The organism is Microbacterium aerolatum (genome assembly GCF_007988825.1).
In the GTDB taxonomy this organism is placed as follows: domain Bacteria; phylum Actinomycetota; class Actinomycetes; order Actinomycetales; family Microbacteriaceae; genus Microbacterium; species Microbacterium aerolatum.
In genome coordinates this window covers 1-56,781 of record NZ_BJUW01000017.1, presented here as the reverse complement: position 1 = coordinate 56,781, position 56,781 = coordinate 1, and the positions used below count along the sequence as shown (strand labels likewise).

51 protein-coding genes, 2 tRNA genes and 1 other RNA gene are annotated in these 56,781 nt (G+C 68.3%); 17 read left to right on the top strand and 37 right to left on the bottom strand.

Annotation, left to right across the window (positions count from 1 at the left end; genetic code table 11):
• Positions 1 to 1,447: hypothetical protein (locus MAE01_RS16050; RefSeq protein WP_186806259.1), on the top strand; the 1,447-nt coding region annotated here is incomplete at its 5' end.
• Between the two features lie 67 nt (positions 1,448 to 1,514).
• On the opposite strand, the gene MAE01_RS14445 is transcribed toward MAE01_RS16050, so the two are convergent.
• Together MAE01_RS14445 and sp36 are read right to left on the bottom strand one after the other, a co-directional pair.
• Positions 1,515 to 1,973: a RidA family protein gene (locus tag MAE01_RS14445; protein ID WP_147040556.1), complete on the bottom strand. Its 459-nt coding sequence runs from the start codon at positions 1,971 to 1,973 to the stop codon at positions 1,515 to 1,517.
• Positions 1,970 to 2,203 carry a Sp36 family protein gene (sp36, locus tag MAE01_RS14440; protein ID WP_147040554.1) on the bottom strand — a complete coding sequence of 78 codons (234 nt, stop codon included), beginning with the start codon at positions 2,201 to 2,203 and terminating at the stop codon, positions 1,970 to 1,972. The genes MAE01_RS14445 and sp36 overlap by 4 nt, the downstream gene beginning before the upstream one ends.
• A 94-nt stretch (positions 2,204 to 2,297) precedes the next feature.
• On the opposite strand from sp36, the gene MAE01_RS14435 reads away from it, so the two are divergent.
• The 4 genes from MAE01_RS14435 (at position 2,298) to MAE01_RS14420 (ending at position 6,790) form a co-directional block, all read left to right on the top strand.
• Positions 2,298 to 4,883, top strand: a complete 2,586-nt coding sequence (locus MAE01_RS14435) for a transglycosylase domain-containing protein (RefSeq protein ID WP_147040553.1) — start codon at positions 2,298 to 2,300, stop codon at positions 4,881 to 4,883.
• Positions 4,880 to 5,821 (top strand): metallophosphoesterase, encoded by a 942-nt coding sequence (locus MAE01_RS14430; protein ID WP_147040551.1) that lies wholly within the window; start codon positions 4,880 to 4,882, stop codon positions 5,819 to 5,821. Before MAE01_RS14435 ends, MAE01_RS14430 begins: the two co-directional genes overlap by 4 nt.
• A 60-nt stretch (positions 5,822 to 5,881) precedes the next feature.
• Positions 5,882 to 5,955, top strand: a tRNA-Pro gene (locus MAE01_RS14425).
• A 55-nt stretch (positions 5,956 to 6,010) separates the two neighbouring features.
• The gene (locus MAE01_RS14420) at positions 6,011 to 6,790 is read left to right on the top strand and encodes an HAD-IIB family hydrolase (RefSeq protein ID WP_147040549.1); all 780 of its coding nucleotides are present in this window, start codon (positions 6,011 to 6,013) and stop codon (positions 6,788 to 6,790) included.
• Between the two features lie 123 nt (positions 6,791 to 6,913).
• Here the strand turns inward: MAE01_RS14420 and MAE01_RS14415 are convergent, their stop codons facing one another.
• From MAE01_RS14415 to MAE01_RS14380, 8 genes are all read right to left on the bottom strand, one after another.
• The gene (locus MAE01_RS14415; RefSeq protein ID WP_147040547.1) at positions 6,914 to 8,173 is read right to left on the bottom strand and encodes an alpha-hydroxy acid oxidase; all 1,260 of its coding nucleotides are present in this window, start codon (positions 8,171 to 8,173) and stop codon (positions 6,914 to 6,916) included.
• Between the two features lie 10 nt (positions 8,174 to 8,183).
• A complete protein-coding gene (locus MAE01_RS14410; protein WP_147040545.1) occupies positions 8,184 to 8,891 on the bottom strand; it encodes a FadR/GntR family transcriptional regulator in 708 nt (235 codons plus the stop codon).
• Positions 8,892 to 9,059: 168 nt separating this feature from the next.
• Positions 9,060 to 9,716: a thymidine kinase gene (locus tag MAE01_RS14405; RefSeq protein ID WP_147040543.1), complete on the bottom strand. Its 657-nt coding sequence runs from the start codon at positions 9,714 to 9,716 to the stop codon at positions 9,060 to 9,062.
• Positions 9,717 to 9,725: 9 nt separating this feature from the next.
• Entirely contained in the window at positions 9,726 to 11,195 is a 1,470-nt protein-coding gene (locus MAE01_RS14400) for a malate:quinone oxidoreductase (protein ID WP_147040541.1), read from the bottom strand.
• 151 nt (positions 11,196 to 11,346) lie between these two features.
• The gene (locus tag MAE01_RS14395; protein WP_147040539.1) at positions 11,347 to 12,417 is read right to left on the bottom strand and encodes an aspartate-semialdehyde dehydrogenase; all 1,071 of its coding nucleotides are present in this window, start codon (positions 12,415 to 12,417) and stop codon (positions 11,347 to 11,349) included.
• A 134-nt stretch (positions 12,418 to 12,551) separates the two neighbouring features.
• The gene (locus MAE01_RS14390) at positions 12,552 to 13,838 is read right to left on the bottom strand and encodes an aspartate kinase (RefSeq protein ID WP_147040537.1); all 1,287 of its coding nucleotides are present in this window, start codon (positions 13,836 to 13,838) and stop codon (positions 12,552 to 12,554) included.
• A gap of 90 nt (positions 13,839 to 13,928) precedes the next feature.
• Complete coding sequence (locus MAE01_RS14385; RefSeq protein WP_147040535.1) at positions 13,929 to 14,546, bottom strand: response regulator; 618 nt, start codon at positions 14,544 to 14,546, stop codon at positions 13,929 to 13,931.
• Entirely contained in the window at positions 14,546 to 15,757 is a 1,212-nt protein-coding gene (locus tag MAE01_RS14380; protein WP_186806257.1) for a sensor histidine kinase, read from the bottom strand. Before MAE01_RS14380 ends, MAE01_RS14385 begins: the two co-directional genes overlap by 1 nt.
• A gap of 96 nt (positions 15,758 to 15,853) precedes the next feature.
• On the opposite strand from MAE01_RS14380, the gene MAE01_RS14375 reads away from it, so the two are divergent.
• The gene (locus MAE01_RS14375) at positions 15,854 to 16,315 is read left to right on the top strand and encodes a DUF2871 domain-containing protein (RefSeq protein WP_147040531.1); all 462 of its coding nucleotides are present in this window, start codon (positions 15,854 to 15,856) and stop codon (positions 16,313 to 16,315) included.
• Positions 16,316 to 16,325: 10 nt separating this feature from the next.
• On the opposite strand, the gene MAE01_RS14370 is transcribed toward MAE01_RS14375, so the two are convergent.
• The 10 genes from MAE01_RS14370 to ffs all read right to left on the bottom strand — a co-directional run bounded on the left by MAE01_RS14370 (position 16,326) and on the right by ffs (position 28,226).
• Positions 16,326 to 17,249: a DMT family transporter gene (locus MAE01_RS14370; protein WP_147040529.1), complete on the bottom strand. Its 924-nt coding sequence runs from the start codon at positions 17,247 to 17,249 to the stop codon at positions 16,326 to 16,328.
• A gap of 34 nt (positions 17,250 to 17,283) precedes the next feature.
• Entirely contained in the window at positions 17,284 to 17,877 is a 594-nt protein-coding gene (gene recR, locus MAE01_RS14365; RefSeq protein WP_144797588.1) for a recombination mediator RecR, read from the bottom strand.
• Complete coding sequence (locus tag MAE01_RS14360) at positions 17,877 to 20,141, bottom strand: DNA polymerase III subunit gamma and tau (protein WP_147040527.1); 2,265 nt, start codon at positions 20,139 to 20,141, stop codon at positions 17,877 to 17,879. The genes recR and MAE01_RS14360 overlap by 1 nt, the downstream gene beginning before the upstream one ends.
• Positions 20,142 to 20,170: 29 nt before the next feature.
• Positions 20,171 to 22,654 (bottom strand): glycoside hydrolase family 65 protein, encoded by a 2,484-nt coding sequence (locus MAE01_RS14355; protein WP_147040525.1) that lies wholly within the window; start codon positions 22,652 to 22,654, stop codon positions 20,171 to 20,173.
• Positions 22,651 to 23,412 carry an HAD family hydrolase gene (locus MAE01_RS14350; protein ID WP_147040524.1) on the bottom strand — a complete coding sequence of 254 codons (762 nt, stop codon included), beginning with the start codon at positions 23,410 to 23,412 and terminating at the stop codon, positions 22,651 to 22,653. Before MAE01_RS14350 ends, MAE01_RS14355 begins: the two co-directional genes overlap by 4 nt.
• Positions 23,413 to 23,507: 95 nt before the next feature.
• On the bottom strand, positions 23,508 to 24,731 hold the full coding sequence (locus MAE01_RS14345) for an acetate/propionate family kinase (RefSeq protein ID WP_147040522.1): 1,224 nt from the start codon (positions 24,729 to 24,731) through the stop codon (positions 23,508 to 23,510).
• A complete protein-coding gene (gene pta, locus MAE01_RS14340; RefSeq protein WP_147040521.1) occupies positions 24,728 to 26,842 on the bottom strand; it encodes a phosphate acetyltransferase in 2,115 nt (704 codons plus the stop codon). The genes MAE01_RS14345 and pta overlap by 4 nt, the downstream gene beginning before the upstream one ends.
• A 23-nt stretch (positions 26,843 to 26,865) precedes the next feature.
• Positions 26,866 to 27,465, bottom strand: a complete 600-nt coding sequence (locus MAE01_RS14335) for a hypothetical protein (RefSeq protein ID WP_147040519.1) — start codon at positions 27,463 to 27,465, stop codon at positions 26,866 to 26,868.
• Entirely contained in the window at positions 27,462 to 28,067 is a 606-nt protein-coding gene (locus MAE01_RS14330) for a rhomboid family intramembrane serine protease (RefSeq protein WP_147040517.1), read from the bottom strand. The genes MAE01_RS14335 and MAE01_RS14330 overlap by 4 nt, the downstream gene beginning before the upstream one ends.
• Positions 28,068 to 28,129: 62 nt before the next feature.
• Positions 28,130 to 28,226: signal recognition particle sRNA small type (ffs, locus tag MAE01_RS14325), an RNA gene on the bottom strand.
• 110 nt (positions 28,227 to 28,336) lie between these two features.
• On the opposite strand from ffs, the gene MAE01_RS14320 reads away from it, so the two are divergent.
• Genes MAE01_RS14320 through MAE01_RS14305 form a run of 4 tightly spaced genes read left to right on the top strand, consistent with a single transcriptional unit; the run spans position 28,337 to position 33,233 of the window.
• Positions 28,337 to 29,314, top strand: coding sequence for an AAA family ATPase (locus MAE01_RS14320; RefSeq protein ID WP_147040516.1), 978 nt, complete (start codon positions 28,337 to 28,339; stop codon positions 29,312 to 29,314).
• A gap of 4 nt (positions 29,315 to 29,318) precedes the next feature.
• The gene (locus tag MAE01_RS14315) at positions 29,319 to 30,518 is read left to right on the top strand and encodes a DUF58 domain-containing protein (RefSeq protein WP_147040514.1); all 1,200 of its coding nucleotides are present in this window, start codon (positions 29,319 to 29,321) and stop codon (positions 30,516 to 30,518) included.
• A complete protein-coding gene (locus tag MAE01_RS14310; protein ID WP_147040512.1) occupies positions 30,505 to 32,727 on the top strand; it encodes a transglutaminase TgpA family protein in 2,223 nt (740 codons plus the stop codon). Before MAE01_RS14315 ends, MAE01_RS14310 begins: the two co-directional genes overlap by 14 nt.
• Positions 32,724 to 33,233, top strand: coding sequence for a hypothetical protein (locus MAE01_RS14305; RefSeq protein WP_147040510.1), 510 nt, complete (start codon positions 32,724 to 32,726; stop codon positions 33,231 to 33,233). Before MAE01_RS14310 ends, MAE01_RS14305 begins: the two co-directional genes overlap by 4 nt.
• Positions 33,234 to 33,254: 21 nt before the next feature.
• On the opposite strand, the gene MAE01_RS14300 is transcribed toward MAE01_RS14305, so the two are convergent.
• From MAE01_RS14300 to MAE01_RS14290, 3 genes are read right to left on the bottom strand one after another with little or no spacing between them, the layout of a single operon-like run.
• Positions 33,255 to 34,112, bottom strand: coding sequence for a hypothetical protein (locus MAE01_RS14300; protein ID WP_147040508.1), 858 nt, complete (start codon positions 34,110 to 34,112; stop codon positions 33,255 to 33,257).
• Between the two features lie 15 nt (positions 34,113 to 34,127).
• On the bottom strand, positions 34,128 to 35,024 hold the full coding sequence (trhO, locus tag MAE01_RS14295; protein WP_147040506.1) for an oxygen-dependent tRNA uridine(34) hydroxylase TrhO: 897 nt from the start codon (positions 35,022 to 35,024) through the stop codon (positions 34,128 to 34,130).
• Positions 35,025 to 35,047: 23 nt separating this feature from the next.
• Positions 35,048 to 36,289: an LCP family protein gene (locus MAE01_RS14290; protein WP_147040504.1), complete on the bottom strand. Its 1,242-nt coding sequence runs from the start codon at positions 36,287 to 36,289 to the stop codon at positions 35,048 to 35,050.
• 88 nt (positions 36,290 to 36,377) lie between these two features.
• Between MAE01_RS14290 and MAE01_RS14285 the strand changes: the two genes are divergently transcribed.
• Positions 36,378 to 36,465, top strand: a tRNA-Ser gene (locus MAE01_RS14285).
• A gap of 49 nt (positions 36,466 to 36,514) precedes the next feature.
• Here the strand turns inward: MAE01_RS14285 and MAE01_RS14280 are convergent.
• From MAE01_RS14280 to MAE01_RS14250, 7 genes are all read right to left on the bottom strand, one after another.
• The gene (locus MAE01_RS14280; protein WP_186806255.1) at positions 36,515 to 37,111 is read right to left on the bottom strand and encodes a GNAT family N-acetyltransferase; all 597 of its coding nucleotides are present in this window, start codon (positions 37,109 to 37,111) and stop codon (positions 36,515 to 36,517) included.
• 38 nt (positions 37,112 to 37,149) lie between these two features.
• Complete coding sequence (locus MAE01_RS14275) at positions 37,150 to 37,794, bottom strand: phosphatase PAP2 family protein (RefSeq protein WP_147040500.1); 645 nt, start codon at positions 37,792 to 37,794, stop codon at positions 37,150 to 37,152.
• A gap of 43 nt (positions 37,795 to 37,837) precedes the next feature.
• Positions 37,838 to 38,992 (bottom strand): cystathionine gamma-synthase, encoded by a 1,155-nt coding sequence (locus tag MAE01_RS14270; RefSeq protein ID WP_147040499.1) that lies wholly within the window; start codon positions 38,990 to 38,992, stop codon positions 37,838 to 37,840.
• Between the two features lie 73 nt (positions 38,993 to 39,065).
• Positions 39,066 to 40,448 (bottom strand): cystathionine beta-synthase, encoded by a 1,383-nt coding sequence (locus MAE01_RS14265; RefSeq protein WP_147040497.1) that lies wholly within the window; start codon positions 40,446 to 40,448, stop codon positions 39,066 to 39,068.
• Between the two features lie 53 nt (positions 40,449 to 40,501).
• On the bottom strand, positions 40,502 to 41,482 hold the full coding sequence (locus MAE01_RS14260) for a carbohydrate ABC transporter permease (RefSeq protein ID WP_147040495.1): 981 nt from the start codon (positions 41,480 to 41,482) through the stop codon (positions 40,502 to 40,504).
• Positions 41,479 to 42,618: a carbohydrate ABC transporter permease gene (locus MAE01_RS14255; RefSeq protein ID WP_147040493.1), complete on the bottom strand. Its 1,140-nt coding sequence runs from the start codon at positions 42,616 to 42,618 to the stop codon at positions 41,479 to 41,481. Before MAE01_RS14255 ends, MAE01_RS14260 begins: the two co-directional genes overlap by 4 nt.
• A 108-nt stretch (positions 42,619 to 42,726) precedes the next feature.
• A complete protein-coding gene (locus MAE01_RS14250; RefSeq protein ID WP_147040491.1) occupies positions 42,727 to 44,052 on the bottom strand; it encodes an ABC transporter substrate-binding protein in 1,326 nt (441 codons plus the stop codon).
• A 265-nt stretch (positions 44,053 to 44,317) separates the two neighbouring features.
• Here MAE01_RS14250 and MAE01_RS14245 point away from each other — a divergent pair, with 265 nt between their 5' ends.
• Entirely contained in the window at positions 44,318 to 45,322 is a 1,005-nt protein-coding gene (locus MAE01_RS14245) for a LacI family DNA-binding transcriptional regulator (protein ID WP_147040490.1), read from the top strand.
• Between the two features lie 67 nt (positions 45,323 to 45,389).
• On the opposite strand, the gene rplL is transcribed toward MAE01_RS14245, so the two are convergent.
• From rplL to MAE01_RS14230, 3 genes are all read right to left on the bottom strand, one after another.
• Complete coding sequence (gene rplL / locus MAE01_RS14240; RefSeq protein ID WP_147040488.1) at positions 45,390 to 45,770, bottom strand: 50S ribosomal protein L7/L12; 381 nt, start codon at positions 45,768 to 45,770, stop codon at positions 45,390 to 45,392.
• 49 nt (positions 45,771 to 45,819) lie between these two features.
• A complete protein-coding gene (rplJ, locus tag MAE01_RS14235) occupies positions 45,820 to 46,305 on the bottom strand; it encodes a 50S ribosomal protein L10 (RefSeq protein WP_147040486.1) in 486 nt (161 codons plus the stop codon).
• Between the two features lie 253 nt (positions 46,306 to 46,558).
• Positions 46,559 to 48,367 (bottom strand): glycoside hydrolase family 15 protein, encoded by a 1,809-nt coding sequence (locus MAE01_RS14230; RefSeq protein ID WP_147040484.1) that lies wholly within the window; start codon positions 48,365 to 48,367, stop codon positions 46,559 to 46,561.
• 56 nt (positions 48,368 to 48,423) lie between these two features.
• Between MAE01_RS14230 and MAE01_RS14225 the strand changes: the two genes are divergently transcribed.
• From MAE01_RS14225 to MAE01_RS14210, 4 genes are all read left to right on the top strand, one after another.
• Entirely contained in the window at positions 48,424 to 49,788 is a 1,365-nt protein-coding gene (locus MAE01_RS14225; RefSeq protein ID WP_147040482.1) for a glucose-6-phosphate dehydrogenase, read from the top strand.
• Between the two features lie 65 nt (positions 49,789 to 49,853).
• Positions 49,854 to 50,531 carry a YqaJ viral recombinase family protein gene (locus tag MAE01_RS14220; RefSeq protein WP_147040480.1) on the top strand — a complete coding sequence of 226 codons (678 nt, stop codon included), beginning with the start codon at positions 49,854 to 49,856 and terminating at the stop codon, positions 50,529 to 50,531.
• 141 nt (positions 50,532 to 50,672) lie between these two features.
• Entirely contained in the window at positions 50,673 to 52,349 is a 1,677-nt protein-coding gene (locus tag MAE01_RS14215; RefSeq protein WP_147040478.1) for an MDR family MFS transporter, read from the top strand.
• Positions 52,330 to 52,833, top strand: a complete 504-nt coding sequence (locus MAE01_RS14210) for a MarR family winged helix-turn-helix transcriptional regulator (RefSeq protein WP_147040477.1) — start codon at positions 52,330 to 52,332, stop codon at positions 52,831 to 52,833. Before MAE01_RS14215 ends, MAE01_RS14210 begins: the two co-directional genes overlap by 20 nt.
• 7 nt (positions 52,834 to 52,840) lie before the next feature.
• Here the strand turns inward: MAE01_RS14210 and MAE01_RS14205 are convergent, their stop codons facing one another.
• Positions 52,841 to 53,728 carry a LysR family transcriptional regulator ArgP gene (locus MAE01_RS14205; RefSeq protein ID WP_147040475.1) on the bottom strand — a complete coding sequence of 296 codons (888 nt, stop codon included), beginning with the start codon at positions 53,726 to 53,728 and terminating at the stop codon, positions 52,841 to 52,843.
• Positions 53,729 to 53,797: 69 nt separating this feature from the next.
• Here MAE01_RS14205 and MAE01_RS14200 point away from each other — a divergent pair, with 69 nt between their 5' ends.
• Positions 53,798 to 54,424, top strand: coding sequence for a LysE/ArgO family amino acid transporter (locus MAE01_RS14200; protein WP_147040473.1), 627 nt, complete (start codon positions 53,798 to 53,800; stop codon positions 54,422 to 54,424).
• A gap of 34 nt (positions 54,425 to 54,458) precedes the next feature.
• Here the strand turns inward: MAE01_RS14200 and MAE01_RS14195 are convergent, their stop codons facing one another.
• Genes MAE01_RS14195 through MAE01_RS14185 form a run of 3 tightly spaced genes read right to left on the bottom strand, consistent with a single transcriptional unit; the run spans position 54,459 to position 56,735 of the window.
• A complete protein-coding gene (locus MAE01_RS14195; protein ID WP_147040471.1) occupies positions 54,459 to 55,274 on the bottom strand; it encodes an amino acid ABC transporter ATP-binding protein in 816 nt (271 codons plus the stop codon).
• Positions 55,261 to 55,923 (bottom strand): amino acid ABC transporter permease, encoded by a 663-nt coding sequence (locus MAE01_RS14190; protein ID WP_147040469.1) that lies wholly within the window; start codon positions 55,921 to 55,923, stop codon positions 55,261 to 55,263. The genes MAE01_RS14195 and MAE01_RS14190 overlap by 14 nt, the downstream gene beginning before the upstream one ends.
• Positions 55,924 to 55,925: 2 nt before the next feature.
• Entirely contained in the window at positions 55,926 to 56,735 is an 810-nt protein-coding gene (locus MAE01_RS14185) for an amino acid ABC transporter substrate-binding protein (protein WP_147040468.1), read from the bottom strand.
• Positions 56,736 to 56,781 lie beyond the last annotated feature (46 nt).

Below are 56,781 nucleotides of genomic sequence, written 5' to 3'. Positions count from 1 at the left end.
GTTTGGCGCCATCAGCGGATCGGTGACGGCGACGACGGATGCGGCACCCGTCTCAGACCTCTCCGGCTCGAGCATCACCATTCTCAGCGGCGGCACGGCTGTGCAGCGCATCGCCGTCGCCGCCGACGGCACTTTCACCTCCGGCGCCCTACCGACGACATCCACCGACGATTACAGCATCTCCCTCGAGCCCGCCACGGGCTTCACGCTCGCGGATGCGCAGCCGTCGACCAACCCCGCCTTCGCCCTTCCCCGCGGCGTCGAAAGCCCCAGCATCGTCGATGTGACCCGGTCGTTCGCGCTCACCTCGGACAGCGCGACGCCGACACCGACACCCTCACCGACGCCGACACCGATTCCGTCCCCGGCTCCCTCGCCGTCGACGCCGTCCCCGACCCCGACTCCGACTCCGACTCCGACTCCGACTCCGACTCCGACTGCACCCTCCCTCGACCCGGTTCAGCAGCCCTACATCGCGTTCCACCAGCGCCCCGATGACACTGGCCTCACTGACGTGTTCAGCGGCATATCGGAATCCGAGCTCGCAACTCTGCTCGCGACCGCGGCAGGCACGCCGAACAGCGCAGTCCCCCTTCTCAACGCCTCGGGCCAGGCGCTCGGCCTCGCACAGCAGCCGACGCCGGACCAGGCGGCCGCCGCATCCCGGTTGCTGTCGCCGGTCGTCGCCGGCATACCGGGGCTGACCGTGAACCAGATCTCGCTCACCGCGTTCGATCTCGAAGGAGCTCTGCTCGCCGTCCAGGATGGGCGCGCTCAGCTGCTCGACCAGCAGCTGTCTTCGCAGCTCACGGATGTGCAGAAGCGCAACGCCCGCGTCGCCACACTCAACACGGCCATCTCGGCCCTCCGCGCATACGTCGCTGCTCCGGCCGATGGATCGCTGGCCGTTGCGGTCACGGCCGCAGGCGCGGCGGTGGAGTCGCACGATCTCCTTTCGGCGACTTCGGATTCCCCCGAGGCGAGAACGGCCGCCGCTTCGCTCGTCGCATCGTTACGCATCGAACTCGACTCCGTCACGAACACTCAGCAGATGGACATGCTGCGGCTGGCCAGCCTGTCGAACAAGCGCAATGAAGCCTTCGACATGATGACCGACTTCGTCAAGAAGATGCAGGACTCGCGGTCGTCGATCATCGGCAACATGCGATCGACGCCGGTCTCGATCGGCACCGTCCAGTGGGACAGCGGAGCCATCACCGGTCGCTTCGACCTCGCCGGCGTCGCGGACGGCGAGCACCACCTCATCATCAGCTTCGACGACATCGGCCTCACCGTGGTCGCCGCGGTGAGCGTGCAGCGCGGTGAACTGGCCGCGACCGGCGCCGAGTCGACTGCGGCTCCCTGGGTGGGCGCGGCACTGCTCGCGCTCGGAGCCGGGGCGCTGATCGTCCCGTCTCTCCGGGCGCGGCGCCACGTGCACGTCTGACCTCGAACAGCAACGGAGGCCGCCGGCGCCATGGGCGCGGGCGGCCTCCGTTGCTGCGCGGACCGGGCTAGACGAGGACGAAGGTCACCTCGACCTCGACGGGGCTGTCCAGCGGCAGCACCGTGACGCCGACGGCCGCGCGGGCATGCTGCCCGGCATCCCCGAAGATCTCGCCCAGCACTTCGCTGGCGCCGTTGATGACGCCGGGCTGGCCGGTGAACGAAGGATCGGATGCCACGAAGCCGCCGACGCGCATCACGCCGCCGATCTTCTCGACACCGCCCGCGGCGGACGCCGCGGCCGCGAGCGCGTTCAGTGCGCACGTGCGGGCGTAGCCCTTGGCATCCTCGGCCGTGACCTCGGCGCCGACCTTGCCGGTCGCCGGGAGGGAACCGGATGCGAAGGGAAGCTGACCCGACGTGTAGACAAGCTCGCCGTGCACGACCGCAGGGACGTATGCGGCGACGGGAGCTGCGACCTCGGGAAGCTCGATACCAAGCTCGGCGAGACGGGTGGTGATGCTCATGCGGCGCCCCCGTCGAACTGGCGCGAAGCCTCAGCCGCGGCGGCGAGTCCGGCGCTGTTGGACGCCGCGGATGCGTCGTCCGAGACAGGACGCTTGAAGTAGGCGACCAGGCCGCCCTCGGGGCCCTGGACGACCTGGACGAGCTCCCACCCCTGCTTTCCCCAGTTGTTGAGGATCGCGGCGGTGTTGTGGATCAGCAGCGGGGTTGTCAGATACTCCCACGTGGTCATGGCACTCCTGCAGGTTGTGTGGTGGACGATGACGTGGTCGGCCGGGCCGAGCGTCAGAGGCGATTATTCAGGGAAGTCCCCTACGATCTAGCGTATGCCTCAGAAGAATCGCACGGCTAAAGGTGTGCTCGGCGGCCTCCTCGGCCTGGTCGGGCTCAGCGCTGTCGCCGGCATCCTCGTGACCGCGACGGTCACCCCCGCACTCGCCGTCGCGGGCGCCGCCGGTTCCCAGGCTCTGGACCTGTTCGAAAAGCTGCCGTCGTACCTCGAGATCGACGCACCCATGGAGCCGAGCACGTTCTACGGCACAGGCAAGGACGGCAAACCGTTCGCCATGGCGACGTTCTTCGACCAGAACCGCACGCAGGTGACATTCGACCAGATCAACCCGGTCATGTACGACGCCGTCCTCTCGAGTGAGGACAAGAGCTTCTACGAGCACGGTGGTGTCAACATCGGCGCAACCGCGAAGGCACTGATCGACAACCTCCGCGGTACCTCATCGCGCGGTGCATCGACGATCAGCCAGCAGTACGTCAAGAACGTGCTCGTGCAACAGTGCGAGCAGGGTGTGCTGCCCGGCTCTGAGGGGTACTCCGACACGATCGCCCAGTGCTGGCTGGATGCCACGAACGCCAGCGGCAGCGACGGCATCGAGCGCAAACTGCAGGAGATGCGCTACGCGATCCAGATCGAGAAGGACTACTCGAAGAACGAGATCCTGCTCGGCTACCTGAACATCGCGAGCTTCGGCGGCACCGTCTACGGCATCGAGGCCGCGGCGAACTACTACTTCAATACGTCGGCGGCGAACCTCACCGTGGCGCAGGCCGCGACCCTCGCGGGCATCGTGCAGAACCCGAACACGTACCGCATCGACATGAAGGGCGGCACGACCACCGACAGCGACGGTAACGCCGTCAACTCGGAGGCCGACGGCTACAAGCTCACGCTTGACCGCCGCCACTACGTGCTCGGCCGCATGCTGGCTGATGGAAAGATCACGCAGGCGCAGTACGACGAGGCGGATGCCTCACCGATCGTGCCGGACATCAAGCCGCCGTCGCAGGGTTGTGCGGCAGCGGGCAACAACGCCTATTTCTGCCAGTACGTGAAGACGATCGTGTTGAGCGATCCCGCCTTCGGCGACTCCGGTCCAGAGCGCACCAAGGCGCTGTACCGCGATGGTCTGGACATCTACACGACACTCGACATGCGTGTGCAGGAGCCGTCGATCATCGCGCTGCGCGAGCGCGTGCCGGCCAACTACGACAACCAGAATTTCGGGGCTGCGGGTGTCACCGTCGAACCGAGCACCGGCCGCGTGCTCGCGATGACGCAGAACACGAACTTCCGGGAGACGACGACGGACGACCAGGCGTTCACGTCGCTCGTCTACGCCTCGGATCAGGCCCACGGCGGATCCGGCGGATTCCCGGTCGGATCTGCCTACAAGCTCTTCACACTCATCGACTGGCTCGAGAAGGGGCACTCGGTCAACGAATCGATCAACGGCCGCAACCAGACCCTGAAGATGCCCGCGAAGTGCGTGGGAGAGACGTACACCTTCGACACGAAGACGGTCGGCAACTTCGCGAACAATCCCGGCTACACCGGGACTCCGATGGTCTTCACCAGGAACTCCCTGAACTCCGGTTACTTCGCGATGGCTTCGAAGCTGGACATCTGCGACATCAACAAGGTCGCCGATCGCATGGGCGTCAACCCGGCCAAGGGTGGCAGCACCACCGACGAGAACTACGCCTTCAACGTGCTCGGCGACAAGTACATCTCCCCGCTCGACATGGCCGGAGCATACGCGACGGTTGCCAACAAGGGGACCTACTGCGAGCCGAAGGCGATCGACAAGGTCGTGAACCAGGAGGGCGAAGAGCTTCCGGTCCCCGAATCGAAGTGTTCACAGGTCATCACCCCTGAGGTAGCCGCGACAGCGGCATACGCGCTGCAGGGTGTCATGCAACGCGGTGGCACGGGCCAGGACGCCAACCCGTGGGACGGCACGCCGCTCATCGGCAAGACCGGGTCGCACAATGACTACTCGACCATGATGATCGAGTCCAGCACCAAGGCCACCACCGCGGTGTTCGTCGGACGCACCAAGGGCGACGAGAGCATCTGGGGACAGTGGACCAACGGAAACCTCCTGCAGAACATCCGATACGGAATCGCGCGCGACATGCAGGCTGCCGCGAATCAGCTGCTCGGCGGAGGTGACCAGTTCCCGAAGCCCGACCAGAACCTCACCCGCCGCGTGCTCGCCGACCTTCCGAGCGTCGTCGGCCAGTCGGTGGAGGACGCCACGAGGACGCTCGAAGAAGCCGGGTTCTCGGTCAGCGTCGCCACCCCGATCGACAGTGATGTGGCCGCAGGCCTCATCGCCGAACAGGATCCCGGCGCCGGACGAGTCGCCACCGGCACGACGGTGACGATCACGCCGAGCACAGGCAAGCCTGCGGCAGCGGCTGTTCCGAACGTCGTCGGGCAGAAGTACGCACAGGCGAAGAAGACGATCGAGGATGCCGGCTTCAAGGTCGCCGCGCCGAACTGCAAGGGCGGCGACGAGGTCGTCGCACAGGTTCCCACCAGCGGCAAGGCCACTCCCGGCAGCACGGTGACGCTCGCGTGCGCCGGCGGTAACGGCGACGGCGACGGCGATTGAGTAGGGGCTCCGCTCACCCGGCCCTCATCGCGCTCGGCGCGGTGGGTGCCGTCGGCGCCGCGTGTGCGGTGTGGGGCATCGGGATCGAGCGCTACCTGTTCACGGTCCGTGAGGCGACAGCCGCGGCGCTCCCCGCAGGCTCCGCTCCGCTCCGCGTGCTGCACATCTCGGATGCGCATATGGCTCCGTGGCAGCGCCGCAAGCAGGATTGGCTGGCATCCCTCGCCGATCTCGAACCCGACCTGATCGTCAACACCGGCGACAATCTCGGTCACCGAGACGGACTCGACGGCATCCGCCGCGCGTTCGAGCCGTTCGCCGGCATTCCCGGTGTGTTCGTCCACGGCTCGAATGACGTGCACGGCCCGACTCCGCGCAATCCGCTGCGATATTTCGCGGGCCCCTCGAAACGGCATGTGAAGCCCGATCACCTCGACACCGCCGGTCTGGACGCCTTCCTCGGCGAGGAGCTCGGCTGGGCCGACCTCAACAACTCCGCCGCGCGCGTCCGGGTCGGCGAGCGCGACGTCGACTTCTTCGGAGTCGACGACGCACACCGTGACTGGGACGACCTGGATGCGCTGCCGGGAGCTGTCGCCGGTCTCGGTGCGCGGAATGCCGCCACTCCCCTGCTCGGCGTCACACACGCGCCGTACCAGCGTGTGCTGAACGCGTTCACCGACCTCGGCGCGCAGGCGATCTTCGGGGGCCACACGCACGGCGGGCAGGTGTGCCTGCCGTTCTACGGCACGATCGTCGCGAACTGCGACATCCCGCTGAAGCAGGCCAAGGGGCTGAGCACGTGGACGCACGGGGAACGCGGCATCCCGCTGAACGTCAGCGCCGGCTGCGGTCATTCGATCTACGCACCGGTGCGGTTCGCGTGCCGTCCGGAGGCCACGTTGCTGACGCTGACGGCGCGGGACACGCCCGCGTGACCGTCGCGGGCGCTCGATTCGGTGCGGCACCCGATTCGATGTAGACTCGAACGGTTGCAACGGGGTGTGGCGCAGCTTGGTAGCGCGCTTCGTTCGGGACGAAGAGGCCGCAGGTTCAAATCCTGTCACCCCGACCGTTGCAAGAAGGCCGCCCTCCGGGGCGGCCTTCTTCCATATCCTGGAGACATCATGACTTCACCTCGCCTGGTCGCCTTCGACCTGGATGACACGCTCGCCGCCTCCAAGAGCGCGATCGATCCTCGCATCGCGGCGCAGCTGCGCGCGCTGCTGCGGGTCGTCGAGGTCGCCATCATCTCCGGCGGTAACGAGACGCAGTTCCGTTCACAGGTCGTGGCCCGGCTGGGCGATGCGGATGCCACGGAGCTCGCGCACCTGCACCTGCTGCCGACATGCGGCACCCGGTACCTGCGCCACGACGGCGAGGACTTCGCAGCCGTCTACGCGCACGATCTGTCGGACGCCGAGAAGGCCTCCGCCCTCCAGGCGCTGCGCGAAGAGGCCGAGCGCCTCGGCCTCTGGGAGCAGAATCCTTGGGGCGACATCCTCGAGGATCGTGGCTCGCAGATCACGTTCTCCGCGCTCGGGCAGAAGGCGCCGGGTGAGGCGAAGCACGCCTGGGATCCGACCGGGCACAAGCGCCTGCGTCTGCGCGACGCTGTCGCGGCCCGGCTGCCCGACCTGGAGGTGCGCGCCGGCGGATCGACGTCGATCGACATCACCCGTGCCGGCATCGACAAGGCCTACGGCATGAAAGCCCTCGCCGAGCACACCGGCATCCCCCTCGAGGACATGCTCTTCTACGGCGACCGACTCGATGAGGGCGGCAACGACTACCCCGTGCTGGCGCTCGGCGTCCGCTCGATCGCGGTCACCGGGTGGGTGGGCACCGCCGACGAGCTCGACGCGCTGCTGCCGACGTTGCAGCCGCAGGGCGCGACCCGGGCCTGACCCGCGTCCCGCCCCGCGCACGCGTCCAACTCACTCGTCGAGATTGCATTCCGCGGACGAGATGCGCCGCATTGCACGCAAAGTCGTCCGCGGAATGCAGTCTCGCAGGCGGGGACGCGCCGCTCAGCGCGCGGCGACCTCCGCGGCGTCGCGAGTCACGGGCACCAGGCGCGCGAGCTGCGTGACATGCGCCGGGGTGAGCTCCTCGAGCGATGCGACGCCGAGCAGGCGCATGGTGCGCTCGATCTCGGTGCGCAGGATCGCAATGGTGCGATCGACGCCCTGCCGACCTCCCGCCATCAGGCCGTACAGGTAGGCGCGACCGATGAGGGTGAAGTCGGCGCCGAGCGCCACGGATGCCACGATGTCGGCGCCGTTCATGATGCCGGTGTCGATCATCACGGTGAAGTCGTCACCGACCGCCTTGCGCACGCTCGGCAGCAGGTGGAACGGGATCGGCGCGCGATCCAGCTGACGCCCGCCGTGGTTCGACAGCACGATGCCGTCGACGCCGGCGTCACGCAGCCGCACCGAGTCCTCGACGTTCTGGACGCCCTTGATGACGATCTTGCCGGGCCACAGGTCGCGGATGACGGCGAGGTCCTCGTAGCTGATCGTGGGGTCCATCGCGGCATCCAGCAGCTCGCCGACGGTGCCGCCGGTGGTGCTGAGCGAGGCGAACTCGAGCTTCGGGGTCGTGAGGAAGTCGAACCACCACCACGGACGCGGGATCGCATTGATGATCGTGCCCAGAGTCAGCTGCGGCGGGATGCTGAATCCATTGCGCTTGTCCCGCAGGCGGGCCCCGGCGACGGGGGTGTCGACGGTGAAGTGCAGGGTGTCGAAACCGGCTGCGGCGGCACGGCGGGTGAGCTCGTAGGAGATCTCGCGGTCACGCATGACATACAGCTGGAACCAGTTGCGCCCGTGCGGGTTGGCGGCCTTCACGCCCTCGATCGACGTCGTCCCGAGAGTGGAGAGCGTGAAAGGGATTCCGGCGGCCGCCGCGGCACCCGCTCCGGCGATCTCGCCCTCGGTCTGCATGAGGCGCGTGAATCCGGTCGGTGCGATGGCGAACGGCAGGGCGCTGGGACCCCCGAGGATGTCGACCGACGTGTCGACGTCGGGCGCGGGCTTGAGGATGCCGGGATGGAACTCGACGTCCTCGAACGCCTGACGAGCGCGGGTGAGCGAGATCTCCCCCTCGGCCGAGCCATCGGTGTAGTCGAAGGCGGCCTTGGGCGTCCGGCGCTTCGCGATCAGTCGCAGGTCGGCGATCGTGAGCGCGCTCTCGAGGCGGCGCTTGCGACCGTCGAGCTCGGGCTTCTTGAACTTCATCAGCTCGAGAAGCTCGACGGGGTTGGGCAGTTGGCGCTGGACCATGGCGTTTCCTTCAGTCTTCAGTGCCGGGCGTCAGCCCGGCGGCGGTGTAGTAGCCGGTGATGTGTGCGCGGACGCGGGTGCGCGCAGCATCCGCATCGCCGGCGTCGATGGCGGTGACGATCGCGCGGTGCTCCGCGCGCAGTCGCGAGGTCATGGCATCCCAGTCGCGGATCTGCTCGGATCCGGTGAGCACATAGGACTCGATGGAGGTGCGCAGCCCCGCCATCATCGCGGCGATCACAGTGTTGCCGCTCGACTCGGCCAGCGCGAGATGCAGCTGGGCGTCGAGGGCGAGGAACTCCGCGGCGGTGAGGTCGCCGGCATCCATGGCGTCGAGGATGCGGTGCGCGTCGGCGGTGTCGCGTGTCGGATCGGAGGCGAGGGATGCCGCGACGGTGTCCTCCAGCACGAGGCGGGTCTGCACGACATCCGTCAGCGGGAAGCCCTGTGCGGCCACCTGCAGCCGCATGAGAGCAGAGAGGCCACCCGTGGGCGTGGCGATCACGATCGCCCCTGACGTGGGCCCTGAGCCGGTCGCGGTGCGGATCAGCCCCATCACCTCGAGGACGCGGAACGCCTCGCGTACGCTGGAGCGACCGACGCCGAGGTCGGCGGAGAGCTCACGCTCGGAGGGTAGCCGGTCACCGGGGCCGAGGCGGCCGTCGAGGAGGTCGCGCTCGACCTGCTCGAGCACCAGTTGCCAGGCGCGCTCCGCCATTACTCCTCCTGTGGTCTGACCACAGGGTAGCGCGCGTGGTCAGACCACGCAAAACCGTAACGTCAGCGCGGGACGTCGGGCGAACGTATCCACCCCGCGGGTCGTTGAGCGAGCCGCAGTCGCGACGAAGCGGGTTGAGCGAGCCGCAGGCGAGTCGACGCCGCCGCCTCAGCCCAGTCGCCCGGCGGACTCCTCGAGGTAGCAGTGCCCGCACAGCGATTCATAGGTGACGACGTCGGTCGCGGCCGCCGCCCCTGTGGCAGCCTCGTCGATCGCGACCTGATCGCCGTCGAAGACGAAGCGTCCTCCGACGACGCGGCCGTTGAAGACCGCCTTGCGCCCGCAGCGGCAGATCGTCTTCATCTCCTCCAGCGAGTGCGCGATCGCCAGCAGGCGCGCAGAGCCGGGGAACGCGTGCGTGAGGAAGTCGTTGCGGATTCCGTAGGCCATCACCGGGATGCCGTCCTCCACCGCGATCCGGAACAGGTCATCGACCTGCTCCGCGGTGAGGAACTGCGCCTCATCGACCAGCAGGCAGGCGACGTCTGCCGGCTCGGCGGGGATCAGGCCCTCGGTGCTGCGCTGCCGCAGGCGTTCGCGTTCCTGCCGGAACAGGGCGCGCGCGTCACCGCCTGCCGGGATCAGGAAGTCGACCTGACGGGTCACGCCCAGGCGGCTCTCGATCTGCGCGGCGCCCTTGGTGTCGATCTCGGGCTTGGCCAGCAGCACCTGCTGGCCGCGCTCCTCATAGTTGTACGCGACCTGCAGCAGCGCCGTGGACTTGCCGGAGTTCATCGCCCCGTAGCGGAAGTACAGCTTCGCCACGGCGCCGGGTCACTTCGCGATGTTCAGGGCGTCGGCGGTCGCCGACATCGACTCGTCGGCTGCGGCCGGGTCCTCATTCAGCTTCTGGCCGTACGTCGGGATGAGATCGCGCAGCGTCGGCTCCCATGCACCGTACTGCTCGGGGAAGCAGCTCTTCAGCAGCTGGAGCATGATCGGCACGGCGGTGGAGGCTCCGGGAGAGGCTCCGAGGAGCCCAGCGATCGATCCGTCGGCCGCCGAGACGACCTCGGTGCCGAACTGCAGCACGCCGCCCTTCTTCGGGTCCTTCTTCATGACCTGGGCGCGCTGGCCGGCCTGGATCAGCGTCCAGTCCTCGTCCTTCGCGGTCGGCATGAACGCACGCAGGCTGTCGACCTTCTTGCCGTGCGTCTTGGTCAGCTCGCCGAGCAGATAGGTGATGAGGTCCGGGTTGGCGAACGCGACCCTCAGCATCGGCCACAGGTTGTGCGTGCGCACCTGCGAGACGATGTCGAGGATCGAGCCGTTCTTGAGGAACTTCGGACTGAAGGTCGCGAACGGCCCGAACAGCAGCGATGCCTCGCCGTCGACGACGCGGGTGTCCAGGTGCGGCACCGACATCGGCGGGGCACCGACGGATGCCTGCGAGTACACCTTCGCCTTGTGCTGCGAGACGACCGCAGGGTTGGTGGTCTTCAGGAACTGACCGCCGATCGGGAAGACGCCGTAGCCCTTGATCTCAGGGATGCCGGAGCGCTGCAGCAGCTTGAGCGCCCATCCGCCAGCACCGACGAACACGAACTTCGCGTTCAGTCGTCCCGGGGTGTGGCCGAGCGCGTTGCGGTACTTGATGTTCCAGCTGCCGTCCTTCTGCTTCTTCAGCGAACGGACCTCGTGGTTGGTGAGCACCTGGGTGCCGGCATCCTGCAGGTGGTCGAAGAGCTGATGGGTGAGCGCGCCGAAGTCGACGTCCGTGCCGGCCGGAACGCGCGTGGCGGCGAAGGGCTCGCCCTTGCGGCGCTTCTGCATGAGCAGGGGCGCCCACTGGTTGATGACGCGGGAGTCCTCGCTGAACTGGATGCCCTCGAACAGCGGCTCCTTCTTGAGCACCTCGTAGCGGTCCTTGAGGTAGGCGACGTCCTTCTCGCCGCGCACGAAGGTCATGTGCGGAGTGGCGTTGATGAAGGTCGAGGGCGCGTCGAGTACGCCCTTCTCGACAAGCGAGGACCAGAACTGACGGCTCTGCTGGAACTGCTCGTTGATCGAGATCGCCTTGGCAGGATCCAGCGGCCCGTCGGTCTGCGGCATGTAGTTCAGCTCGCAGAGGGCCGCGTGGCCGGTGCCCGCGTTGTTCCACGGGTTCGAGCTTTCCTGGGCCACATCGGACAGCCGCTCGAAGGCGACGATCTTCCAGTCCGGCTGCAATTCGTGCAGCAGAGTGCCCAGGGTGGCGCTCATGATGCCACCACCGATGAGGACGACGTCGACGGATTCAGTCACTCGTCCATCCTAGTTCGCCTGCCCGAGGCGTCGAACCACGCCGAGATTGCATCCCGCGGACGAGATGCCCGGAAATTGCCGCGACCTCATCCGCGGAATGCAATCTCGCGGGCGTCGCGTGGGAGCGAGGCGTGCGGGAGGGCGGGCTGGGTCAGGACGCGACGGGGAGGCGGGCGGCGACGAGCTCGGCGATCTGAACGGCGTTCAGCGCCGCGCCCTTGCGCAGGTTGTCGTTGCTGACGAACAGCACGAGGCCCTTGTTCTCGGGGGCGGACTGGTCGGCGCGGACGCGTCCGACGAAGCTCGGGTCCTTGCCCGCCGCGTACAGGGGTGTGGGAACCTCTTCCAGCACGACGCCGGGAGCGGATGCCAGGATCTCTCGAGCCCTGTCCGGAGTGATGTCGTCGGCGAACTCGGCGTGGATCGACATGGAATGGCCGGTGAAGACCGGCACGCGCACACAGGTGCCGGCGACGCGGAGGTCGGGCAGCTCGAGGATCTTGCGGCTCTCGTTGCGGAGCTTCTTCTCCTCGTCGGTCTCGTTCAGGCCGTCGTCTACGACCGAGCCCGCCAGCGGGATGACGTCGAACGCGATGGGAGCTGCGTACTTCTCCGGCTGCGGGAAGTCGACCGCGGAGCCGTCGTGCACGAGACGCAGGGTGTCGCCCTGGGCGAGCACGCCCTCGACCTGTCCGAGCAGCTCCTGCGCACCGGCAAGGCCGGAACCGGAGACGGCCTGATAGGTCGAGACGACCAGGCGCTCGAGGCCCGCGGCCTCGGCGAGAGGCTTGAGGACAGGCATGATCGCCATGGTCGTGCAGTTCGGGTTCGCGATGATGCCCCGCGGGCGTTCGTCGATCGCGTGCGGGTTGACCTCGCTGACCACGAGCGGGACCTCGGGGTCGTTGCGCCAGGCGCTGGAGTTGTCGATCACGACGGCGCCCGCCGCAGCGAAGCGGTCGGCGTATGCACGGCTGGCCGTGGCGCCGGCGGAGAACAGCGCGATCTCGACACCGGCGGGGTCGGCGGTCTCGACGTCCTCGACGATGACGTCCACGCCGCCGAACGCGATGGCCTTACCGGCGGACCGGGACGACGAGAACAGCCGCAGCTCGCGAATCGGGAAGGAGCGCTCGGCGAGGATCTCGCGCATGACGGTGCCCACCTGACCGGTGGCGCCCACGATGGCGACGGAGTGTCCTGAGTCGGAGATACGGGTCATGAGAGTTTTCCTTGGCGTCGAACGATTCTGCGAACGAAGCGCTAGGCACGGCGTCGGGATGCGGATGCCGCGCCTGGCGCCGATGTCAGGGTTCCGGCGAGTCTACCCTTCGACAGGCTCAGGGGCCGAAAAGATCAGCGGCCGGTGCCGGCGTGCACGACGGCTTCGTCCTCGCCGTCGAGCCCGTAGGCCGTGTGCACGATGCGGGCGGCGTCGGCGAGATCGGTGTCGCGCAGCACGACCGAGATGCGGATCTCGGAGGTCGAGATCATCTCGATGTTGATACCGGCGGTCGACAGCGCCTCGAACAGGGTCGCCGAGACGCCGGAGTGCACGCGCATGCCCGCGCCGACCACCGACAGCTTCCCGATCTGGTCGTCGTGGATCAGGCTGTCGAAGCCGACCTCGTCCTGTTCCGCCGCGAGCGCCTTGAGTGCGACAGAAGCATCGGCCTTGGGCAGGGTGAAGGAGATGTCCGCGCGACCGGTCGCGGCGGCCGACACGTTCTGCACGATCATGTCGACGTTCGCGCCCGACTTCGCGATGATCTTGAAGATCTCGGCGGCCTTGCCGGGCACGTCGGGCACGCCCACCACGGTGATCTTGGCCTGGCCCTTGTCGGTGGCGACTCCGGCGACGATCGGTTCTTCCATGACTTCTCCCTCAGCTTCGCGCGGGTTCTTCATGCCCTCGCCCAGAACGTAGGTGCCCTCGCTCGACGAGAACGTCGAGCGAGCGTGGATGAGCACGCCGTGCCGGCGCGCGAACTCGACGGCGCGGATGTACAGCACCTTCGCGCCGTTGGCTGCGAGCTCGAGCATCTCCTCGCTCGAGACGTGGTCGAGCTTCTGTGCCTGCGGGATCACACGCGGGTCGGCGGTGAAGATGCCGTCGACGTCGCTGTAGATCTCGCACACGTCGGCCTTGAGTGCGGCGGCGAGCGCGACGGCGGTCGTGTCGGAGCCGCCGCGGCCGAGCGTGGTGATGTCGCGGGTGTCGCGATTGAAGCCCTGGAAACCGGCGACGATCACGATCGCACCCTCGTCCAGCGCCTCGCGCAGTCGCACCGGAGTCACATCGACGATGCGCGCCGACCCGTGGTGGTCGTCGGTGATCATGCCGGCCTGGCTGCCGGTGAATGAGCGTGCGTCGAAGCCCATGGAGTGGATCGCCATGGCCAGCAGCGCCATCGAGATGCGCTCTCCGCTGGAGAGCAGCATGTCCATCTCGCGCGGAGCGGGGATGGGCGCGACCTCGTTCGCGAGGTCGAGCAGCTCGTCGGTGGTGTCACCCATCGCGCTCACGGCGACGACGACGTCGTGCCCTGCGCGCCGGGTGTCGACGATGCGCTTGGCGACGCGCTTGATGCTCTCGGCGTCGGCTACGGACGAGCCGCCGTACTTCTGCACAATGAGGGCCACGTTCACTCCCAGGGATCTCGGGCGGATCCGCCCACGCGTCATTCTACTTTCGAGGCGCATGCCCCCGTGGGCATGTGACGGCACCAGAGGTCAGATGAGCCCGAGCCGTCGAGCCTCACTGGCCGCGGCGGCTCGACTGACGACTCCGAGCTTCTCCAGCAGATGGACCACATGGGTCTTCACGGTCGACTCCGAGATGAACAGCCGTGCCGCGATCTCCTTGTTGGCAGCCCCTTCGTCGACCAGCAGCAGCACCTCGCGCTCACGACCCGTGAGCTGCACCCTCGGTGCGCGCAGCGCCGCGATCACCCTGGCGTCCCCGCCGGGCGTGAGCACCATCGCACCGGCCGCGGCATCGCCGATCGCGGCGACGATCGCGTCGTTGTCGACGTCCTTGAGCAGGTAACCCGCCGCACCGGCCTCGATCGCACGGATGATCTGGGCGTCGTGATCGAAGGTCGTGAGGATCACGACGGCGGGAGCGTTAGCTGTTCGCCGCAGCGCTGCCGTCGTATCGACGCCGTCCATGCCCTCGCCGAGGCGAAGATCGCACAGCACGACGTCGGGGCGCAGCTCGGATGCCATCACGAGCGCGTCCTCTCCCGTCGAGGCCTCGCCCACCACCCTGAACCCGCGCGCCTCGATCACTGCGCGCAGCCCTGCGCGCACGATCGGGTGGTCGTCGACCAGCAGCACACTCGTCACCATCAGCGCGTTTCCTCTCCACGCCCGGACGGCAGCGCCGCGATCAGCGTGGTGCCCTCCCCCGGCGCCGAATGCACCTCGAGCGCTCCGCCGAACTCGCGCAGTCGCGAACGCATCGCCGACAGCCCGTACGAAGTCGAGGGAAGCGCGGCATCCTCCGCGAGGAATCCGACGCCGTCATCGCGCACCGTCATCGTCACGGTGCCGGCATCCGCAGTGAAGGTGACCGAAGCCCGAGATGCAGCAGCGTGCTGCCGTACGTTGGCGAGAGCGGATTGCGCGACGCGGAGGAAGACTACCTCCTGCGATGTCGTCATCGGCGGCGTGCCGGGGTCGACGCTCAGGGCGGTCGCGATCCCGGTGTCCTGCCGCAGCGCCTCCAGCATCCGGGCGATCGCCGCCGACAGCGCTGCGCCCTCGAGCTCCGCGGGTGCCAAGGCGGCGACGATGCGCCGCAGATCGGCGAGCGCATGCTGTGCGAGGGCTTCGATCTGGGGAAGGCGCTCCGCATCGCCGCTGCGCGCCATCAGCACCATCGAGCTGAGTTCCTGGGCGATGGTGTCGTGCAGATCTCGGGCGAGCCGCGTGCGCTCCTGTGCGGCGCCGGCGTCCCGTTGGGTGCGGACGAGCTCCTCCTGCAACGAGGCCATCTCCTCCTGCGTATGCACGAGTGAGGCGATCAGGCGCTCGCGTTCGACGGCATCGCGCAGCAGCGCGTCGTAACCGAGCGAGATCGCGAGCGCGAACCCGCCGCCGAGCAGTGGCCCCACGATGTGGGCGAACGTGATGGGAGCCTGGTGCAGGACCGGCGCGAGGATGGCCGCCGCGAGCACGGGGAGCGCGAACGCGACAGACCACAAGCGGCGCAGCGCATGCCCGGCGAGAAGCAGCAACGGGAACGACAGCCAGACGAACTCTGCCGAGAGCAGCAGCATGCCGAGCCACAGGATGCCGAGGCCACCCAGCCACCATCCGCTGAACCGGCCGCGCGCGAACGCGGCACCGGTGGCATACCAGGCGAGGAAGACCCCAGCGGCGAGCATGGCGGGCAGCAGCGGCACCCCCGTCGTGATCGCGCGGAATGCCGTCACCGCAGACAGCAGTGCCGTGATCAGATGCAGCGCGAATCGGGCGGCCGTCAGCATCCGTCGACGCGCCGGATCCGTGCGCGACAGATCTGTGCGCGACAGATCGATGACGGAGGGCGACGACATGCACCGATTCTCCCTGCTTCTGGCCTCCAATGCCTCGCGACGATATCGACCTTTCGATGGATCCGCGCTCCGCAGGCTCATCGCAGGCTGGATTTCATGACCCGTGAAATCACTCCCACATCGCGCACAGTGTCGCGCTCCGCTCAGCTTCAACTCCTCGGCGCGGTCGCCGTCTACACCGTGCTCGGACTCGCCGCAGGCCTCTTCTACCGTGAGTTCACCAAGCTCAACGGCTACCCGGAGGGGATGATGGGCCAGCTCGGCGTGGCGCACACGCACATCCTCACGCTCGGGATGATCGTTCTGCTGATCGTCCTCGTTCTCGAGAGGTCATTCTCCCTGTCGTCGAGCCGGCTGTTCCGCTGGTTCTTCTGGATCTACAACACCGGTGTCGTGCTCACGTCTGCGATGCTCGTCTGGCACGGGATGCTGCAGGTACAGGGACTGGCGTCGTCGAAGATGATCGCCGGGATCGCCGGTCTCGGTCACATGCTCGTCGGCGCCGGGTTCGTTCTGCTGCTGCTCGCGCTGCTCTCCGCCATCCGCCGGGAGGAATGAGCCACGTCCGTCAGGGCATCTGCGGCGGTGGCAGCGCCTCCTTGCGAGTGCGCAGCCGTCCGCCGGTGGCGGCGAACCAGCATCCGGCGATGATCACCGGGAAGCCGAACAGGAGTCCCGACGTGATCGGTTCGGACAGGAAGACTGTGCCGAGGACGATCGCGACCACCGGGTTCACGTAGGTGAACAGCGGCGCGCGCACAGGGCCGACCTCGCGGATCAGTGCGAAGAACGCGACGAAGGCGACGGCCGTGCAGATGATCCCGAGCAGCAGCAGGGACACGGCCGATCGAACCGTCGGGAGCTCGTTCTGAGTGAGCAGGGCGGCCGGGAGGTAGCCGATGCCGATCGCGAACAGGGCGAGCGTGATGGTTCCGATGGACGGCACGTCCGAGAGCTTGTGCGCGATGATGAACGGCGCGATCGCGTACAGCAGCGCCGTGAGCAGGATCTCGCCGATCGCGAAGACGCTCGCCGGCTCATGCGGGAAGAGCCCCGGCCCGGCGACGACGATCGCGACGCCGGCGAACCCGAGCAGCAGCCCGCCCAGTCGTACCGGGGACAGTGCCGTGCGATCACCCCGCAGCAGCGCGATGATCACAGCGAACAGCGGCACGGTGGCCACGAGAAGCCCGGTCAGACCCGACGGCAGTTGCGTCTCGGCGTGACTGAGCAGCAGGAACGGCCCCGCCATCTCGACCACGCCGAACGCGAGCACCCACGGCCAGTGCTTCCACGCGGCCTTCAGCGCACCGCTGCGCAGAGCGAACGGAAGGAGCACGAGCCCGCCGAGCAGAGTGCGCCCCGCCACGACGGCCGGCGGTGTGATCGAATGCACGGCCTCTTTGATGAAGAGGTAGGTGATGCCCCAGACGAAAGCCATGACGGCGAAGAGGATCCAGCCCTTGCGCGTGAATCCGGCCTGGGCGTTCACGCTGCGGCGACCACGACCGACACGCTCCGCGTGTTCACAGCGTGCGCCGGCCCTCGAAGGCCCGGCCGAGCGTGACCTCGTCGGCGTACTCGAGGTCGCCGCCGACCGGCAGTCCGGATGCCAGACGCGACACCGTGATCTGCATGGTGGTGAGCAGGCGGCTCAGGTAGCTGGCAGTCGCCTCGCCCTCGAGGTTCGGGTTGGTCGCGATGATCACCTCTTGCACGGTGCCGTCGGCCAGGCGCGACATGAGCTGCGTGATGCGGAGATCGTCGGGGCCCACACCGGCGATCGGACTGATGGCGCCGCCGAGCACATGGTAGAGACCGCGGAACTCGCGAGTGCGCTCGATGGCCGAGACGTCCTTGGCGTCTTCGACCACACAGATCAGGGCGGGGTTGCGACGCGGGTCGCGGCAGATCGCACAGCGGTCCTGCTCGGACACGTTGCCGCAGATCTCGCAGAACCGCACGCGAGCGCGTACCTCGGTGAGCAGCTCGGCGAGGCGGGCGACGTCGAAGGACGGCGTCTGCAGGATGTGGAACGTGATGCGCTGCGCGGACTTCGGCCCGATCCCGGGAAGACGGCCGAATTCGTCGATGAGCTCCTGGACGATGCCGTCGTACATCAGGCGAACCTCGTCGGCGGCTCGTAGGGCTCTTCGCGCACGAACGTCGCACCGAGGACCTGTCGGATCACGGCCTCGCCGTAGCGCTGCACGCCGCCGGGTGATCGTTCTTTGACCGCCGGCGCGATGCGCGGCTTCGAGGGCTGCGCGGCAGTCGCCGGCGCGGCACCGGCGGACGGCGGCGGCGTCTGCGGCGCGGGGGTGGACGGCGCGCCTGGCGTGTAGCCCGGGTCGTACGGTGGCTCGTCATCCGGGTACGGAGCGTCATCGTCGCTGGGCAGCGGCGGTTCGTCGCGGTCGACGTCTCCGTCGCGCGGTGCGGCGGGGGCGGATGCCGCGGCCTCGACCTCGGCGGGTTCGTCGTCGACCGGGAACTGCTGCTGCACGGGTTCCGGCGTTGCCGGCGCATTCTGGTCGGATGCCGGGATCGCCGCGACCGCCCACTCCGTGACAGGAGCAGAGGGCGCCGCCTGCCTGGTGGGTGCAGGGGCGGTGCGAACGGGAGCGGGCGCCGCGGCCTCGGAGAGCGCCGCCGGAGGCAGCTGTGCCGGCCGGTACTTGACCTTCACGCCGAGCTCCTGCTCGATGGCGGCGCGCAGGTGGTCGGACGGACCGTTCCCTGGAGTCGTCCCCTTGAACTTCGCCAGATCGTTCGGGCTGGAGAACCCGACGGTGAGCACATCCGTGTCGGCGTCGAACTCGAGCGGCTGCACCGCCGTGACGAGCAACCAGGACGTACGGCTGACGCTCTCCAGCCGCTTGAGGACCGCCGGCCACGATCCGCGGATGCGGTCGATGGTGACCGGCCCGGACGGTGCGGGGGAAGGTGCTGGAGCGGATGCCTGCTCAGGGGCGGGCGAAGAGGATGCTTCGGGCGCCGGAGACGAGGATGCTTCGGGCGCTGGAGACGTTTCGACTCGCTCCGCTCGCTCAACGCGTTTCGTCTCGCCTTCGGCTCGCTCAACGACCCGTGATGAAGTCTTCGTTGTATCCGCCGCCACTGCAGTCTGCGGAGCATTCGGCGCAGCCACTGCAGTCTGCGGAGCATTCGGCGCAGCCGCTGCAGCCTGCGGGGCGTTGAGCGGAGGTGTCGCAGGCGCCGAAGACGAAACGGGCTGAGCGAGCCTCGGCGAGTCGAAGCCGGCAGCGGCACCAGCCCCCTCCCCCGCCGCGCTCAGCACCCGGGCGATCATCAGTTCCAGGTGCAGGCGCGGCGATGTGGCGCCGGTCATGTCATCCAGGGCCGCGCTCACGACGTCGGCCGTCCGCGAGAGGCGTGACGCGCCGAACGCGTCAGCCTGCGCGCGCATGCGAGCGAGTTCGTCCTCGGCGAGCCCGCGCAGCACTGCGGACGCGCCATCGCCGACGGCGGCGATCACGATGAGGTCGCGCAGCCGCTCCAGCAGGTCGTCGACGAAGCGACGCGGATCCTGACCCGTCTGCACGACCCGGTCGATCGCGGGGAACGCGGCCGCGGCATCCCCCGCGGCGAGCGCGTCGACGATCTCGTCGAGAAGCGCGCCGTGCGTGTAGCCGAGCAGCGAGACCGCACGCTCGTACGTGACCGAGTCGCCGTCGGAGCCCGCGATGAGCTGATCGAGCAGCGACAGCGTGTCTCGCGGCGAACCGCCGCCGGCGCGCACGACGAGCGGCAGCACGCCCTGATCGACCTTGACGCCCTCCTCGTCGCTGAGCTTCTCGACGTACTCGAGCATGGCCGCGGGCGGCACGAGCCGGAACGGGTAGTGGTGTGTGCGCGAGCGGATCGTGCCGAGCACCTTGTCGGGCTCGGTCGTCGCGAAGATGAACTTGACGTGCGCAGGAGGCTCTTCGACGAGTTTGAGCAGGGCGTTGAATCCCTGCGGTGTGACCATGTGCGCCTCATCGAGGATGAAGATCTTGAACCGGTCCCGGCTCGGCGCGAACGTCGCGCGCTCGCGCAGATCGCGGGCGTCGTCGACGCCGTTATGGCTCGCGGCGTCGATCTCGACAACGTCCAGCGAGCCACCGCCGGAGCGGGAGAGCTCGACGCAGCTCGGGCAGGTGCCGCACGGGGTGTCGGTCGGACCTTCCGCGCAGTTCAGGCAGCGCGCCAGGATGCGCGCCGAAGTGGTCTTTCCGCAACCGCGCGGACCGGAGAAGAGGTACGCGTGACCGACACGGTCGCTGCGCAGCGCCGTCATCAGCGGATCGGTCACCTGGGACTGCCCGATCATCTCCCCGAAGTTCTCGGGCCGGTAGCGGCGGTATAGGGCTGTGGTCACGCATCCAGCCTACGGCGTGCCACCGACACCTAGTCCTCGAACGTCGTGATCACCGGCATGGTGCTCGTGATGACCGGGACGGATGCCGAGATCCGCGTGCCGTCCTCACGTCGCGCGTCCTCGAACTGGCCCAGCCGTGGCCGGCCAGGCAGCACCGGCCCCTGATCGGCCAGCGGCACCACGGCCTCGATGTCCGCCGATGCCCAGTACTCCGCACCGCGCACCGTGAACGTCACCGGCTCGCCCTCCTGCACACGCACCCGCAGCTCGTCGCGCGTGAGCGTGACCCGCAGCGAGCTGCGCTGCCACTGCAGCGCATACGACATCGACGGCCAATCCGCCGGGAGACGGGGGTCGAAGCTCAGCTCACCGGCGTGGTCGCGCATGCCCCCGAACCCGGAAACCAGCGCGGTCCACACACCGCCCGCCGAGGCGACGTGCACACCGTCGGACGCATTGCCGTGCAGGTCGCCGAGATCGACGAACAACGAGTGCTCGAAGTACTCCTTGGCGAGGTCCTGATAGCCGACCTCCGCTGCGAGCACAGACTGCACGACCGCCGACAGCGTCGAGTCGCCGGTGGTCAGCGGGTCGTAGTACTCGAAGTCGGCGCGCTTCTCCTCGGCCGTGAAATGGTTTCCCTGCAGGAAGAGCGCGAGCACGACGTCGGCCTGCTTGAGCACCTGGAAACGGTAGATCACCAGCGGGTGGAAGTGCAGCAGCAGCGGGCGCTGGTCATCCGGCGTGTGCTCCAGGTCCCAGACCTCGCGCTCGAGGAACATCGCGTCCTGCGGGTGGATGCCGAGGCTCTCACTGAACGGGATGAACATCGCCTCGGCGGCGCGGTCCCAGGCGTCCGGCTCGCCGGCATCCAATCCGGTGCGCTCGACGATGCCCGCGTACGCCTTCGGGTCGTCCTGCTCGATCTCCCGCACCACACGAGAGGCGTAGCGCAGGTTGTAGCGGGCCATGACGTTGGTGAACAGGTTGTCGTTGACGACCGTGGTGTACTCGTCCGGCCCCGTCACGCCGTGAATGTGGAACGTCGCATCGCCGTTCGAACCGCGCCAGAAGCCGAGCGTCGCCCACAGCCGCGCCGTCTCGACCGCGATGTCCACGCCCTCGTGGCGCAGGAAGTCGTCATCGCCGGTGGCGCGGACGTACTTGCCCAGCGCGAAGCTCACGTCGGCGTTGATGTGGTACTGCGCGGTGCCGGCGGCGTAGTACGCCGACGCCTCTTCGCCGTTGATCGTGCGCCAGGGGAAGAGCGCGCCCGCCTCGTTCAGCTGACTGGCCCTGCGGCGGGCTGCCGGCAGCATGAGCACCCGCGCGCGCAGCGCGTTGCGGGCCCACTGCGGGCTCGTGTACGTGAGGAACGGGAGCGCGTAGATCTCGGTGTCCCAGAAGTAGTGGCCGCTGTAGCCGGAGCCCGACACGCCCTTGGCCGGAACGCCGTTGCCGTCGGCTCGCGCGGAAGCCTGTGCGAGCTGGAACAGGCACCAGCGCACCGCCTGCTGCAGGTCGTCGTGCCCTTCGATCTCGACATCCGACCGCTCCCAGAACGCCGTGAGCCAATCGCGCTGGCGCTCGAACTGCGCAGCGACGCCCTCGACCTCAGCACGGTCCAGCGACCGGCGGCACCGGTCGACGAGTTCGCGAGCGGGGACGCTGCGCGAGGTGTGATAGCTGACGAGCTTTGTGATCGTGATCGGGATGCCGGCCTTCGCCTGCACGCGGAAGACGTTCTTGGCGATGTCCGGCTCGACCAGCGTGCGCGCGCTGTATTCGTTGTCGGTCGCGATGACGTGATCGGCGACCAGCGCGATCGTCATCCCGGAATCGGCTGTCTGGTACGACAGGGCCGAGCGCAGGCCGTCCTGCCAGTACTCGACCGGCTCGAGCACGCGCGCGGTGATCTTCTCCGTCTTGCGCGGATCGAACCCGGTCTTCTTCGCCGCCCTGGGCGTGCCGCCGTACACGTCGCCGCCGTCCTGGCGGTTCAGCAGCTGGCAGCTGATGGTGACCGGGGCATCGGCGTTCTCGACGGTGACCTCGACCTTGAGGATCGCGAGGTGTCGTTCCTCGAAGCTGACCATCCGCTCGTCGCGCATGCGGATGCGCTTGCCCGATGGCGTCTCCCACACGAAGCTGCGGGAGAGCACGCCGGTGCGCATGTCGAGCGTCCGCTCGTACTCACGCACCTCCGCCTCGTCGAACGAGATCGGCTCGTCGTCGACGTAGACGCGCATGATCTTGGCATCCGGAGCGTTCACGATGGTCTGGCCGACCTCTGCGAAGCCGTATGCCTGCTCGGCGTGGCGGATCGGCCAGGTCTCGTGCAGCCCGTTGATGAACGTGCCGTGCTCGTGCGCGTCGCGACCCTCGATGTGGTTGCCGCGCAGCCCGAGGTAGCCGTTGCCCACGGCGAACAGCGTCTCGGAGACGCCGTCCTGGGAGTAGCGGGTCTCTGTGAGGCGCCACGGATCTGCGGGGAAGCGGTCGCGATCGATCATTCAGTCTCCAGGGTGTCGCCGGGCGACGGGTCGAGCAGCAGGCGGGCAAGGTCATCGACGATACACGTGGCGCCGGCCTCGTGCAGCGCGCCGGCACCGGCGCCGCGGTCGACGCCGACGACGGTGGAGAAGCCGGCCGCGACGGCGGATTCGACACCGGAGAGCGCATCCTCCACGGCGACGCTCTCTCCGGGGTTCACGCCGAGCGCGACGGCGCCGGCGCGGAACATGTCGGGCGCCGGCTTGGATGCGAGACCGTCGCGTTCCGCGACGCGGCCGTCGATGACGACGGTGAAGAAGTCGCGGATGCCGGCGGTCTCCAGCACTTCTTCGGCGTTCTTGGAGCTCGAGACGACGCCCTGCGGGATGCCTTCGTCACGAAGCTGCCGGATCAGGGCGAGCGATCCGGGGAACGGCCCGATGCCCTCACGCCGGAGAGCTGTCGCGAACGCGGCGTTCTTGCGGTTGCCGATGCCGCAGATCGTGTCCTTCTCGGGCGGGTCGTCGACCTGGCCCCACGGGATCTCGACGTTCCTGCTGTGCAGCAGGCTCGCCACGCCGTCGTATCGCTTCTTGCCGTCGACGTAGGCGTAGTAGTCGGCATCCGTGTACGGCGGGGTGATCCCCCACTGCGCGAACACGCCGTCGAAGACGGCCTGCCAGGCGCGCATGTGCACCTCTGCGGTCGGCGTCAGGACACCGTCGAGATCGAACAGGACACCCTCGGCACGGCGAAGGTCAGGCACGCTGTTGGGCACTCAGCACTCCAATCACGGGGAAACAGGAATGGGGCCGGCACCTCTGTGTGCCACGGTGCCAGCGTAGTGGCGCATGACGGTCACAGGAACCCCGCTCAGGCGAGGCTCAGGGTCTGCCGGGCGATCTCGAGCTCCTCATCGGTCGGGACGACCAGCACCTCGACGGACGACGAGTCCGTCGAGATCCGCCGGATGCCGGGGGCGCGCCGGTCATTGCGGGCAGGGTCGATCTCGACGCCGAGGAAGCCGAGCGTGCTCATCGCCTCGGCGCGCACGCGAGCCGCATTCTCGCCGACCCCGGCGGTGAAGGAGACGACGTCGACCCCGCCGAGCTGGGCGATGTAGGCGCCCGCATAGGCGCGCAGGCGGTGGATGTAGACGTCGAACGCGAGCGTCGCCGCCGCCTCACCCGCCTCGACCCCGGCGAGGATGTCGCGCATGTCGATTCGGCCCGCGAGGCCCAGCATCCCGCTCTGCTTGTTCAGCAGCGTGTCGATCTCGCGAGTCGTCATCTGCGCCACCCGGCCGAGATGCAGCACCACCGCCGGGTCGATGTCGCCGGAGCGAGTGCCCATCACGAGCCCCTCCAGCGGTGTCATGCCCATCGAGGTCTCGACCGAACGGCCACCGTCGATCGCGGTGACCGACGCACCGTTGCCGAGGTGGAAGACGAGCTGCTTCAGCTCGTCCACCGGACGGTCGAGGAACGCGGCGGCCTGCTCGGAGACGTACTTGTGGCTGGTGCCGTGGAACCCGTAGCGACGGATGCGGTGCCGCGCGGCGACCTTCCGCTCGATCGCGTAGGTGTAGGCGGCCGGTGGCAGCGTCTGGTGGAAGGCGGTGTCGAAGATCGCGATGTGCGGCACATCGGCGAACGAGCGCCTGCCCGCGCGGATGCCTGCGACCGCACCCGGATTGTGCAGCGGCGCGAGCACCGAGAGGTCTTCGATGTTGATCTCGATCAGGTCGTCGATCAGGGTCGGCGCGAAGAACCGGGCACCGCCGTGGACGACGCGGTGCCCGACCGCGACGGGCGGATGCTCGGCCAGCTGCGGCCCGTGCTCGGAGAACTGCTCGAGCATCACCTTCATGGCCTCGTCATGGTCCGCGATCGGCCGCTGGCTGCGCTCTGTCGTGTCCAGCACGGTGGGCGCCGGCTCGCCCGCGGACGCCACCCTGCGCACGGTGTGCGAGATGTCGCTGTTCTCCTGGCCGATGCGCTCGATGAGCCCCTCTCCGAGCGGCACCTCGCGCTCCATGTCCATGAGGCTGTACTTCAGTGACGATGAGCCGCTGTTGATGACGAGGACGACGCTCACGCGACACCTCCCTGGGCCTGGATCGCGGTGATCGCGACGGTGTTGACGATGTCGTCGACCAGAGCGCCGCGCGACAGGTCGTTGATCGGCTTGTTGAGCCCCTGCAGCACGGGCCCGATGGCGACGGCTCCCGCTGAGCGCTGCACGGCCTTGTAGGTGTTGTTGCCGGTGTTCAGGTCGGGGAAGATGAACACCGTCGCTCGTCCCGCGACCGCCGAGTCCGGCAGCTTCGCCTTCGCCACCGCGGCATCGGCTGCCGCGTCGTACTGGATGGGCCCCTCGACCGGCAGTTCAGGCGCGCGCTCGCGCACCAGCGCCGTCGCCGCGCGGACCTTGTCGACGTCGGCGCCCGAACCGGATTCGCCCGTCGAATACGACAGCATCGCCACGCGCGGGTCGATGCCGAACTGCTGTGCCGTCTCCGCGGAGGAGACGGCGATGTCGGCCAGCTGCACGCTGGTGGGGTCGGGGATCACGGCGCAGTCGCCGTACACCAGCACGCGGTCGGCGAGCGCCATCAGGAACACGCTGGAGACGACCTCGACGCCCGGCCGGGTCTTGATGATCTCGAACGAGGGCCGGATCGTGTGCGCGGTGGTGTGAGCAGCACCGGAGACCATGCCGTCCGCGAGCCCCAGGTGCACCATCATCGTTCCGAAGTACGACACGTCGGTGACCGTGTCGGCGGCCTGCTGGACTGTGACGCCCTTGTGCGCACGCAACCGGGCGTACTCCTCGGCGAAGCGCGCGACGTACTCGGGGTCGGTGGGGCTGATGATCTGCGCGGCGGAGATGTCGACGCCGAGCTCGGTGGCCCTGGCGTGGATCTCGGCCTGGTTGCCGAGGATCGTGAGGTCGGCGACGTCGCGCGCGATGAGCGTCGCCGCAGCGCGCAGGATGCGGTCGTCCTCCCCCTCCGGCAGAACGATCCGACGGCGGTCGGCGCGGGCGCGCTCGAGCAGGCCGTACTCGAACATGAGCGGCGTCACGACGGTGGATTCGGCAAGCCCGAGCTGCGTGGTGAGGGAGGTGTAGTCGACGTGGGTCTGGAAGAGTCCCAGCGCCCGGTCGTAGCGGTGCCGCGAGTCGGCCGCGAGTCGGCCCCGCGCCCCCATGACCCGCACGGCGGTGTCATAGGTGCCGTGGTCGGTGGCGATGATCGGCACGCGCGAGGCGAGCCCGTCGAGTAGCTGCTCGATGGCCTCCGGCAGCGGGAACGGTCCGTTGAGGATGATGCCGGCGATCGACGGGAACGTGCCGGACGCGTCTGCCAGCAGCAGTGCCAGCAGCACCTCGGTGCGGTCGGCGGGGACGACGACGACAGCATCCTCGGTGAGCCGCGGCAGGACGTTGACCATCGACATGCCTGCCACGACGACGCTGAGCGCCTCACGGGTGAGAAGCTCGGGATCCCCCTTGACGAGACGTCCGTCGACGGCGGACAGGATGCCGCGGATCGACGGGGCGACCAGAGTGCGGTCCTCCGGGATCGCCCACACGGGCCTCGCCTGCTCCTGCACGGCGCGCACGGCATCCGCTGTGGCCGCCAGGGCATCGGGGTCGGCACGGTTGACGATGACGGCGAACAGCTCGGCGCGCTCCTCCTGCAGTTCGGAGAGCGCGAGGGCGGCGATCTGCCCGACGGCCGATGGGGTGCGCGCCGTCGAGGTGCCGAGCTGCTCACCGCCACCCTGCTGGTCGCGTCCGCCGAGCACGAGCAGCACGGGGGCTGCGAGGTTGGCGGCGATGCGCGCGTTGTAGCCGAGCTCGGCGGGGCTGGCGACATCGGTGTAGTCGCTGCCGACGATGACGACCGAATCGCACTGCGCCTCGACGGCCTTGAATCGCGACACGATGGTCGCGAGAGCCCGATCGGGGTCGTCGCGCACCTCGTCGTAGGTGACGCCGACGCAGTCCTCGTAGTCGAGGTGGACGCCGTCGTGGGCGAGCATCAGCTCGAGGACGTAGTCGCGTTCGGCCGAGGAACGGGCGATGGGCCGGAAGACCCCGACCCGCGGCGTTGCGCGCATCAGAGCGTCGAGGACGCCCAGTGCGATCGTGGACTTTCCCGAATGGCCTTCGGCCGAGGTGATGTAGATGCTCCGCGCCACTTTGCCAGCCTAGGGCGTGTCGCTCACGGGCAGGGTCCCGACAGGGCATCGACGACCGAGATCGCCTCCGCTTCGAACCGCGCGTAGTGCTCGGGGTCGGAGTTGATCTGCACCCGGTGGATCGCGATCGTCGGCTCGAGGTCCTGCCAGCCGCGCAGCCGCGCCAGGCGCGCGTAGAACAGCCCGGCCGATGTCGCCGGGTCCATGCGATCCTCAGCGCTGCCCCACCAGTCCTGCTGCTGGAACAGGCCGATACTGCTCGTCCTGGTGCCGTCCGGATTGGTGATGCCAGAGGTCTCCCAGTCGCCGTAGTCGATGTTGCGGAGGGAGCTCTCCCCCATCGCCGCCATCACCCCGATGATCTGCCCTTCGCGTCCGAATCCCCGCGCCTTCGCGGTACGTACGATGACGGCGGCGTTCTCGAGCTGTTCGCCCTCCCAGCCGTCAACCCCGGAGTCGGGGAAGGTCGCAGGCTGCGATACGCACAGCGCGAGCGGATCGCGGGACGACGCGATCGGCACGAGCACGGCCAGTAGGGCCACCAGCGTGACGCCGCCGATCAGGATGCCGGCAAGCCAGCCGCGCCGCCGCGAGCGCCTGCGCTGCCTCGACCGCGTCTTCACGCGTCCCGCCGGCCGCCAACCGGCCGCCGGCTGCCCGTCAGAGCGGCTATGCCTCCGCCGATCCCGCCGAACAGGTGCGCCTGCCAGGAGACTCCGGAGCTCACGCCGATGATGCCGGCCAGCATCGACCCTCCGTACAGCACGATGACGATCAGGGCGATGAACGCGTACACCAGTCGATGTGCGATGGGCCGGGGCGAGAACACGCGCACGACGACGTAGACGAAGTAGCCGAACACGAGCACGGATGCTCCGACCGTGAGCGTGCCGGGCGCATTGATCAGCCAGGTCCCCGCGCCGCCGACCACTGTGACCACGGCGGTGACGAACCAGAACCTGCCTGCGCCCTCGACGGCGACCAGGCAACCCAGCACGAGCAGCGGCAGGGTGTTCCCGATCAGGTGCGCCCAGCTGGCGTGCAGCAGCGGGCCGAGCACGATCCCCGGCAGGCTCCCGAGGTCCCAGGAGCGCAGTCCGAAGCCGGTGAACGACCCCGGAAGGATCGCATCGGCGAACTGGATGGCCCACATGAGCGCCACGAGCGCGACCGGAGACGCGAAGCGGGAGACGGCGCTGGAGCGCTGGGAAACGGAAGAGCTCACACCACGATCCTCGCAGGTGAACCTGTGGCGTGGATCCGGCATCCCGAGTTCGTCCGGGGAAAAGAAAGGACCCTCCGCGCACCCAGCAGAGCCCGGTTACCCTTGCTACGTTTCCGTCCTGGGGGAATTGGCCTGGATGCTGCCACGCGGAGAGCCTCAGACAGTCTAGCCGTCCTTCGGCGCAGTGACGAACCACTGGCGCGGACGGCACCCCCGCGGGTTACGATCGATTCACGCGCACCGAAGCGCGCTGGGGCGAGAGGGAACGCATGGACGACACCGGACCCGCGATCACGGCCGAGCAGTTCGCGAGGCAGACCTCAGCGATCCTGGCATCCGTTGGCGAGGTGATCGACGGCAAGGAGAATGCCGTCCGCAGCGCGCTGGTCTGTCTGCTGGCCGAGGGCCACCTGCTCATCGAAGACGTTCCGGGGGTCGGCAAGACCATGCTCGCGCGAGCGCTGGCGGCGAGCGTGGACGCCGCCGTGCGCCGCATCCAGTTCACCCCCGACCTGCTGCCGGGCGACGTCACCGGCGTCTCGGTGTACAACCCCGTCGACCGCGAGTTCGAGTTCAAGCCGGGTGCGGTGTTCGCGCAGATCGTGCTGGCCGACGAGATCAACCGATCCTCTCCGAAGACGCAGTCCGCGCTGTTGGAGGCCATGGAGGAGGGGCAGGTCACGGTCGACGGGCACACTCACCCGCTGCCCGACCCGTTCCTCGTCGTCGCCACTCAGAACCCGCTCGAGATGGAGGGCACCTATGCACTCCCCGAAGCGCAGCGCGACCGCTTCATGATGCGCATCTCGATGGGGTATCCGGATGCCGCGGCCGAGGCCCTCATGCTCCGCCAGCGCGACAGCGTGAACCCGCTGTCGGCGCTCCGTCCGGTGGCGGATGCCGCCGCGATCAGGGGCATGATCGGGTGGGCGCGCTCGGTGCACGTCTCCCCCGCCGTCGAGGAGTACGCCGTCGCGCTGGCACAGGCCACCCGCAACGATCCGAGTCTGCATCTGGGCGCCAGCCCCAGGGCGACGCTGCAGCTCGTCCGTGCCGCGAAGGTGTGGGCGGCGCTGGACGGGCGCGAGTTCGTCATCCCCGACGACCTGACCGCCCTCATCGTCCCCGTCTTCGCGCACCGGCTGCTGCCCGCGCGCGGCGTGCACAGGGCAGGCGCCCAGCCGGTCGAAGCCGCGCTCCGTCAGATCGTCGAGCGCGTGCGCGTTCCGCTGACCGCGCGTACGTGACGCCATGAGCTCTCGACGGCCACTGACCTTCCGCGGCGTCGTCGCGCTGCTCGCGGGGCTCGCGCTGGCGATCGCCGCGAACATGCTGGCGGCGCCCATCCTGCTGTACGTGGCCGTGCTCCTGTTCGCGCTGGTGAGCATCGCCGTCATCGTCGTGCACGTGCCGCGTCGCGGCGGCGGCGTCACCCGGCGCATCTCGACCGATCTCCTCACCGTCGGCGAGGAGTCGCAGGTGGCGGTGCGCTTCGACCTGCGCGCGCTGCGCGTGCCCTACGGCACCTGGGAGGACGCGCTTCCGGATGCCGTCGCCGGAGACGCGTCCGGCGATTTCCCGACCGACAACGGCACGCACATCCGGTACAGCATCACCGGCGTGCGGCGCGGCGTCTGGCCGGTCGGTCCGCTCTCTCTGCGCACGATCGATCCGTTCGGATTCGCGCAGCGCACCCAGGAGTTCGGCGACACGCGCACCGTGACGGTGGTGCCGGAGGTGATGCCGCTGGCTCCGATGAGCGGCGACGTCGGTGCCGCCGGCGGCACCGCGCACACGGCCTCCTCGAGGCTCGGGCAGGGCAGCGACAATCTCTCTCCGCGGCTGTACGTGTCGGGCGACTCGATGCGGCGCATCCACTGGCGCGCGACAGCGCATCGCGGCGACCTGATGGTGCGGCAGGAGGAGGAAGAGGCGAGCCCGGACGCCATCGTCATCCTCGACCGCTCCGCCCGCCGATGGGAGAGAGAGGGTTCGGCTGTCGACCCAGCGTTCGAGGCGGCCGTCGCGGCGTGCGCGTCGGTCGCCCTGCACCTCGTCCAGGAGGGCTACAGCGTCGACGTCCGCGACTCGGCGGGCAGCGTCCTCGGGGTGCTGCGCGGCCAGGAGGACGATCGGGATTCGCTGCTCGTGGTGCTCGCGATGGTGCATCCGCAGGGCGAAGGACGTGAGATCGTGACCCTGCTCGACGGAACCCCGCCCGGTCCGCTGGTGATGATCACCGGCCGGATCGACGAAGAGGATGCCACGCTGATGCGACACGGCGGCGCTGGTGCGCCCATCCTGCTGGCGACCGATCCCCAACCCGGCGCCTTCACGGCCGCCGCCGCACTTGGCTGGTCGACGGGCGAGCTCGATGAGGACGTGTCGGCGGCGTGGGAGGATGCCCTGTCCGGGCACGTGGCACCGGGAGGCGGGCATGTTCCGCGATGAGCGGCGCGCGGCGGCGCGCCCTGCGGTCGGCTACGCGGCCCGATTGAGACTGCGCGATCGGACTCTGGCCGCGGCACTGCTCTCGGTCTGCGCCGGCGTGGTCGTGATGTGGCCCTACACGGCGGTCGTGGCACCGGGCAGTTGGACGCTCATCACCGTCGCGATCATCGTCGCCATGGCCGCGACCGGGATGCTGGTGCGGCTGCTGCGCGGCGGCCGCTTCGCGGACGGACCGTTGTCCGCCCTCGCGCAGCTGCTCGTGGCGGTTCCGCTGCTGACCCTGATGCTGCTGCCGCAGGGCGCTCTGATGGGCATCATCCCGACCGGGGCGACGTTCGCGGGTGTCGGGCGGCTGGCGGTCGAAGCCGTGGAGCAGGTGCAGTTCGGGACGGCGCCCCTCGTGGACACCCCGGCGCTGCGCACCATGCTCGGCATCGGCTTCGCGGTCATCGTGATCATGACCGATCAGCTGATCGCCGCACGCTTCGCCCTGCCGGCGATCGTCCTCATCACAGCGATCGGTTCACTGCCCATGATCATCACGCTGGGCGATGCGAACATCCCCTGGTTCGTCATGCTCGCCCTGCTGGCCGTGTTCCTGCTGCGTTACAGCATCCGGCACAGCGATCATCACCCCCGGCAGGCGTCCGCCGGGTTGTCGGTCAGCGTCGGCGCGGCGGCGATCGCGGCGGCGCTGGTGGTCACACCGGTGCTGCCGATCTCGACGACGTGGATGGGAGCGGGCACCAGTGCACAGCTCGATCCCTCGCTGAGCCTGGGAGAGGATCTGCGACGTCCCACCCCGTTCACGGTGATGACGCTGGCGACCAATGCCCCCACGGCGCCGTACCTGCGCGTCGCGAGCCTGTCGGAGTTCGACGGCACGACGTGGGTGCCCGACGAGGGTGATCTGCAGTCGATCTCCGACGGATTCGGCGAAACGGACTGGGCCGACGACATCGAGTCCGCCGAGCGCCGCACGTCGATCCGCATCACGGGCATCTCCGGCTCGTGGCTGCCGGTTCCTTACGCGGCGACGAAGATCGTCGGCGTCTCGTCGGGATGGCAGGCGATGCCGTCGAACCGCACCGTGACCTCGCTGAATCAGGATGCCGCGAACGAGGATTACACGGTGACGGCCGAGGTCGTCCAGCCCACGCGCGAACAGATCCAGGCGACATCCGCGACCGCGGAGGGCGGGGCCGACGTCCCGGCGTTCATCGCGGAGACCGCCCGGGAGGTCACGGCGGATGCGTCGAACGACTACGACCGGCTCATCGCGATGCAGAACTGGTTCCGAGGACAGTTCGAATACTCCCTCGAGGCTCCGGTCGACGGCGATTTCGACGGAACGGGCGTCGACGCGGTCGAGGAGTTCCTCGAGGTGCGTTCGGGGTACTGCATCCATTTCGCCGGCGCCTTCGCGCTCATGACGCAAGCGCTCGAGATGCAGGTGCGCGTCGTGGTGGGCTACCTGCCCGGTTCCCTCACGGACGAGAAGCGCGGGGACGAGTCGATCTACACGGTCGACAGCGACCAGCTGCACGCCTGGCCCGAGGTGCACTTCGAAGGCATCGGCTGGGTGCCGTTCGAGCCGACCGCATCGCTGGGAATCCCGACCGACTTCCTGCCCACCACGACCGGCGGAGGCTCCGCAGCCGACCCCGATGCGCCTGAGCCGTCCGCGGCGCCCTCCGCCGCACCCACCCGCGGACCCGAGCTGGACGAGGACCCAGGCGGTTCGACCGGTGCGGGCGCCGGTTCGCTGCGGCGGCTTGATCCCACCCCCGTGGTGCTGGTCAGTGCCGGCATCCTGCTCGCGCTCACGCTCCCGGCTCTGGTGCGGCTCGGGGTGCGCATACGACGGAGAAAGCGCGCGCGTGGCGGCGATGCGGCCGCGGCCTGGCAGGAGGTGCGTGCGACGCTCGTCGATCTGCAGCTCCCCGCCTCGGATGCCGACACCCCCCGCACGCGCGGGGCGGCGCTGGTCGAACGCGGGGTCGAAGCAGGCGCGGTGCAGATGCTGGTCGACGCGGTGGAGCGCGCGAGCTACGCGCCGCCCGGCACGGGTGCGGGCGACCTCTCGACAGCGCTCGGCACCGTCATCCGCGATCTGCATCGCAGCGTCGACGCGCGCGACCGGATAGCGGCGGTGCTGGTGCCCCGGTCGCTGTTCGCCGCACGGATGTCGCTGTCGGGGGTGAGATGACGATTCCTCGTCCCCGGCTGGCGGCCGTGGCGCTGATCGCGCTCACGATCATGCTCGCCGGCTGCGTGCCGCGCGGGGATGACGCGGCTTCTTCACCCTCACCGACACCGACACCGACCGCGGCCTGTCCCGAGATCGAGGGCGTCGATCTGCCGCCGGGATGCGCTCCCTACGACCCGGACGCTGCCATGGCTGAGAACGACCGCTACCGCGAGCGCATGGATGTGGATGAGGACACGCGACAGGACAATGCCCTCCTCATCGCACCGCTCACCGAGGCGTTCGAGGAGCTGCGGGCTCGCGGTGAGATCACGGTCGACGCAGTCGGCGACACTCTGCACGATGCCGGCCTCGAGGGCCCGCAGGTTCGCGACGACTACGGCAGCATCCTGTTCGGCGTCGCCGGCCCCACCGGCGGTTGCCTGTTCGGCGAGGTTTCGGCCGACGTCGTTTCCGTCGAGATGGGCGGATACATCCTCGACGGCGGCTGCCTCCCCTCACAATGACCGGCGTTGCGGCGCCGACGCTCAGCCCGCCGGCACGCCTCCGAAGGTCCCGCCGAGGTAGGTCGTACCGTATTCGCCGAGAGAGCCGAGGACGTACTCGAGCGCGTACCCGTCCACGTCGGCCGTGGCCAGACGCGGGTCGCTGAGACGCGCATCCAGCTCGGCTGCTTGCGCAGGCGACAGCCCGGAGACATAGAAGGTCGGGTACTGAGGTTCGCTCTCCATGGCTTCCAGCAGCACCTCGGCGGCGGGATAGTCGCGGGCGATGCCGATGATCTCGAGGATCGCCGAGTCCGCCGTGCGCGTCGGGACGTGGACGATGCGCAGGTGCTCGTCGAGGGACTGCAACGTGTACGTTCCGCCGGCCTCGAACAGCGGCATGGCGGACAGGCGCGTGAACACGTCCTCGAACGCGTCGAGCGTCTCGACAGTGACGTGCGGCCAGCCCTGCGCGAAGATGCCGACCGCACCGGGAACAGCCGCCGCCGCGAGCGTGCCCGACAGCGCGACCTCGAACTGCTCCGGTTCGGCTGGGCGCACCGTGAGCTCCCACTTCGGCGGCGCCGAGACCTCCGGGTCGAGAACGCGCGGGTCGCTGGACTCGCCGCGAAGGACGATCTCACTGCTCGTCTCCTCGTCATCCGTGTCGTACAGCCGGTGCGCGAACTCTGTCACCCGCTCGTCCGCGGCATCACCTGGTACCACGACGATCGTCGTGCCGCCGCCGCTCTCGCACGTCAGGACCAGCGGCTCTGCGCACAGCTCCTCGATCGATGAAGGAGCAGAGTCGATGCTGGCCGGCACTCCGCACGAGACGAGAAGCATGCCCACGCCGGCAAGGCCGGTCAGACCGGCGACCAGGCGCGGGGTGAGTCTCACGCGATCATCCAACCATCACGCGGCGGCCGCTGCGTGCTCATCGCAGGCGATGGCATCGCACGCGTCGCAGACGACGAACTGGCGACGGCACGAGGCGTCGGGGCAGTTCGCGGTGCGGTTCGTCGGCACACCGCACGCGGCGCACTCCCCCACGACGACGGTGTGGTCGCTGAAGTCGACCGAACCGCGCTTGTCGAACACATACAGCGATCCCTCCCACAGTCCATCGTCGCCGTACTTCTCGCCGTAGCGGACGATGCCGCCGTCGAGCTGGTACACCTCACCGAAGCCGCGCGCGACCATCAGGCTCGAGAGCACCTCGCAGCGGATGCCACCGGTGCAGTATGTGACGACCGGCTTGCCTTTGAGGTCGTCGTAGGCGCCGGAGTCGAGAAGCTGCACGAAGTCGCGCGTCGTCTCGGTGTCGGGAACGACGGCATCCTTGAACCGGCCGATCTCGGCCTCGAGAGCGTTGCGGCCGTCGAAGAAGACGATGTCCTCGCGCGACTCGACGAGCTCGTGCAGCGCCTCCGGACTGAGACGGATGCCGCCCCCGACGACGCCGTTCTCGTCGACTTGGAGCTCACCGGGGGCGCCGAACGAGACGATCTCGTCGCGTACCTTCACGCTGAGCTTCGGGAAGTCCAGGCTGCGGGCGTCGGCATCCAGGCCGGTGCCCTCGCTCCACTTGATGTCCGCCTCCTTGAACGCCGCGTACGACCGGAACGATCTGGCCCATTTCTTCAGCACCGGGAGGTCGCCGCCGAGTGTGCCGTTGATGCCGTCCTTCGAGATGATCAGGCGGCCGCGCAGACCGAGTGCCTCACCCAGATCGCGCTGCCACATCCGGATCGCCTCGGGGTCGGCGAGAGGCGCGAAGGCGTAGAACAGGACGATCTTGGGGGTGCTCACCCTGCGATTTTAGGCGAGCCGGCTCAACGCACCCGTCCGGTCGCGCATCCCTCGTCATCGCCGGTGGTCCCGGTGACGTCGCTGGGCAGGGTCACAGTGCCCTCCCCCGGCGTCGGCGTCGCCGGCGCGGTCGTCTCCGGTGCGGGAGCTTCTGATTCGGGAGCCTCCGGCACGGGCGCCTCAGTCGTCGCGTCCCCCTCCGGGGTGAGGGTCAGCGGTTCGTTCGCCTCCAGCGCGTCGAACAGCGTTGTTGCGGCATCCGTGAGCGGTTCGAGGCGGTTGGCGTCGACCTGAGAGGTCACGGCCGGGTACTGCACGAACACGTAGTCGCTGACCGGGATGTCCTTGAGCGCAAGCCCCATCCGCACCAGGATGCCGGGATCGGTGAGACTCGTGCTGGGGTCGACCGCCGACACGATGGTCCGCGCCAGCGGCAGCATGACCATGGGATCGGTCAGCACCTTGTCGCTGGTGATCTTGCGGACCAGGCTCGACATGTACAGCTGCTGGTTGCCGATGCGGGCGGTGTCGCTGCCGTCCTCGGTCGAGTAGCGGGCGCGCAGGAACGCAAGCGCTTCCGCTCCCTTCAGCTGATGCGTGCCGGCGGGCAGGTCGATGCCGGAATCGGCATCCTTCATCGGCGTGGCGAGGCAGACCGGGACCCCGCCGATCGCGTTGGTGACGTCGATGACGCCGCCCCAGTTGATGGATGCGGCGTACCCGACGTCGACGCCGGTGAGCTCTTCGACCGTCTGCACCGAGCAGGCCAGCCCGCCGGCGCTGAACGCGGAGTTGATCATCTGCCCGTACATCTCAGGTGTCTCGTTGCCGTCGGCGTCCGTGCAGGACGGGATGTCGACCAGAAGATCTCGCGGGAAGCTGACGACGGTCACGCGGCGGGGCGGCTCCGAGATGTGCACCAGCATGAGGACGTCGCTGCGGACGCCGTCCTCGGCATCCGTGCAGCGGTCGCCGAACAGGTCGGCGTACTCGGGCTCGCAGTTGTCGGTGCCCGCGATGACGATGTTCGCGCTGCCCTCGAGCTCGGTGAACTCGGGCGGAGCCTCCGTCTCGCTCTGCAGTTCGACGGCATCTTCGCTGTAGATGGCGCTGAGATCGAGGAACAGCCAGACCGCGACGCCGATGATGGCGACGAGAACGGTGCCGAGGCCGATCGCGAGCCAGCCGAGCACTCGCCCGGCGCGGGATCGCGGCCGCTCGTGGCCGTGCCTGGCGCGCACGCTCGACGATGTGTCCCGATTCATGTGGTCAGCCTAGCTGCGGGATATCGTCGTCAGCTGGCAGCGGCACGGGCGGTGCGCGCGATCGGATAGACTGTTCAGGTTGTTCCCTGGTGACGTGTCCGAGCGGCCGAAGGAGCACGCTTGGAAAGCGTGTGTTGTGCAAGCAACCGCGGGTTCGAATCCCGCCGTCACCGCCAGATGACTGAAGGCCTCGCGAAAGCGGGGCCTTCAGTCGTTCCCGGCGGCTTACAACCGGATGCCGAAGGCCAGCGAGCCCGGTTCGGTCGGCAGCTGCTGCATCCCGAGCCGCTCGTAGAACTTGGCGGCGCCGATGTTCGCCGGGTCCATACCGAGGTGCAGGCCCCGCACCCCGCGGCTGCGCAGTTCGGCCAGGAGCGTGTCGATGAGCCGCCGCCCCAGCCCCTGCCCCTGCGTCTCGGGCAGCAGGTCGATGTGCAGGTGCGCGGGGTACTCCGCCGTGTTGGGCTCGCGCCCCGGTTCCCGCGCGTACGCGTACTCGACGATCTTCTCCTCGCGCGTCTGCGGCGTGACCGGGCGAGGGAACCGATCGGCGAATCGAGGCCACCATTCGTCCCGGAACCACTGCTCGAAGGCATCCGTGTCATCGGTGGCGACGATGTAACCGACGACCCGGCCGTCGCCCGCCTCGACCACCCAGGCCAGATCCGGATGCCGTTCGACATACGGCACCGCGAAGATGAGCCCCCAGAGGTCGTCCTCGGCGAACAGCCCCGTGGCATCCTGGCCGGCATCGGCCGTCTTGACGCACACCTCGAACATCGCCGGTCGGTCCTCGACACGGTACGGGCGGATGGCGATCACTGCACACTCCTCATCTGGGGTCGGCTCATCTGGCCCAGTCATCTCATGCCGATGTCGTCGGCGGTCCGTGGCGAATCGCTTCTCGGCGATCGCGCCCAGTCGAGCAGCAGTCCGCCCACCACGAGCGTCACGCCTGCTCCGATCAGCATCCCGCCGACGGTGTCGCTCAGCCAGTGAGCCGACAGCACGGTGCGGGAGAACGCCATGCAGACCATCCACAGCCCGGCCACCAGCCACACCCACAGGCGCGGGAAGAGCATCACCGCGAGCACGGCGAAGGTCGCGGCGTTCGCGGTATGGCCGCTCGGGAACGAACCGAAGTCCGAGTCGACGAGGATCTCCTCGGGCCGTGTTCTGCCGAACAGCGATTTCAGAAGCTGCACCACGAGCACGCTCGCCAGAAGCGAGACCGCCACGAAGACCGCGGCTCGCCATCGGCGGGCGATCAGGAGCGCGGCGACGGCGACGAGGCCGACGATCGTCGCGATCCTGCTGCCGCCGACACGGTCGAGCGTCGATCCGAATCCCACGAGGAACGGCGACCGAACGCCGTCCATCAGCGAGTTCCACCAGGTGTCGACCGCCGACGGAATGTCGGGGCCGGCCGCGGTCAGCGCCGCGCCGAGAGCCATGGCGGCCAGGATCGCGCCGATCCCCCACCACAGCAGCACCGGACGCGTCATCCGGCTATTGTGCCCGATCCGCGCTCCGGGCGCGGCAACACGGTCAGCGTGTGGAGCGGTCCAGCCCCTGCTGGAGGTCGGCGAGCAGGTCGGCGACGTCTTCGATCCCGACCGACAGGCGCACGACGTTCTCGGGGACGGCGAGCTCCGTGCCGCGCACCGAGGCGTGCGTCATGTCCGGCGGGTACCCGATCAGCGACTCCACTCCGCCGAGCGACTCGGCGAGCTGGAAGAGCTCGGTCGACTCGGCGAACGCGCGGGCCGCGTCGGGGCCCGCCGCGAGTCCGAGCGACAGCATCCCGCCGAACCCGCTCATCTGGCGGGCGGCGACCTCATGCCCTGCGTGCGAGTCGAGCCCCGGGTAGTACACCGTCTCGAACTCGGGACGCGCATCGGCCCACTCAGCAATCGCCTGCGCGTTCGCGCTGTGCTGCCGCATCCGCACGGCGAGGGTCTTGATGCCGCGGGTGGTGAGCCAGCCGTCCAGCGGGGCCGAGACCGCGCCGACGGCGAACTGCTGGAACTTCACCTGGTCGAAGAACCGGTCATCGGCGAAGATCACCGCTCCCCCGAGGACATCCGAATGCCCGCCGAGGTACTTCGTCGTGGAATGCACGACGAAGTCGGCTCCGAGCGCGATCGGATTCTGCAGCGCAGGCGATGCGAACGTGTTGTCGACGACGACGACGATGCCTGCGGCGTGTGCGAGTTCGACGGTCTTCGCGATGTCGACGATCTTCAGCAGCGGGTTGCTGGGCGTCTCGACCCAGATGATCTTGGTCTCGGGGCGCAGCGCGGCGCGGACGGCATCCGCATCGCCGAGCTCCACCGTCGTCGTCTCCACACCCCAGGCCGCGTGCACCTTCGTCAGCAGGCGATAGGTGCCGCCGTACACGTCGTTGCCGAGCAGGACGTGGTCGCCGGGCTTGAGGATGCCGCGCAGCAGCGCGTCCTCTGCGGCCAGACCCGACGAGAACGAGAGCGCGCCGACGCCGCCCTCGAGTGCCGCCAGCTGCGTCTCGAGCGAATTGCGCGTGGGGTTGCCAGCGCGGTTGTACTCGTAGCCGGAGCGGAAGCCGCCGATGCCGTCCTGCACGTGCGTGGAGGCCTGGTAGATCGGCGGGATGATCGCTCCGGTGAGCGGATCGGGATCCTGACCTGCGTGGATGGCGCGGGTGGCGAAGGCGTGATCGGACATGTCTTCAGCCTACGTCGGGCGCCGATCCCATGCGCCCGCGTTACGCCGCGCGACGACGCCCGCCTAGGACCGCTCAGTGCGCGAGGTAGGCGATGAGGTCCTGCCGGGTGAGCACCGTGTGCGGCCGGCCGTCGACCGTGACCAGCAGCGCGTCTGCCTCTGCGAGCGCGCTGCGCGCCTGATCGACCGGTGCATGGATGCCGATGAGCGGCAGCCCTTCGCCGACGTGAGTGCCGACGGCATCCGTGGGCTTGGCCGCGTTGCGGAACAGCAGATCCAGTAGGCCGCGCTCGTCGACGGTGCCGATGACCTCACCCATCATCACCGGCGGTTCTGCGCTGAGCACGACGAGCTGCGAGACGGCGAACTCGGTCATCATGTTGATCGCGTCCAGCACGGTGTCGCTGGGGTGCGCGTGGACGAGATCGGGGATCGCGCCCTGCGCCTGCCGTGCGGACTTGCGCGCCGTCAGCACATCCGCGACGGTCTCCCCCGCCTCGACCTCGCTGAACCCGTAGGAGCGCATCCAGGAGTCGTTGAAGATCTTGGACAGGTAGCCGCGACCGCCGTCGGGCAGCAGCACCACCATGACGGCATCCGCCGGCAGGGTCTTCGCCACTCGCAGCGCTCCGGCCACCGCCATGCCGCTGGATCCGCCGACGAGGATGCCTTCCTCGCGCGCCAGGCGACGGGTCATCGCGAAGGACTCGGCGTCGTCGACCGCGACGATCTCGTGCGGGACGGCGGGGTCGTAGGTGCCGGGCCAGATGTCCTCTCCGACGCCCTCGACGAGATAGGGACGCCCGGTTCCGCCGGAGTAGACGCTGCCCTCCGGGTCGATGCCGACGATCCGCACCCGGTCGTCGGAGACCTCGCGCAGGAATCGTCCGGTGCCGGTGATCGTGCCGCCGGTGCCGACGCCGGCGACGAAGTGCGTCACCTTCCCGTCGGTGTCGCGCCAGATCTCCGGCCCGGTCGTCTCGTAGTGGCTGCGCGGCCCGTTCTGGTTCTCGTACTGGTTCGGCTTGAACGCACCAGGGATCTCACGCGCGAGCCGGTCGCTGACGCTGTAGTACGACTCGGGGCTGTCGGCGGGCACAGAGGTCGGGGTCATGACGATCTCTGCGCCGTAGGCGCGCAGCACGTCGATCTTGTCCTCGCCGACCTTGTCGGGCAGCACGAACACGCACTTGTAGCCGCGCTGCTGGGCGACCAGCGCGAGTCCCACGCCGGTGTTGCCGCTGGTGGGCTCGACGATGGTGCCGCCCGGCTTCAGTTCCCCTGACGCCTCAGCTGCATCGATGATGCGCGTCGCGATGCGGTCCTTCGCCGAGCCGCCCGGGTTGAGGTATTCGAGCTTGACCAGCACCGTGCACTCCACGCCCTCTGTGACGTGCTGCAGCTTCACGAGAGGGGTGTTGCCGACGAGGTCGACGATGTGCTCGGCGTAGTCCATGGTTCCAGGGTACGGTCAGCGGGCGCCGCGTTACAGCGACGCCCGCAGCACCGCTACCCCTTCGTCGACCCCGCCAGCAGGCCCCGCACGAAGTACCTCTGCAGGGCGAAGAACACGATCAGCGGCACGATGATCGCCACGAACGCGCCGGCGGTGAGCAGATGCCAGTCATTGCCGCGTGTTCCGGTGATCTCGGCCAGCAGTTTGGTGATCGGGGCCGCCCCGCCGTCGGCGAACACCAGCGCCACGAGCAGGTCGTTCCACACCCACAGGAACTGGAAGATCGCGACCGACGCGATAGCGGGCGTCGTCAGCGGCAGCACGATGCGGAAGAAGATCTGTCCGCGCGACGCGCCGTCGACGCGCGCTGCCTCGATGATCTCGCCCGGGATCTGGGACATGAAGTTGTGCAGCAGGTAGATCGTCAGCGGCAGCGCGAACATCGTGTGCGCGAACCACACCTGCGCGTAGCCGCCGGATGCGCCGAGCGGCAGCGTGATCTGCAGACCGAACAGGCTCAGTCCTCGCGAGAACGTGCTCAGCAACGGCACGAGCGCCATCTGAATCGGCACGATCTGCAGCGAGAAGATCAGGATGAACAGGAAGTTGCGTCCCTTGAAGTCGATCCACGCGAACGCGTACGCCGCCATCGACGCGATCATCAGCGGAATCAGCGTCCCTGGGATCGTGATGGCGATCGAGTTCACGAACGACTCGAGCATCGTCAGCTGGGTCGTACCTGCTGCCAGCACGTCGACGTAGTTCTCGCCGGTCACCTGCGGGTTCAGGAAGAACTCCCACCATCCGCTGGTGAGGATCTGATCGCGTGGACGGAACGACGAGATGAACAGTCCCAGCGTCGGGATCGTCCACAGCACCGCGATGACGATGGATGCGACCGACGCCCAGGGACGGGACAGCCGCTTTCGCGCGCGACGGGAGGACGCTTCCAGCTTCCCGCCGGTCGTGATCGCGCGTGTGCTCTGCGAGATCGGATTCCGGGTTTCGGTCCCTGAGCCGGTCGAAGGGTTCATCGGATCTCCCGCTGCTGCTGGATCTGGCGTGCGTTGTAGACGACGATCGGAATCACGAGGATGAACAGGATCACGGCGAGCGCGGCGCTGCGTCCTGCCTCGAACTTGGAGAACTGCGTGTACATCTCGTTGGCGAGCACGCTGGTCTCGTAGTTTCCTGCGGTCATGGTGCGGACGATGTCGAAGACCTTCAGCGAGGCGATCGAGATCGTGGTCAGAACGACGATCAGTGCCGGGCGGATGGACGGGACCGTGACGGACTTGAACCGCTCCCAGGCATTCGCGCCGTCGAGCTCTGCGGCCTCGAGCAGTTCCGTCGGCACGCCCTTGATGGATGCCGACAGGATCACCATCGCGAAACCGGTCTGCACCCAGATGAGCACGACGATGAGGAAGAGCGTGTTCCAGGGCGGGTTGAGCAGGAACTGCTGCGGTTCGCCGCCGAACCAGACGATGATCTGATTGAGCAGACCGATCTGGTCGTACTGCGGTCCGCGGTATTCGTACATGAACCGCCAGATGATTCCCGCGCCGACGAACGAGATCGCCATCGGCATGAACACGAGCACCTTGTAGATCTTCTCGCCCCGGGTGCGGTCGATGAACACGGCGTACGCGAGGCCGACGATCGTCGAGACCGTCGGCACGATGAGCACCCACACGATCGTGTTGATGACCACGCGGACGCCGTCGGGCTGACCGAAGATCCAGAGGTAGTTGTCGATGCCGACGAACGTCTTGCCGGAGGAGTTCAGGAACGAGGCGACGAAGGTCTGCAGCGAAGGCAGGATCAGTCCGATGAGAAGAAGCAGGAAAGCAGGCGCCAGGAAGGCGACGAGTTGGATCAGGTATCCCTTGCCGGCCCTGGACCGGTAGTCGAGCAGGAAGAAGATCGCGCCCACCACCACGGCGACCCCGATGGCCCAGTAATAGGAGCGGAAGAACCACATCACCGCGAGCGGGATGAGCAGGCACATCGCCAGACGCGCGACGGTGTACCAGGCACCCGTTCGCGGAGCGATGTCGACGAGGAACAGGATGAGCACCACCACGACGGCGAAGGCGATGACGACGGCCACCCCCTGCACCACCGGAGGCAGAGTCCCGATCCACTGGAAGAAATCGATCGCAGTCACAGAGTCCCCTTTGCGAGATCATCGACGGTCCGTGCACCGTTGCGCGGACCAGAGCGGGTGGACCGCTGCGGAGCCGATCGACTCCGCAGCGGCTCACCCGGAGGCGGATCAGCCGGCCGGCCAGCCCGTCTCGATCTGCTCGAGGACCTCGTCGGTACCGGAGCCGTTGACCCAGGCCACCATGCCCTTCCAGAACGTGCCCGCACCGACGGCGCCCGGCATCAGGTCGCTGGCGTCGAAGCGGAACGTGGTGTCGGGGTCCTGCAGGATCTTGATCGTCTCCTGAAGGATCGGGTCCTGGGCGTTGGCCGGGTCGAGGCCGTTGTTCGCCGAGGTGACGCCGCCGAGGCTCACGCGGCTGTTGGCCCACTCCGGGCTCGACAGGTACGCGAGCACCTGCTGCGTCGCCGCGGATTCGCTGAACGCGCCGACGATCTCGCCTGCGCCGGTGACGGCGCTGTCATCAGCGCTCTCGCCGGGGAGCATGAACGCCCACACGTCGCCGTCCTCGGCGATGTTCGTCCCCTCGGGGAAGAAGCCCGAGAGGAACGACGCCTGGTGCGTCAGTGCGCAGTCGCCGCTCGCGAGCGCCGGCGCGACGTCTCCGAACGCCGTCGAGTTGATCGAGCGGACGTCACCGAAACCGGCGTTCACGTTCTCCGGGGTCAGCAGGATCTCGCCGACCGAGTCGAACGCCGACTTGATCTGCGGGTCGGTGAACGGCACCTCGTTGGTGACCCACTGGTCGTAGACGTCGGGCCCGGCCTGGCGCAGCACGTAGTCCTCGATCCAGTCCGTGCCCGGCCATCCGGTCGCAGTGCCGGACTCGAAGCCCGCGCACCAGGCGGGGGCACCGGTCGCACCCTGGATCGTCTCGGTGAGAGCTGCCATGTCGTCGAGCGTCTCGGGGACCTCGACGCCCCACTCCGCGAACTTCGCCGGGGAGTACCAGATCCAGCCCTTGACGTTGGCCATCAGCGGCGCCCCGTAGAAGGTGCCGTCGTAGGTGCCGTAGTTCACCCAGTCCTCGGTCCAGTACTCGTTGGCGTTCTTCTCGACCTCTTCGGGCGCCGGCTTGAGGAAGTCACGGGCCGCGAAGTCGGCGAACAGACCGGGCTGCGGGAAGATCGCGATGTCCGGCGGGTTGCCGCCCTGCGCACGGGTGCCGAGCTGAGTCTCGAAGTCCTGACTGCCCTCGTACTTGATCTCGATGCCGGTCTCCTCTTCGAAGTCCGCCCACGACTCCTGCAGGAGCTCGGCCTCGCTGTCGACGATGGTGCCGTAGATCGTGACGGTCTCGCCGGAGACGTCCTCGCCCCCCGCGTCGCCGCCCCCTTCGGGTGCGCCAGGGGCGCCGCATCCTGCCAGGGCGATGCCCGCGGCCCCCAGCAGGGCGAGCGGTGCAAGGCGCCGGTAACGCTGTGACTGTGCCATGTGATTTCTCCTCTTCGAGTTCACGTCCCCAGAGCGTCGCTACCCGAAGGTCAACGGATCGGGAACCGCTTCCAGGCCCAACATACTGGGCGGCAGTGCCCGGCACAATAAGAAGAGATCACAAGCTGGCAACCTTTGGCGCGAACTCAGGACCGTGAATGGGAGCGCTCCCGTCCGTGTTGGCTGGAACCGGTTCCCTTCCGGCGTCCGCGCGACTACGCTGTGCACGGACGCACTGGCGCGCCGGTCATCGAGGAGGATGCGCATGAGCACCATCGCGGACGTCGCCGCACGCGCCGGCGTCTCGAAGGCGACGGCCAGTCGGGCCCTGAGCGGTCGCGGCTACGTCTCCGACGACACCCGCGACCGGGTCGAGACGGCCGCGCGCGCACTGTCGTACGTCGCGCATTCCTCCGCCACCAGCCTGGCGACCGGCCGTACCCAGACGATCGGGGTGATCGTCCCCAGCGTCGGGCGGTGGTTCTTCTCCGAGCTGCTCACCGGCGCCCAGGAGACGCTGCTCGAGAACGGATACGATCTCGCGCTGTTCGGCGTACCGGAACGTTCGACTGCTCGCAGGCAGGTGCTCGACGATGTCCTCCCTCGGCGGCGGTTCGACGGCGTCATAGTCGTCGGGATCGAGCCGGACTCGCCCGAGATGGCCCAACTGCTGCGCCTGGGGCGTCCGGTGGTGAGCGTCGGGCCGCACACCGCGCGGATGAACGCCGTATCGATCGACGACGCCGCGGCCGCCCGCATCGCGACGGAGCACCTCATCGATCTGGGCCACACCGAGATCGCGTTCATCGGCGGGGCGACGGAGGCGGATGCGCTGACCCTAGGCGACGCGCGCAGGCTCAAGGGCTTCCGATCGGCGATGGATGCCGCGGGGCTCGACGGCCGGTCCAGTGTGGCGCCTGCGGCGGGCACCATGCCGAGCGGATACGAGGCCGCCGTCGACCTCCTGGGCAACCGGCGCACCAGGCCGACCGGGGTGGTCGGGGTCTGCGATGAAGTGGCGATCGGGACGATCATCGCCGCACGCAGACTCGGCATCGCCGTGCCGACCGAACTGAGCGTGGTCGGCATCGACGATCACCAGCACGCCGAGATGTTCTCGCTGACGACCATCCGGCAGCAGCCGCGCGAGCAGGGCAGAGCCGCCGTCCGGTTGCTGCTGCGTCAGCTGGACGACCCGGATGCTCCGGTCGAGGACGTGGTCGCGGCATCCGCCCTCGTCGTGCGCAGCTCGTCGGCCGCACCCCGCTGAACACACTCCGCAGACAGCACGAAGGCCCCGGAGCGAACCCCGAGGCCTTCGTGACAGTGCAGCGTGATTACTTGAGGGTAACCGTGGCGCCGGCAGCCTCGAGGGACTCCTTGGCCTTCTCCGCGGTCTCCTTGTTGGCGCCCTCAAGGACAGCCTTCGGAGCGCCGTCGACGACAGCCTTGGCCTCGCCGAGGCCCAGCGAGGTGAGCTCGCGGACGGCCTTGATGACCTGGATCTTCTTGTCGCCAGCAGCCTCGAGGATAACGTCGAAGGAGTCCTTCTCCTCAACCTCTTCAGCGGCACCTGCGCCACCGGCGCCGGCAACGGCGACGGGTGCAGCAGCGGTGACGTCGAACTTCTCCTCGAACGCCTTCACGAACTCGCTGAGCTCGACGAGGGTCAGGTCTGCAAACTGCTCGAGCAGCTGCTCAGTGGTGAGCTTCGCCATGATGTATCTCCTAGATTGATGGGGTTTGTGGAACGAGATCGTCGGTCGCTTACGCGGCCGCGGTCTCCAGCTTTTCGCGAAGTGCGTCGATGGTCGCGGCAGCCTTGCCCATCGTCGCCTTCATCATGCCCGCAGCCTTCGCCAGCAGAACCTCACGGCTCTCGAGCGAGGCGTACTTGTTGACCTCGTCGGCGGTGAGGGCATTGCCCTCGAAAACGCCGCCCTTGATCACGAGAAGCGGGTTGGCCTTGGCGAAGTCACGAAGAGCCTTCGCAGTGGCGACGAAGTCGCCATGCACGAATGCGACAGCAGACGGACCCTTGAGGTCGTCATCCAGCGCAGAGATCCCGGCCTTGTTGGCAGCGATCTTGGTCAGCGTGTTCTTCACCACGGCGTACTCAGCGTCCTGACGGATGCTGTTGCGCAGCTCCTTGAGCTGGGCAACCGTCAGACCGCGGTACTCGGTCAGCAGGACGGCGTTCGAGTTCTCGAATGACTTCGTGAGCTCGGCAACCGATGCATCCTTCTGCGCCATGGTCACTCCTTGGTGGGTACGAGATGCCTCACGTGCGTGGGACACCGACCTGGACCGCCCGCAAACAAAAACGCTCCGGCGCAAGCGACGGAGCGTGGAAACCAGTTTCCTGGAGAACGTTCATGTCCCTGCGCGGGCCCCTGCATTGCAGTGCTTCAATCGCCTCGCGCTTTCGCGCATGACGATGACCAGCGGTCTTCGGTTACGACAACTGTACCTCACCGCTCGCGCCCCCCAAAATCCGCGCGCTCGGTCAGCGGGAGGCGACCCCGCCGCGTCGGTGGGCGGCGCGACCGGAGTGGCCGCCGAGTGCGTCCGCGGCGCGCACCAGAGTCAGGTGCGAGAACGCCTGCGGCGTGTTGCCCGCCTGTCGCGCGCCACCGACGTCGTACTCCTCCGACAGCAGACCGAGGTCGTTCACGAGCCCGACCAGACGATCCATCAGCGCCCGCGCATCGTCGAGGCGGCCGCTGGCGGCGTACTGCTCAACGAGCCAGAAGCTGCACGCGAGGAAGGGATGCTCCCCGCCCTCGAGCCCGTCGACGCCGGAGGAGGTGCGATATCGCATCAGCAGCCCGTCGCGCATGAGCGTCTGCTCCATCTGCTCGACCGTGCGCAGCATCCGCGGGTCGTCCGCCGCGCAATACCCCACCTGCGGAAGGGTGAGCAGCGACGCGTCCACCTCATCCGTCTCGTAATGCTGCACGAAGTAGCCGTCACGGTGCACGCCCCGCTCGTCGATCTCGGCGTGCAGCCGGTCGCGCATCTGCTCCCAGCGATCCGCGTCGCCCGTGAGACCGTGCTCGCGCACGGCTCGCACGCCGCGGTCCAGGGCCGCCCACATCATCACCCTGGAGTGCGTGAACCATCGCACCGGGCCACGGATCTCCCAGATGCCGTTGTCCTGCCGGTCGATGTCGGCGACGACCCGGTCGATCAGAGCGCGCTGCAGCGGCCACGAGAAGGCCGATTCCTCAAGGCCCGCGATCCGCGCCGCTTCCAGCGCGACGAGCACCTCGCCCAGCACGTCGCCCTGATACTGCGCAACGGCTCCGTTGCCCACCCGCACCGGTGCCGCGCCGTCGTAGCCGGGCAGGCTCGTCACGACCCGTTCGGCGAGGTCCCGCTCGCCGGCGATGCCGTACATGATCTGCACCTCGGCGGGTTCGCCGGCGACCGCGCGCAGCAGCCATCGCCGCCAGTGGTGGGCTTCGGCGAGGAATCCGTGCGCGATGAGCGACTCCAGCGTGAGTGCCGCGTCCCGCAACCAGACGTAGCGGTAGTCCCAGTTCCGGGAGCCGCCGAACTCCTCCGGCAGTGACGTGGTGGGCGCGGCGACGATGCCGCCGGTGTCGCGATCGGTCAGCGCGCGCAGGACCAGCAGCGAGCGCACGACGGCATCCCGATACGGCCCGTCGTGCTCGATGGGGCTCGCCCACCCCTGCCACCACGCCCTCGTCCGCGCGATCGCGTCCTCGACGTCCAACGGCGCGGGCTCGGTCTCGTGCGACGCGTGCCAGGTGAGGACGAGCTCGCGATGCTCGCCGGCGGCGACCGTGAAATCGGCTGTGTGCGCGTGATCGGATGCGGCGAGCGCGACCCCACGGACGACGACGGCCTCGGGTCCGGCGATCGCGCTGAGCGCCGGTGCCTGATCCGAGCCCACCTGCCGCACCCACGGCAGCGCACGCGCATAGTCGAAGTGCATGCGCAGCTCGGTGGTGAACGCGACGTTCCCTGACACGCCGATCACGCGGCGGACGAGATCCGTGCGGTCCTCGGTCATCGGCAGGAACTCCTGCACCTCGGCGACGCCGTCCTCACTCTCCCAGCGGGTGATGAGAATGAAGGTGTCCGGCAGGTACCGTCGCGTCGCGGTCGCCGATGCATCGCGCGGGCGGAGGGTCCAGCATCCATGGCTCGGATCCCCCAGCAGCGCGCCGAAGACCGACGGCGCGTCGAAGCGCGGCAGACAGAGCCAGTCGATGCTCCCCTCGCTCGACACCAGCGCCGCGGTGCGGCAGTCGCTGAGAAGTGCGTAATCCTCGATGGGAGCAGGCATCGCCCGATTCTTCCACGGCCCTGGCCAGGATGCACGTGTCGCGTTACGGTGAGCGAATGGATGCTGCGACCACACTCGTCATCTTCGGAGCGACCGGCGACCTGGCCTCGCGACTCCTCCTCCCCGCGCTCGGCCAACTGCTCGCCTCGGAGCCCGATCGGCGCGTCAACCTGATCGGCGCCGGCACCGAGGACTGGTCCGACGCCGCACTGAAGAAGGTCGTCCGAACCGCGTTCGCCGCCTCGGATGCCGAGGCCGCCGCCGATCGCGTCGACATCTCTTACCAGCAGACCGACATCACGAAGGCAGCGGATCTGAAGCGCCTGCTGAAGGGCCTGAAGGGACAGGTCGCACTGTATTTCGCCGTGCCGCCCGCGGTCACGGCTGCGGCGTGCGAGGCGCTGACCCCGGAGATGCTGCCGGAGGGCGTGATGCTCGCGATGGAGAAGCCGTTCGGCACTGATGAGGAGGGCGCACGCGAGCTGAACGCGCGCATCGCCGCGCTGGTGCCCGAGCAGCAGGTGTTCCGCGTGGATCACTTCCTCGGCAAGTCGACGACCCTGAACCTCCTGGGCGCCCGTTTCGCGAACCGCCTGCTCGAGCCGAACTGGTCGGCCGAGAGCATCGACTCCGTGACGATCGTGTACGACGAGAAGCTGGGACTGGAGGGAAGGGCCGGCTACTACGACCACGCCGGAGCGCTGGTCGACATGATCCAGAGCCACCTGCTTCAGGTGCTCGCGGTCGTGGCGATGGAACAGCCCGCCACGCTCGACCAGGCCGACTTCCGCGAGGCGACCTCTGCGGTGCTGCGCGCCACCAGGATCTGGGACGATGACCCCGCCGCGTCGTCGCGGCGAGCGCGGTACACGGCGGGCAGTGTCGACGGTGTTGAGAAGCCGTCGTACATCGACGAACCGGGCGTCGACCCCGCGCGGAACACCGAGACGCTCGCCGAGGCCACCTTCGAGGTGCGCAATGCCCGCTGGGCGGGCGTGCCGTTCACGCTCCGATCGGGCAAGGCACTTGGCAACCCTGGTCGGGAAGTCGTCGTGCACTTCAAAGCGGTGCGGCACGTGCCGGTGGGACTGCGCGGCTCGGCCGCAGGTGCCGTGCTCCGGCTGTCGCTCGGTCCGGATCAGATCTCCCTCGAGCTCAACCTCAACGGCGCGGACGACCCGTTCGTGCTCGAACGCGCGACGCTCTCCGCGGACCTCGGCCCCGGCGAGCTGCTGGCCTACGCGGAGGTGCTCTCCGGCATCCTCGACGCTGATCCGATGCTCTCCGTCCGCGGCGACGCGGCGGAGCAGTGCTGGCGGATCCTGGAGCCGGTGCTCGCCGCGTGGGCGGGCGACGAGGTGCCACTCGAGGAGTATGCGGCCGGATCGCGCGGCCCCGAGCACTGGCCGTATCGTCGCTGAATCGCAACCGCTCCGGATCGGCGCGGCCGACAGCGGAGGTCGGCGGCGCGGGGTAGCCTCGAACGGTGACCCCGGAACTTCAGGCTCGAATCGTCGCGGACTCCCGTGACCGGGTCGCCTGGCTCCGGGCACGGGCCAGAGGCATCACAGCGACCGACGTCGCCGGCCTCTCCGGAGAGAAGTCGATCACCCGCGCGGCCGACGCCAAGCTCGGCGGAGGCGCACGCTTCGGCGGCAACGCGTACACCGATCACGGCCGCAGGCGCGAGCCGGAGATCGCGGCGTGGGTTGCGGCGACGCACGGCATCCGCCCATCCTCGGCGCTCTTCCGCGCCGAGGCCGAGCACCGCCATCTCGCGACGCCCGATGGCATCGTGCAGGATGCCGGCGGCCGCATCCTCCTCGCCGAGATCAAGACCACGAACAAGAACTGGCGCACGATCCCCCGCACCTACCTGCGGCAGGTCTGGTGGCAGCAGCATGTGCTCGGCGCCGAGCGCACCCTGTTCGCCTGGGAGGAGCACGACGACTTCCGTCCCGTCGACGATGAGCCCCGCTGCGTGTGGATCGATCGCGACGACCGCGAGATCGGCCAGCTCGTCGGGCTCGCCACCCGCCTGATCGACGAGCTCTATCACCGCACCACCGGCAACCCTCCGCCGAGCGCGCAGGCTGTCGTGGCATCCCGCCGCGAGGCACTCCGCGAACGCGATGCGTTCCGGGCGCTCGCACTCGCCGACTGAGCTCCCGCGCCCGGCGGTCGCGCGGGCGCCGTCTCTTCCGATAGTTGCCAAACATCAACATCGCGCGTATCGTTGACTTTTTTCAACTTGTTCACGCCAGCGCTGTCGTGCTTTCTCTGTCCTCCGACATGAAAGGTGCGCATGAGCGCTCATTCCCCATCGACTGCCACGACGACGACCCGGATGTCGCATCGTCAGGTCCTTCAGGCACTCTCCGGCCTGATGCTCGCGATGTTCTGCTCGATGGTCTCGACGACCGTCGTCGGAACCTCGCTGCCGATCATCGTCCCCGAGCTCGGCGGATCTCAGACGTCCTACACATGGGTCGTCACGATGACCCTGCTCACCACGGCGATCTCGACCCCGATCTGGGGCAAACTCGCCGACCTCGTGAACCGCAAGAACCTCATGATCCTCGCGCTGACGATCTTCATTCTCGCCAGCGCCGGGGCCGGGCTGTCGCAGAACACCGAGATGCTCATCATGTTCCGCGGGTTCCAGGGGCTCGGCGGCGGCGGGCTCGCCGCTCTCAGCCAGGTCCTGATGGCCGACATCCTCTCGCCGCGCGAGCGCGGCAAGTACATGGGACTGTTCGCCGGCGTCATGGCGGTCGCCACGGTGGGCGGTCCGCTGCTCGGTGGCGTCCTGACCGACAGCGTCGGCTGGCGCTGGAACTTCTACGTCGGCGTGCCCCTGGGCATCATCGCGATCGTCGTCCTGATCCGCACTCTGCGCATCGAGCAGATCAAGGCGGCGAAGGTCCGCATCGACTACCTCGGCATCGTGCTGCTCTCGGTGGCATCCGGCTTCCTGCTGGTCTGGGTCTCGAACGTCGCGACCTACGGCTGGCTCAGCTGGGAGACGCTCTACATGGTCGGCACGGCCGTGATCGCCACGGGGCTGTTCATCGTCGTCGAACTGAAGGTGGCCGAGCCGCTCATCCCGCTCACGCTGTTCCGCAACCGCACCTTCACGCTCTCCGTCCTCGCGTCGATCTCAATCGGCGTCGCCATGTTCGGCACCTCGGTGTACCTCGCGCAGTACATGCAGATCTCGCGCGGGTACGGTCCGACCGAGGCCGGCCTGCTCACCATTCCGATGGCCGCGGGCATGCTGATCGCCTCGACCGTGATCGGTCAGCTCGTGACTCGCACGGGCAAGTGGAAGAGCTACCTCGTCATCGGCGCCGTCCTCATGATCGCCGGCACCTCGTTGCTGTCGACCCTGCACTACGACACCTCCCTCTGGCTCGTGGGGCTGTACATGTTCCTGCTCGGCGCGGGCACCGGCATGACCATGCAGAACCTCGTCCTCGTCGTGCAGAACACCACCAGCCCTCAGGAAGTCGGCGTGGCGAGCTCGGGCGTCAACTTCTTCCGCACGGTCGGCGGCACCACCGGCGTCGCCGTGATGGGCTCCGTCCTGGCCGCCAGCATGACGCAGCAGCTGTCGGATCGTGCCGCTGAGGTGGGCGCCGCAATCGCAGCGCTGGGCGAGAAGGGCAAGGCCATCGCCGCTCAGCTCGCCTCCGGTTCGCTGCCGACCACGCGTGACATGCCCGAATCGATCCGCATCATCATCGAGGATGCCTCGGCGCAGGCGATCTCGCACGCGTTCCTCATCGGCGTCCCGCTGGCGGTGCTCAGCCTGATCGCGATCGTGTTCCTGCCGAACATCCCACTGCTCCGTCAGAACAACGTGGAGCGGGTGCGGGAGCAGCGGCGCGAGAACGAGTTCGCCGTGGCGACCGCGGAGACCGGATCGATTCCGGTGCATGTGGCCGAGCCGGAGCAGACCGATGGCGGCCGCCGGAAGTGACGCATCGGTCTCGGGGACGGAAGCGTCCGTCCCCGAGACCGATGAGGAGCGCATCGCCGCGGTGACCGCGCTCGAATCGGAGTTCGGCGAGCTCATCACGCACTTCCGACGCACCGTGATGGCAAACGCCACGCGGTTGAGCCCTGGGATGCTGCCCGGCGCCTACAAGACGTTCACCACGATCGTGCGCTACGGGACGTGCACCGCCTCGACACTCGCCGAAGTGCTGCAGATGGACAAGGGGCAGCTCAGCCGCACGATTCGCGAGCTCGAGGACCTGGGCCTGATCCAGAGAACTCCGGACGCCGCGGATCGGCGTTCCATCGTGATCTCCCCCACCGATGAGGGACTGGCGCGTCTCGCTGCTGCCCGACGTCCGCAGGAGGGCGCCGTGCTCCGTGCGCTCAGTCCGTGGCCGGTGGAGGACATCCACTCGCTCACAGAACTGCTGCACAGGCTGACCAGCGCCGCGCGCGACGCCTGACGCGCGCTCAGGGGAGGACGCGTCGGGCTTCGTCCGCCACCTCGGCGGCGATCGCGTCGAGCAGCGTGGAGCGCAGGTTCCACTGCTGCCAATAGAGCGGGACGCGTACGGGGTCTCCGCCGAGCGGGACGACAACACCGGATGCCATGGCTTCGGTCAGTTGCGATCGGGGCAAGAGCCCCCATCCGAGCCCCAGCGAAACCGCCTGAGCGAAATCGTGTGATGCGGGCACGTAGTGGCGCGGGATGCCGTGCGCGTCGACGCCGCGATCGGCGAGCCACTGGTGCTGCAGGCCGTCGCGCCGGTCGAAGTCGACGAACGGTGCGCGACGGAGAGCCTCGGGGCCCACGCCGTCACCGAACCAGCGCCGCGCGAAGTCGGGAGTGGCAACCGCCTCGTACGTGAGCACGCCCAGCGCCGAGACCGTGCACCCTGTCACAGGAGCGGACTCCGAGGTGACCGCGGCCATTACCTCGCCGGATTCCAGCAACCGTGCTGTGAAGTCCTGGTCGTCGCGGTGCAGGTCGAAGTCGATGTCGTGCGCGGCGCTGAGCCGTGCGAGCGGTGCGAGGAACCAGGTGGCCATCGAATCGGCGTTCACCGCCAGAGGCACGCTCGCCCGCCGTCCCGGCTCGTCGATTCCGAGCTCTGCGAGCGCCTCGTGCTCGAGCAGTGCGATCTGGCGCGCCATCCGCACCACTGCCTCGCCGGAGGCGGTGACGGTCGCAGGGCGGCCGCGCACCACGAGCACGCGGCCGAGCTGCTGCTCGAGCGTCTTGAGCCGCTGGCTGACGGCGGACGGCGTTATCCTGAGCGCTCGCGCCGCGGCCTCCAGGCTGCCGCCATCGACGATCGCCGCGACGGTGGATGCGAGCTCCGGGGCGATGGATGCCATGAAGCGATGCTAATGCACCGTAAGCATCGTGCGCTGGTGCTTATGATGACTGCCTCGTAATTTCGAAGGGTGCTCTCGTTCCTCGCCGGCCTCGGCCTCGGCCTCTCGCTCATCATCGCCATCGGCGCTCAGAACGCGTATGTGCTGCGTCAGGGCATCCGACGCGAGCACGTTCTCGCCGTGGTCGCGATCTGCGCGGCATCCGATGCGGTGCTGATCCTCGCCGGCGTCGCCGGTCTCGGGTTCCTCGTCGAGCGGATGCCGTGGCTCGTCGTCGTCGCGCAGTGGCTCGGGGCTGCGTTCCTGCTGGTGTACGGAATGGGCGCTGCGCGCAGGGCACTGCGCTCCACGGATCTCGGCCTCACGGGCGAGGCCCCTCCCGCCGCCCGCTCAGGAGGACGGCTGGCGGCCGTCGTGCTGACGACTCTCGCGCTGACATGGCTGAATCCGCATGTCTATCTCGACACAGTGCTGATGCTCGGCTCGATCGCCGCAACGCACGGCGATGCCAGGTGGATCTTCGCCGCGGGCGCGGTCGTCGCCAGCATCCTCTGGTTCAGCGTGCTGGGCTACGGGGCACGCCATCTCGGGCGCTGGCTCGACACGCCCACGGCCTGGCGCATCCTCGACGGGGTGATCGCCGTGATCATGATCGGTCTGGCAGTGAGCCTGGTGGTGCAGGCGATCAGCGCCTGAACGCGCCGGATCAGTCGTCGTCACCGGGCTCGAATCAGTCGTCGTCACCGGGCTCGGTGTCGAGCGGTCGCATGATCCTGGCGAGGAAGCGCTTTGTGCGCTCGTGTGCGGGCGCCGTGAACAGTTGCTCGGGCGGCCCCTCCTCCACGACGACTCCGCCGTCGAGGAACAGCACATGGTCGGCTGCCTCACGCGCGAACGCGAGCTCGTGCGTGACGACGACCATCGTCCAGCCCTCGTCGGCGAGTTCCTTGATCACGAGCAGCACTTCGCCGACGAGTTCGGGATCGAGGGCGCTGGTGGGCTCGTCGAACAGGAGCAGGTCAGGGCGGAGCGCGAGGGCGCGCACGATGCCGACGCGCTGCTGCTGCCCGCCGGAGAGCTCGTGCGGGTAGGCGTCCTCCTTCTCGGCCAGCCCCACTCGCGCGAGCAACTTCCGCGCGGAATCCACCGCTTCGTCCTTGTTTCGACGCTGGACCCGCCAGGGGCCCTCGATCACGTTCTGCAGGACCGTGAAGTGCGGGAAGAGATTGTGGTGCTGGAACACCATCGCCGAGCGGTCGCGCAACGCGAAGCGCGTGCTCTTGCCCGGAGGTGTGGCGAAGTCGATGGCCGGCCCGCCCTGAATCGCGAGCGTTCCGGCGTCGGGTGTCTCGAGGCCGTTGAGCGAGCGGAGCACCGTCGTCTTGCCGGAGCCGCTGGGACCGATCAGCACGACGACCTCACCGCGATGCACGGTGAGGTCCAGCCCCTTCAGAACCTCGTTGGTACCGAAGCTCTTGTGGAGATCGCGCGCAACGAGGAGAGGAGGCTGCGCGTCGTCGATCGAGGGGCGGTCAGCGGGCGACATTGCGATCGAGCCTCTTCTCGAGCAGGTTCTGGCCGGCGGACAGCACGAGGCAGAACACCCAGTAGACCAGCGCCGCGGTGAGATACACGGCCATGAACTTGTAGTTGAAGGCGGCGATCTGCTGCGCGACGCGGAACAGCTCGGTCACCAGGATGAGCGAGGTGAGCGAGGTGTCCTTCACCAGAGAGATGAACGTGTTGGACAGCGGAGGCACCGAGACGCGGGCGGCCTGGGGCAGGATGACGCGGGCAAGAGTGCGGGAGCGTCCCATGCCGACGGTGTAGGCGGCCTCCCACTGCCCCTTGGGGACCGACAGGATCGCTGCGCGGATGATCTCAGCCGCGTAGCCGCCGACGTTGAGCGACAGCGCGATGATCGCGCTCGGCCAGGGGTCGACGAGCACGCCGATCGACGGGAGTCCGTAGAAGATCACGAACAGCTGCACCAGCAGCGGGGTGCCTCGGATGATCGAGATGTAGACGCGAGCGATGCCGGAGAGCAGCCGGTGTTCGGAGATGCGCATGAGCGCCACTCCGAGTGCGAGGGCAAGGCCCAGCGCGAAGGAGATGAGGGCGAGCGGGATCGTTCCGATCAATCCGGCCAGGGCGATGGGCCCGACCGAACTGAGGAACACATCCCACAGGTCCATGGCTACTCGGTGACGTCGGCGCCGAAGTACTTCTCGCTGATCTCCGCGAGCGTGCCGTCCTCGCGCAGTTCGGCGAGGGCGCCGTCGATCGCGTCGATGAGCTCCTGCTTGTCCTTGGTGAATGCGAAGGCCGAGAGCCCGGCCTCATCCGTCTCGGCCGCGATCTTCAGGCCGGTGTCGCCCTCGGTCTCCTCGTAGTCGAGGAAGGTGAGCTTGTCGTTGACCGTCGCATCCACGCGTCCCTGCTTGAGCAGCGAGACGGCCTGCGCCCAGCCTTCGACGTTCTCGACCTTGGCGCCGCTCGCGGTCGCCAGCTCGTACCAGTTGCTGGTGAGCGACTGTGCGGTGGTCTTGCCTGCGAGGTCGTCGAAGGACGTGATGGAGTCGTCGTCTGCGTTCACGACGATGACGCCGGGCGAGACCGTGTACGGCTCGCTGAACAGATAGTTCGCCTCACGCTCGTCGTTGATGGTGACCTGGTTCGCGATCAGGTCGAAGCGTCCGGCGTCGAGGCCGGCGAAGATAGCGTCCCACTGGGTCTCTTCGAACTTGATGTCGAGGTCGAGCTTTTCGGCGACGGCCTCGATGATCTCGACGTCGAAGCCGACGAGCGCGCCGGCGCCGTCGCCCTCGTGGAAGCTGAAGGGACGGTAGGTGCCCTCGGTCGCCACCGTCAGGGTGCCGTCGGTCATGAGACCGTACTGGCCGCCTGCCGCGTCGCCCGTGTCGCCGGAGTCGCTGCTCGCGCTGCAGGCGGTGAGTGCCAGTGCCGCGACGGCGAGGGCTGCTACGGCGGTGACGCGACGTGACATGTGTGGCCTTCCTGGAGGGGCTGTGAAACTGGATGTTAACGCAAAA

What these genes read in the sequence shown, in the direction of transcription:
- MAE01_RS14445 (WP_147040556.1), bottom strand. Translation starts at nt 1,973, where the DNA reads ATGAGCATCACCACCCGTCTCGCCGAGCTTGGTATCGAGCTTCCCGAG.
- sp36 (WP_147040554.1), bottom strand. Translation starts at nt 2,203, where the DNA reads ATGACCACGTGGGAGTATCTGACAACCCCGCTGCTGATCCACAACACC.
- MAE01_RS14435 (WP_147040553.1), top strand. Translation starts at nt 2,298, where the DNA reads ATGCCTCAGAAGAATCGCACGGCTAAAGGTGTGCTCGGCGGCCTCCTC.
- MAE01_RS14420 (WP_147040549.1), top strand. Translation starts at nt 6,011, where the DNA reads ATGACTTCACCTCGCCTGGTCGCCTTCGACCTGGATGACACGCTCGCC.
- MAE01_RS14415 (WP_147040547.1), bottom strand. Translation starts at nt 8,173, where the DNA reads ATGGTCCAGCGCCAACTGCCCAACCCCGTCGAGCTTCTCGAGCTGATG.
- MAE01_RS14410 (WP_147040545.1), bottom strand. Translation starts at nt 8,891, where the DNA reads ATGGCGGAGCGCGCCTGGCAACTGGTGCTCGAGCAGGTCGAGCGCGAC.
- MAE01_RS14395 (WP_147040539.1), bottom strand. Translation starts at nt 12,417, where the DNA reads ATGACCCGTATCTCCGACTCAGGACACTCCGTCGCCATCGTGGGCGCC.
- MAE01_RS14385 (WP_147040535.1), bottom strand. Translation starts at nt 14,546, where the DNA reads ATGGTGACGAGTGTGCTGCTGGTCGACGACCACCCGATCGTGCGCGCA.
- MAE01_RS14380 (WP_186806257.1), bottom strand. Translation starts at nt 15,757, where the DNA reads ATGTCGTCGCCCTCCGTCATCGATCTGTCGCGCACAGATCTGTCGCGC.
- MAE01_RS14375 (WP_147040531.1), top strand. Translation starts at nt 15,854, where the DNA reads ATGACCCGTGAAATCACTCCCACATCGCGCACAGTGTCGCGCTCCGCT.
- recR (WP_144797588.1), bottom strand. Translation starts at nt 17,877, where the DNA reads ATGTACGACGGCATCGTCCAGGAGCTCATCGACGAATTCGGCCGTCTT.
- MAE01_RS14355 (WP_147040525.1), bottom strand. Translation starts at nt 22,654, where the DNA reads ATGATCGATCGCGACCGCTTCCCCGCAGATCCGTGGCGCCTCACAGAG.
- MAE01_RS14320 (WP_147040516.1), top strand. Translation starts at nt 28,337, where the DNA reads ATGGACGACACCGGACCCGCGATCACGGCCGAGCAGTTCGCGAGGCAG.
- MAE01_RS14315 (WP_147040514.1), top strand. Translation starts at nt 29,319, where the DNA reads ATGAGCTCTCGACGGCCACTGACCTTCCGCGGCGTCGTCGCGCTGCTC.
- MAE01_RS14310 (WP_147040512.1), top strand. Translation starts at nt 30,505, where the DNA reads ATGTTCCGCGATGAGCGGCGCGCGGCGGCGCGCCCTGCGGTCGGCTAC.
- MAE01_RS14305 (WP_147040510.1), top strand. Translation starts at nt 32,724, where the DNA reads ATGACGATTCCTCGTCCCCGGCTGGCGGCCGTGGCGCTGATCGCGCTC.
- MAE01_RS14290 (WP_147040504.1), bottom strand. Translation starts at nt 36,289, where the DNA reads ATGAATCGGGACACATCGTCGAGCGTGCGCGCCAGGCACGGCCACGAG.
- MAE01_RS14275 (WP_147040500.1), bottom strand. Translation starts at nt 37,794, where the DNA reads ATGACGCGTCCGGTGCTGCTGTGGTGGGGGATCGGCGCGATCCTGGCC.
- MAE01_RS14270 (WP_147040499.1), bottom strand. Translation starts at nt 38,992, where the DNA reads ATGTCCGATCACGCCTTCGCCACCCGCGCCATCCACGCAGGTCAGGAT.
- MAE01_RS14265 (WP_147040497.1), bottom strand. Translation starts at nt 40,448, where the DNA reads ATGGACTACGCCGAGCACATCGTCGACCTCGTCGGCAACACCCCTCTC.
- MAE01_RS14260 (WP_147040495.1), bottom strand. Translation starts at nt 41,482, where the DNA reads ATGAACCCTTCGACCGGCTCAGGGACCGAAACCCGGAATCCGATCTCG.
- MAE01_RS14250 (WP_147040491.1), bottom strand. Translation starts at nt 44,052, where the DNA reads ATGGCACAGTCACAGCGTTACCGGCGCCTTGCACCGCTCGCCCTGCTG.
- MAE01_RS14245 (WP_147040490.1), top strand. Translation starts at nt 44,318, where the DNA reads ATGAGCACCATCGCGGACGTCGCCGCACGCGCCGGCGTCTCGAAGGCG.
- rplL (WP_147040488.1), bottom strand. Translation starts at nt 45,770, where the DNA reads ATGGCGAAGCTCACCACTGAGCAGCTGCTCGAGCAGTTTGCAGACCTG.
- rplJ (WP_147040486.1), bottom strand. Translation starts at nt 46,305, where the DNA reads ATGGCGCAGAAGGATGCATCGGTTGCCGAGCTCACGAAGTCATTCGAG.
- MAE01_RS14230 (WP_147040484.1), bottom strand. Translation starts at nt 48,367, where the DNA reads ATGCCTGCTCCCATCGAGGATTACGCACTTCTCAGCGACTGCCGCACC.
- MAE01_RS14225 (WP_147040482.1), top strand. Translation starts at nt 48,424, where the DNA reads ATGGATGCTGCGACCACACTCGTCATCTTCGGAGCGACCGGCGACCTG.
- MAE01_RS14215 (WP_147040478.1), top strand. Translation starts at nt 50,673, where the DNA reads ATGAGCGCTCATTCCCCATCGACTGCCACGACGACGACCCGGATGTCG.
- MAE01_RS14210 (WP_147040477.1), top strand. Translation starts at nt 52,330, where the DNA reads ATGGCGGCCGCCGGAAGTGACGCATCGGTCTCGGGGACGGAAGCGTCC.
- MAE01_RS14205 (WP_147040475.1), bottom strand. Translation starts at nt 53,728, where the DNA reads ATGGCATCCATCGCCCCGGAGCTCGCATCCACCGTCGCGGCGATCGTC.
- MAE01_RS14195 (WP_147040471.1), bottom strand. Translation starts at nt 55,274, where the DNA reads ATGTCGCCCGCTGACCGCCCCTCGATCGACGACGCGCAGCCTCCTCTC.
- MAE01_RS14190 (WP_147040469.1), bottom strand. Translation starts at nt 55,923, where the DNA reads ATGGACCTGTGGGATGTGTTCCTCAGTTCGGTCGGGCCCATCGCCCTG.
- MAE01_RS14185 (WP_147040468.1), bottom strand. Translation starts at nt 56,735, where the DNA reads ATGTCACGTCGCGTCACCGCCGTAGCAGCCCTCGCCGTCGCGGCACTG.